General features: G+C 70.7%; 65 protein-coding genes and 1 pseudogene (1 of these 66 running past the window's edge). 58 read left to right on the forward strand and 8 right to left on the reverse strand.

Annotated features, from left to right (window positions below; genetic code table 11):
- Positions 1 to 111: 111 nt before the first annotated feature.
- The 35 genes from ABD207_RS17990 to truA all read left to right on the forward strand — a co-directional run bounded on the left by ABD207_RS17990 (position 112) and on the right by truA (position 21729).
- A complete protein-coding gene (locus tag ABD207_RS17990; RefSeq protein ID WP_344014099.1) occupies positions 112 to 1017 on the forward strand; it encodes an RpnC/YadD family protein in 906 nt (301 codons plus the stop codon).
- A 99-nt stretch (positions 1018 to 1116) separates the two neighbouring features.
- Entirely contained in the window at positions 1117 to 1380 is a 264-nt protein-coding gene (locus tag ABD207_RS17995; protein WP_344014100.1) for a hypothetical protein, read from the forward strand.
- Positions 1381 to 1705: 325 nt separating this feature from the next.
- Complete coding sequence (gene gdhA, locus ABD207_RS18000) at positions 1706 to 3070, forward strand: NADP-specific glutamate dehydrogenase (protein ID WP_344014101.1); 1365 nt, start codon at positions 1706 to 1708, stop codon at positions 3068 to 3070.
- 409 nt (positions 3071 to 3479) lie between these two features.
- Positions 3480 to 3809: a cupin domain-containing protein gene (locus tag ABD207_RS18005; protein WP_344014102.1), complete on the forward strand. Its 330-nt coding sequence runs from the start codon at positions 3480 to 3482 to the stop codon at positions 3807 to 3809.
- Positions 3810 to 4273: 464 nt separating this feature from the next.
- The gene (gene rpsJ / locus ABD207_RS18010; protein ID WP_003948644.1) at positions 4274 to 4582 is read left to right on the forward strand and encodes a 30S ribosomal protein S10; all 309 of its coding nucleotides are present in this window, start codon (positions 4274 to 4276) and stop codon (positions 4580 to 4582) included.
- Positions 4583 to 4600: 18 nt separating this feature from the next.
- Positions 4601 to 5245, forward strand: coding sequence for a 50S ribosomal protein L3 (gene rplC / locus ABD207_RS18015; RefSeq protein WP_167991120.1), 645 nt, complete (start codon positions 4601 to 4603; stop codon positions 5243 to 5245).
- A gap of 8 nt (positions 5246 to 5253) precedes the next feature.
- The gene (rplD, locus tag ABD207_RS18020) at positions 5254 to 5913 is read left to right on the forward strand and encodes a 50S ribosomal protein L4 (RefSeq protein ID WP_343997524.1); all 660 of its coding nucleotides are present in this window, start codon (positions 5254 to 5256) and stop codon (positions 5911 to 5913) included.
- On the forward strand, positions 5913 to 6332 hold the full coding sequence (gene rplW / locus ABD207_RS18025; protein ID WP_344014103.1) for a 50S ribosomal protein L23: 420 nt from the start codon (positions 5913 to 5915) through the stop codon (positions 6330 to 6332). The genes rplD and rplW overlap by 1 nt, the downstream gene beginning before the upstream one ends.
- Before the next feature lie 38 nt (positions 6333 to 6370).
- Positions 6371 to 7207, forward strand: coding sequence for a 50S ribosomal protein L2 (rplB, locus tag ABD207_RS18030; RefSeq protein ID WP_167991126.1), 837 nt, complete (start codon positions 6371 to 6373; stop codon positions 7205 to 7207).
- 12 nt (positions 7208 to 7219) lie between these two features.
- A complete protein-coding gene (gene rpsS / locus ABD207_RS18035) occupies positions 7220 to 7501 on the forward strand; it encodes a 30S ribosomal protein S19 (RefSeq protein WP_125496514.1) in 282 nt (93 codons plus the stop codon).
- Positions 7502 to 7543: 42 nt separating this feature from the next.
- Positions 7544 to 7891 carry a 50S ribosomal protein L22 gene (gene rplV / locus ABD207_RS18040; protein WP_159668538.1) on the forward strand — a complete coding sequence of 116 codons (348 nt, stop codon included), beginning with the start codon at positions 7544 to 7546 and terminating at the stop codon, positions 7889 to 7891.
- A complete protein-coding gene (gene rpsC / locus ABD207_RS18045; RefSeq protein ID WP_343997528.1) occupies positions 7891 to 8712 on the forward strand; it encodes a 30S ribosomal protein S3 in 822 nt (273 codons plus the stop codon). Before rplV ends, rpsC begins: the two co-directional genes overlap by 1 nt.
- A gap of 5 nt (positions 8713 to 8717) precedes the next feature.
- On the forward strand, positions 8718 to 9137 hold the full coding sequence (gene rplP / locus ABD207_RS18050; RefSeq protein ID WP_125496511.1) for a 50S ribosomal protein L16: 420 nt from the start codon (positions 8718 to 8720) through the stop codon (positions 9135 to 9137).
- A complete protein-coding gene (rpmC, locus tag ABD207_RS18055; protein WP_007494763.1) occupies positions 9137 to 9361 on the forward strand; it encodes a 50S ribosomal protein L29 in 225 nt (74 codons plus the stop codon). Before rplP ends, rpmC begins: the two co-directional genes overlap by 1 nt.
- Complete coding sequence (gene rpsQ, locus ABD207_RS18060; RefSeq protein ID WP_344014104.1) at positions 9361 to 9648, forward strand: 30S ribosomal protein S17; 288 nt, start codon at positions 9361 to 9363, stop codon at positions 9646 to 9648. The genes rpmC and rpsQ overlap by 1 nt, the downstream gene beginning before the upstream one ends.
- 96 nt (positions 9649 to 9744) lie before the next feature.
- Positions 9745 to 10113 carry a 50S ribosomal protein L14 gene (gene rplN / locus ABD207_RS18065; protein WP_003998823.1) on the forward strand — a complete coding sequence of 123 codons (369 nt, stop codon included), beginning with the start codon at positions 9745 to 9747 and terminating at the stop codon, positions 10111 to 10113.
- Between the two features lie 2 nt (positions 10114 to 10115).
- Complete coding sequence (gene rplX / locus ABD207_RS18070) at positions 10116 to 10439, forward strand: 50S ribosomal protein L24 (protein ID WP_167991129.1); 324 nt, start codon at positions 10116 to 10118, stop codon at positions 10437 to 10439.
- Positions 10439 to 10996, forward strand: a complete 558-nt coding sequence (rplE, locus tag ABD207_RS18075) for a 50S ribosomal protein L5 (RefSeq protein WP_167991131.1) — start codon at positions 10439 to 10441, stop codon at positions 10994 to 10996. Before rplX ends, rplE begins: the two co-directional genes overlap by 1 nt.
- Before the next feature lie 5 nt (positions 10997 to 11001).
- Entirely contained in the window at positions 11002 to 11187 is a 186-nt protein-coding gene (locus ABD207_RS18080) for a type Z 30S ribosomal protein S14 (RefSeq protein WP_003956452.1), read from the forward strand.
- Between the two features lie 211 nt (positions 11188 to 11398).
- Entirely contained in the window at positions 11399 to 11797 is a 399-nt protein-coding gene (gene rpsH, locus ABD207_RS18085) for a 30S ribosomal protein S8 (RefSeq protein WP_167991133.1), read from the forward strand.
- Between the two features lie 24 nt (positions 11798 to 11821).
- Positions 11822 to 12361 carry a 50S ribosomal protein L6 gene (rplF, locus tag ABD207_RS18090; protein WP_344014105.1) on the forward strand — a complete coding sequence of 180 codons (540 nt, stop codon included), beginning with the start codon at positions 11822 to 11824 and terminating at the stop codon, positions 12359 to 12361.
- A 3-nt stretch (positions 12362 to 12364) separates the two neighbouring features.
- Entirely contained in the window at positions 12365 to 12748 is a 384-nt protein-coding gene (gene rplR, locus ABD207_RS18095; protein WP_344014106.1) for a 50S ribosomal protein L18, read from the forward strand.
- A 36-nt stretch (positions 12749 to 12784) separates the two neighbouring features.
- Entirely contained in the window at positions 12785 to 13390 is a 606-nt protein-coding gene (rpsE, locus tag ABD207_RS18100; protein WP_344014107.1) for a 30S ribosomal protein S5, read from the forward strand.
- Positions 13391 to 13392: 2 nt separating this feature from the next.
- Positions 13393 to 13575 carry a 50S ribosomal protein L30 gene (rpmD, locus tag ABD207_RS18105; protein ID WP_004984515.1) on the forward strand — a complete coding sequence of 61 codons (183 nt, stop codon included), beginning with the start codon at positions 13393 to 13395 and terminating at the stop codon, positions 13573 to 13575.
- Between the two features lie 2 nt (positions 13576 to 13577).
- Positions 13578 to 14033 carry a 50S ribosomal protein L15 gene (gene rplO / locus ABD207_RS18110; RefSeq protein ID WP_167991139.1) on the forward strand — a complete coding sequence of 152 codons (456 nt, stop codon included), beginning with the start codon at positions 13578 to 13580 and terminating at the stop codon, positions 14031 to 14033.
- 243 nt (positions 14034 to 14276) lie between these two features.
- A complete protein-coding gene (gene secY, locus ABD207_RS18115) occupies positions 14277 to 15590 on the forward strand; it encodes a preprotein translocase subunit SecY (protein WP_343997532.1) in 1314 nt (437 codons plus the stop codon).
- Positions 15590 to 16255, forward strand: coding sequence for an adenylate kinase (locus tag ABD207_RS18120; RefSeq protein WP_344014108.1), 666 nt, complete (start codon positions 15590 to 15592; stop codon positions 16253 to 16255). The genes secY and ABD207_RS18120 overlap by 1 nt, the downstream gene beginning before the upstream one ends.
- Positions 16256 to 16432: 177 nt before the next feature.
- Positions 16433 to 17269 (forward strand): type I methionyl aminopeptidase, encoded by an 837-nt coding sequence (gene map / locus ABD207_RS18125; RefSeq protein ID WP_344014109.1) that lies wholly within the window; start codon positions 16433 to 16435, stop codon positions 17267 to 17269.
- 151 nt (positions 17270 to 17420) lie between these two features.
- The gene (gene infA, locus ABD207_RS18130; RefSeq protein ID WP_003948620.1) at positions 17421 to 17642 is read left to right on the forward strand and encodes a translation initiation factor IF-1; all 222 of its coding nucleotides are present in this window, start codon (positions 17421 to 17423) and stop codon (positions 17640 to 17642) included.
- Between the two features lie 62 nt (positions 17643 to 17704).
- Positions 17705 to 17818, forward strand: a complete 114-nt coding sequence (gene rpmJ / locus ABD207_RS18135) for a 50S ribosomal protein L36 (RefSeq protein WP_003974245.1) — start codon at positions 17705 to 17707, stop codon at positions 17816 to 17818.
- Between the two features lie 187 nt (positions 17819 to 18005).
- Complete coding sequence (gene rpsM, locus ABD207_RS18140; protein ID WP_167991146.1) at positions 18006 to 18386, forward strand: 30S ribosomal protein S13; 381 nt, start codon at positions 18006 to 18008, stop codon at positions 18384 to 18386.
- 66 nt (positions 18387 to 18452) lie between these two features.
- Entirely contained in the window at positions 18453 to 18857 is a 405-nt protein-coding gene (rpsK, locus tag ABD207_RS18145; RefSeq protein ID WP_125496499.1) for a 30S ribosomal protein S11, read from the forward strand.
- Positions 18858 to 19062: 205 nt separating this feature from the next.
- Positions 19063 to 20085: a DNA-directed RNA polymerase subunit alpha gene (locus tag ABD207_RS18150; RefSeq protein ID WP_344014110.1), complete on the forward strand. Its 1023-nt coding sequence runs from the start codon at positions 19063 to 19065 to the stop codon at positions 20083 to 20085.
- Positions 20086 to 20289: 204 nt separating this feature from the next.
- Entirely contained in the window at positions 20290 to 20796 is a 507-nt protein-coding gene (gene rplQ, locus ABD207_RS18155; RefSeq protein ID WP_344014111.1) for a 50S ribosomal protein L17, read from the forward strand.
- Between the two features lie 78 nt (positions 20797 to 20874).
- Positions 20875 to 21729 (forward strand): tRNA pseudouridine(38-40) synthase TruA, encoded by an 855-nt coding sequence (gene truA, locus ABD207_RS18160; protein WP_344014112.1) that lies wholly within the window; start codon positions 20875 to 20877, stop codon positions 21727 to 21729.
- A gap of 118 nt (positions 21730 to 21847) precedes the next feature.
- Here the strand turns inward: truA and ABD207_RS18165 are convergent, their stop codons facing one another.
- Entirely contained in the window at positions 21848 to 22729 is an 882-nt protein-coding gene (locus ABD207_RS18165; protein ID WP_344014113.1) for a hypothetical protein, read from the reverse strand.
- 217 nt (positions 22730 to 22946) lie between these two features.
- Here ABD207_RS18165 and ABD207_RS18170 point away from each other — a divergent pair, with 217 nt between their 5' ends.
- The 4 genes from ABD207_RS18170 to glmM all read left to right on the forward strand — a co-directional run bounded on the left by ABD207_RS18170 (position 22947) and on the right by glmM (position 26788).
- Complete coding sequence (locus tag ABD207_RS18170; protein WP_344014114.1) at positions 22947 to 23918, forward strand: hypothetical protein; 972 nt, start codon at positions 22947 to 22949, stop codon at positions 23916 to 23918.
- Positions 23919 to 24125: 207 nt separating this feature from the next.
- On the forward strand, positions 24126 to 24569 hold the full coding sequence (rplM, locus tag ABD207_RS18175) for a 50S ribosomal protein L13 (RefSeq protein WP_344014116.1): 444 nt from the start codon (positions 24126 to 24128) through the stop codon (positions 24567 to 24569).
- Positions 24570 to 24611: 42 nt separating this feature from the next.
- Complete coding sequence (gene rpsI, locus ABD207_RS18180; RefSeq protein ID WP_167991157.1) at positions 24612 to 25124, forward strand: 30S ribosomal protein S9; 513 nt, start codon at positions 24612 to 24614, stop codon at positions 25122 to 25124.
- 305 nt (positions 25125 to 25429) lie between these two features.
- Positions 25430 to 26788, forward strand: a complete 1359-nt coding sequence (gene glmM, locus ABD207_RS18185) for a phosphoglucosamine mutase (RefSeq protein WP_344014117.1) — start codon at positions 25430 to 25432, stop codon at positions 26786 to 26788.
- 70 nt (positions 26789 to 26858) lie between these two features.
- Here glmM and coaA read toward each other — a convergent pair whose 3' ends face one another.
- Both coaA and ABD207_RS18195 read right to left on the reverse strand, forming a co-directional pair.
- Positions 26859 to 27848, reverse strand: a complete 990-nt coding sequence (coaA, locus tag ABD207_RS18190) for a type I pantothenate kinase (protein WP_343997540.1) — start codon at positions 27846 to 27848, stop codon at positions 26859 to 26861.
- A gap of 411 nt (positions 27849 to 28259) precedes the next feature.
- Positions 28260 to 30286 (reverse strand): annotated as a pseudogene (locus ABD207_RS18195) (virulence factor); the annotation flags it as partial.
- Positions 30287 to 31203: 917 nt separating this feature from the next.
- Here ABD207_RS18195 and ABD207_RS18200 point away from each other — a divergent pair.
- Positions 31204 to 31983 carry a hypothetical protein gene (locus tag ABD207_RS18200; RefSeq protein WP_344014119.1) on the forward strand — a complete coding sequence of 260 codons (780 nt, stop codon included), beginning with the start codon at positions 31204 to 31206 and terminating at the stop codon, positions 31981 to 31983.
- A gap of 85 nt (positions 31984 to 32068) precedes the next feature.
- On the opposite strand, the gene ABD207_RS18205 is transcribed toward ABD207_RS18200, so the two are convergent.
- Positions 32069 to 32554, reverse strand: a complete 486-nt coding sequence (locus tag ABD207_RS18205) for an ankyrin repeat domain-containing protein (protein WP_344014121.1) — start codon at positions 32552 to 32554, stop codon at positions 32069 to 32071.
- 134 nt (positions 32555 to 32688) lie between these two features.
- Between ABD207_RS18205 and glmS the strand changes: the two genes are divergently transcribed.
- The 11 genes from glmS to ABD207_RS18260 all read left to right on the forward strand — a co-directional run bounded on the left by glmS (position 32689) and on the right by ABD207_RS18260 (position 42463).
- On the forward strand, positions 32689 to 34536 hold the full coding sequence (gene glmS, locus ABD207_RS18210) for a glutamine--fructose-6-phosphate transaminase (isomerizing) (protein ID WP_344014123.1): 1848 nt from the start codon (positions 32689 to 32691) through the stop codon (positions 34534 to 34536).
- A gap of 54 nt (positions 34537 to 34590) precedes the next feature.
- Complete coding sequence (locus ABD207_RS18215) at positions 34591 to 34875, forward strand: hypothetical protein (RefSeq protein ID WP_344014124.1); 285 nt, start codon at positions 34591 to 34593, stop codon at positions 34873 to 34875.
- Positions 34857 to 35270 carry a PIN domain-containing protein gene (locus ABD207_RS18220; RefSeq protein ID WP_344014125.1) on the forward strand — a complete coding sequence of 138 codons (414 nt, stop codon included), beginning with the start codon at positions 34857 to 34859 and terminating at the stop codon, positions 35268 to 35270. The genes ABD207_RS18215 and ABD207_RS18220 overlap by 19 nt, the downstream gene beginning before the upstream one ends.
- A gap of 105 nt (positions 35271 to 35375) precedes the next feature.
- Positions 35376 to 35747, forward strand: coding sequence for a holo-ACP synthase (locus ABD207_RS18225; RefSeq protein WP_167991166.1), 372 nt, complete (start codon positions 35376 to 35378; stop codon positions 35745 to 35747).
- A 30-nt stretch (positions 35748 to 35777) separates the two neighbouring features.
- Positions 35778 to 35906, forward strand: coding sequence for a hypothetical protein (locus tag ABD207_RS18230; RefSeq protein ID WP_344014127.1), 129 nt, complete (start codon positions 35778 to 35780; stop codon positions 35904 to 35906).
- 52 nt (positions 35907 to 35958) lie between these two features.
- Positions 35959 to 37428 carry an NAD(P)H-hydrate dehydratase gene (locus ABD207_RS18235; RefSeq protein ID WP_344014129.1) on the forward strand — a complete coding sequence of 490 codons (1470 nt, stop codon included), beginning with the start codon at positions 35959 to 35961 and terminating at the stop codon, positions 37426 to 37428.
- Positions 37429 to 37793: 365 nt separating this feature from the next.
- Positions 37794 to 38966, forward strand: coding sequence for an alanine racemase (gene alr, locus ABD207_RS18240; RefSeq protein WP_344014131.1), 1173 nt, complete (start codon positions 37794 to 37796; stop codon positions 38964 to 38966).
- 253 nt (positions 38967 to 39219) lie between these two features.
- Positions 39220 to 40473: an alpha/beta fold hydrolase gene (locus ABD207_RS18245; protein ID WP_344014133.1), complete on the forward strand. Its 1254-nt coding sequence runs from the start codon at positions 39220 to 39222 to the stop codon at positions 40471 to 40473.
- Positions 40474 to 40639: 166 nt separating this feature from the next.
- The gene (gene tsaE / locus ABD207_RS18250; RefSeq protein ID WP_425580742.1) at positions 40640 to 41086 is read left to right on the forward strand and encodes a tRNA (adenosine(37)-N6)-threonylcarbamoyltransferase complex ATPase subunit type 1 TsaE; all 447 of its coding nucleotides are present in this window, start codon (positions 40640 to 40642) and stop codon (positions 41084 to 41086) included.
- A gap of 223 nt (positions 41087 to 41309) precedes the next feature.
- A complete protein-coding gene (locus ABD207_RS18255; protein ID WP_344014135.1) occupies positions 41310 to 41489 on the forward strand; it encodes a hypothetical protein in 180 nt (59 codons plus the stop codon).
- Positions 41486 to 42463: a D-2-hydroxyacid dehydrogenase family protein gene (locus ABD207_RS18260; RefSeq protein ID WP_344014137.1), complete on the forward strand. Its 978-nt coding sequence runs from the start codon at positions 41486 to 41488 to the stop codon at positions 42461 to 42463. Before ABD207_RS18255 ends, ABD207_RS18260 begins: the two co-directional genes overlap by 4 nt.
- 611 nt (positions 42464 to 43074) lie before the next feature.
- Here ABD207_RS18260 and ABD207_RS18265 read toward each other — a convergent pair.
- On the reverse strand, positions 43075 to 43626 hold the full coding sequence (locus ABD207_RS18265; protein ID WP_344014139.1) for a hypothetical protein: 552 nt from the start codon (positions 43624 to 43626) through the stop codon (positions 43075 to 43077).
- 128 nt (positions 43627 to 43754) lie between these two features.
- On the opposite strand from ABD207_RS18265, the gene tsaB reads away from it, so the two are divergent.
- The 4 genes from tsaB to ABD207_RS18285 are packed head-to-tail and all read left to right on the forward strand — an operon-like array spanning position 43755 to position 46336.
- Positions 43755 to 44408 carry a tRNA (adenosine(37)-N6)-threonylcarbamoyltransferase complex dimerization subunit type 1 TsaB gene (gene tsaB, locus ABD207_RS18270; RefSeq protein WP_344014141.1) on the forward strand — a complete coding sequence of 218 codons (654 nt, stop codon included), beginning with the start codon at positions 43755 to 43757 and terminating at the stop codon, positions 44406 to 44408.
- Positions 44405 to 44905, forward strand: a complete 501-nt coding sequence (gene rimI / locus ABD207_RS18275) for a ribosomal protein S18-alanine N-acetyltransferase (protein ID WP_344014142.1) — start codon at positions 44405 to 44407, stop codon at positions 44903 to 44905. Before tsaB ends, rimI begins: the two co-directional genes overlap by 4 nt.
- A gap of 24 nt (positions 44906 to 44929) precedes the next feature.
- Positions 44930 to 46030: a tRNA (adenosine(37)-N6)-threonylcarbamoyltransferase complex transferase subunit TsaD gene (gene tsaD, locus ABD207_RS18280; RefSeq protein ID WP_344014145.1), complete on the forward strand. Its 1101-nt coding sequence runs from the start codon at positions 44930 to 44932 to the stop codon at positions 46028 to 46030.
- Positions 46031 to 46078: 48 nt separating this feature from the next.
- Complete coding sequence (locus ABD207_RS18285; protein ID WP_344014147.1) at positions 46079 to 46336, forward strand: hypothetical protein; 258 nt, start codon at positions 46079 to 46081, stop codon at positions 46334 to 46336.
- Between the two features lie 60 nt (positions 46337 to 46396).
- Here ABD207_RS18285 and ABD207_RS18290 read toward each other — a convergent pair whose 3' ends face one another.
- Genes ABD207_RS18290 through ABD207_RS18300 form a run of 3 tightly spaced genes read right to left on the reverse strand, consistent with a single transcriptional unit; the run spans position 46397 to position 51674 of the window.
- Positions 46397 to 49093: an erythromycin esterase family protein gene (locus ABD207_RS18290; protein ID WP_344014149.1), complete on the reverse strand. Its 2697-nt coding sequence runs from the start codon at positions 49091 to 49093 to the stop codon at positions 46397 to 46399.
- Positions 49078 to 49299, reverse strand: a complete 222-nt coding sequence (locus ABD207_RS18295) for a hypothetical protein (protein ID WP_344014151.1) — start codon at positions 49297 to 49299, stop codon at positions 49078 to 49080. Before ABD207_RS18295 ends, ABD207_RS18290 begins: the two co-directional genes overlap by 16 nt.
- A 47-nt stretch (positions 49300 to 49346) precedes the next feature.
- A complete protein-coding gene (locus tag ABD207_RS18300; protein WP_344014153.1) occupies positions 49347 to 51674 on the reverse strand; it encodes a beta-xylosidase/alpha-l-arabinosidase in 2328 nt (775 codons plus the stop codon).
- Positions 51675 to 51835: 161 nt separating this feature from the next.
- Here ABD207_RS18300 and ABD207_RS18305 point away from each other — a divergent pair, with 161 nt between their 5' ends.
- From ABD207_RS18305 to ABD207_RS18315, 3 genes are all read left to right on the forward strand, one after another.
- Entirely contained in the window at positions 51836 to 52888 is a 1053-nt protein-coding gene (locus ABD207_RS18305) for a LacI family DNA-binding transcriptional regulator (RefSeq protein WP_343997556.1), read from the forward strand.
- Between the two features lie 311 nt (positions 52889 to 53199).
- Positions 53200 to 53556, forward strand: a complete 357-nt coding sequence (locus ABD207_RS18310) for a YciI family protein (protein WP_344014155.1) — start codon at positions 53200 to 53202, stop codon at positions 53554 to 53556.
- A gap of 149 nt (positions 53557 to 53705) precedes the next feature.
- On the forward strand, positions 53706 to 54705 hold part of the coding region annotated (locus ABD207_RS18315) for an RNA polymerase sigma factor (protein WP_344014206.1) (this coding region is incomplete at its 3' end). The annotated region continues 201 nt past the right edge of the window; 1000 of 1201 annotated nt are visible.

Consider the following 54705-nt stretch of genomic DNA (forward strand, 5'->3'; position numbering starts at 1 on the left):
TCGCGTGCACGTACGACCGTGGCGTCAGCCTTCCTTCCCGCGGTTCCCTCGGTCGTATGAAGGATGGGCATGTGCCCCCGGCGTATGCCGGTCCGCCCATAGCTTGGCCCCGTGGTCAGTTCATCGCACGAGGCCCTGCACCGGATCTTCCAGGAGGACCCGGGCCTCTTCGCCCGCGTCGCCAGAAACCTCGGCGCCGCCTTTCCCCCGCCCATCTCCACGGTCGAGCTCTCCACCGACCTGACGGAGACCCGGCCGCTGGAGCGCCGGGTGGACACCCTGCTGCAGATGGACACCGAGGACGGCAGCTTTCTCCTCGCGGTCGAGTCACAGGGCGAGCCGGACCCGCGCAAGCCCGCGAGCTGGGCGTACTACCTCTCGTACGCGTACGCCAAGTACCGCATACCTCCGGTTCTCCTGGTCGTCTGCGCAGACCGGGGGACGGCCGCGTGGGCTGCCCGGCAGATCGACATCGGTCCCCGGCAGTGGCCCACGCTCACCTTGCGCCCCCTCGTGCTGGGTCCGGACGACGTCCCGGTGATCGACAGTCCCGACGAAGCCGCCCGCGACATTCCGCTCACGGTTCTGTCAGCCGCGCTGCACAGCCGTGATCAGGGGGCCGATGCCATACTGAATGCGCTGGCAAAGGCACTCAAAGGCTTATCGACCGAGGACGAGAACAGCGCAGTCTTCTTCATCGAGCTCACGGAACAAGGCCTCGGCAGGACGCCGGCCGCTGATCTCTGGAGGCATCTCATGGCCGTGGACCTCTCGTTCTTCCAGTCGCAGACCGCTCAGCAGCTCAGGGCCGAGGGTCAGGCCGAGGGGCGGGCGAAGGACATCCTGGTGCTGCTGGCTCATCGGGGTGTCGAGGTGCCGGAGGAGGCGCGGGAGCGGATTCTCGGGTGTTCGGATCTCGGCATGCTGAGTGTCTGGTTCACGCGGGCGATCACGGCGGCGTCGGTGGCGGAGGTCTTCGAGGGCGCCGCTGATGGAGCGGCGCCTGGACCTTGCTGAAGGTGTCGGCCGCTACGTCTGTGTCACTACGCCCTGTGGATCGCCGCGGGGCGCGGGGGCCTCGGCAGGACGCCGGCCGCTGATCTCTGGAGGCATCTCATGGCCGTGGACCTCTCGTTCTTCCAGTCGCAGACCGCTCAGCAGCTCAGGGCAGAAGGCCGGGCCGAGGGTCAGGCCGAGGGGCGGGCGAAGGACATCCTGGTGCTGCTGGCTCATCGGGGTGTCGAGGTGCCGGAGGAGGCGCGGGAGCGGATTCTCGGGTGTTCGGATCTCGGCATGCTGAGTGTCTGGTTCACGCGGGCGATCACGGCGGCGTCGGTGGCGGAGGTCTTCGAGGGCGCCGCTGATGGAGCGGCGCCCTGACCTTGCTTGAAGGTGTCGGCCGCGCGTATCCCTGGGTATGTCACTGCTCCCTGTGGATCGCCGCGGGGCGCAGTGACATGCGTGGCTCACATGATCGCCGCGAGGTGTCGAGCGTCGAAGAGAGTGGGTCTGTGAGCCGGTCCCGCCACCCCCTTTGGCCTCAGGATCTGTGCAAGTGCAAAAATGAGAGTAGGTCGCTTCTGCGGGTACCTTCCGGAAGCGGCCATGTGTCTGCGCGCGGCAACGAAGCCGAGCGTCCACCGGTGCGCATGCGTATCTCTGGGCATGCCTCACCGGGAACAGCCGTGCCAGAAGGGAATCTGCAGTGACACGAACCGCCTCACACAGCGTTTCCACCTCGCTCGACCGGCTGCGCGCCGAGATCGAGCGCCGCAACCCGGCGGAGCCCGAGTTCCACCAGGCGGCACGCGAGGTGCTGCAGACGCTCGCCCCCGTGCTCGAGGCCCGTCCCGAGTACGCGGAGCCAGGGCTCGTGGAGCGGCTCGTCGAGCCCGAGCGGCAGATCATCTTCCGGGTGCCCTGGCAGGACGACAAGGGCAGGGTCCACGTCAACCGGGGCTTCCGGGTCGAGTTCAACAGCGCCCTCGGCCCGTACAAGGGCGGACTGCGCTTCCACCGCTCGGTGAACCTCGGGATCATCAAGTTCCTCGGCTTCGAGCAGATCTTCAAGAACGCGCTGACCGGGCTCGGCATCGGTGGCGGCAAGGGCGGCAGCGACTTCGACCCGCAGGGGCGCAGCGACGCCGAGGTGATGCGGTTCTGCCAGTCCTTCATGACCGAGCTGTACCGGCACATCGGCGAGTACACCGACATCCCGGCCGGTGACATTGGCGTCGGCGCCCGCGAGATCGGCTACCTCTTCGGCCAGTACCGGCGGATCACCAACCGCTGGGAGGGCGGCGTGCTCACCGGCAAGGCCGCCGGCTGGGGCGGCTCGCTGATCCGGCCCGAGGCCACCGGGTACGGCAATGTGCTGTTCGCCGAGGCCATGCTGCGGGCCCGCGGTGAGGACCTGGAGGGGCAGACCGCAGTGGTCTCCGGCTCCGGCAATGTCGCGATCCACACCATCGAGAAGCTGGCCGCGCTCGGTGCCAATCCCGTCACCTGCTCCGACTCCAGCGGCTATGTCGTCGACGAGAAGGGCATAGACGTCCAGCTGCTGCGGCAGGTCAAGGAGGTGGAGCGCGAGCGGGTGAGCGCCTACGCGGAGCGCCGGGGCGGCTCGGCGCGGTTCGTGCCGGGCGGGCGTGTCTGGGAGGTGCCGGCGGACGTGGCGCTGCCCTCGGCCACGCAGAACGAGCTGAACGCGGCCGATGCCGCGGCGCTGATCCGCAACGGGGTGAAGGCGGTTTCCGAGGGGGCCAACATGCCGGCCACGCCCGAGGCCGTCGATCTGTTCCAGGAAGCCGGTGTCGCGTTCGGGCCCGGTAAGGCGGCCAATGCGGGTGGGGTCGCGGTCAGTGCGCTGGAGATGACGCAGAACGCGTCGCGGACGTCGTGGAAGGCGGAGCGGGTCGAGGCGGAGCTGGCGCGCATCATGACGGACATCTACACGACCTGCGCGGAGACCGCTGATCGTTACGGCGCCCCTGGTGACTACGTCACCGGGGCCAACATCGCCGGGTTCGAGCGGGTCGCGGACGCGATGCTCGCGCAGGGCCTCATCTGAGGGCCGCCTGCGCCCGGTGCGGGTGCGCCGGCCGGGGGTGGGTCGCGCTAGCCCCCTGCAGGGGGTGCCTCCCCCACTCTCGGCTGCGCTCGAGCGGGGGGACCCCCATCGCCCACCCTCCCCCACTCCCGACTGCGCTCGAGTGGGGGACCCCCATCGCCCCGGGGGTACGAATGCCCGCGGTTACGACAGCCACGCTGCCCGAAGTCCCCGAGGCACGCCGGGTCGGCCGCCCAGTGAAGGAACGTCAGATCCAGCCAGGACCGGGTGAGCAGCGGGCGCGTCGGTATCGCGTCGGTGTCGCGAGGGGCGGGGCCGGGCACCGCCCGTCGGAGTGAATCGTGGCGGAGGACAGGATGTGCCCCGGATGGCCCTGGTGGGCACCCGGTGCGCGACGGAGGCTTGAGGCATGCGGAAGTTCTCACTCGACGCCCTGGCCCGTGAACATCTGGAGCGCGCCGCCGCGGCGGACAACGGCCGCAGCGCCACCACCGTCTACGGCGGCCATGAGCACGCCCTGCGCCAGACCCTGCTCGCGCTGACCGCCGGCACCGGGCTCTCCGAGCACGACAGCCCCGGCGAGGCCACCCTGCTGGTGCTGCGCGGCCGGGTCCGTCTGACCAGCGGTGACACCGCCTGGGAGGGCCGTACCGGCGACCTCATCGCGATCCCCCCGGCCCGCCACGCGCTGGAGGCACTGGAGGACGCGGTGGTCGTCCTCACGGTCGTGAAAACGTGAGCCGGGGTGCCGCGGCGGTTGCGAAACGGCGCTGACCGACGCCACCCTGTTTGATCCGAGGCCCCTGCGGGGTACTCTCTTCCGCTCGATTGGCCAGGCCCCTGCCCCGTATGGCAGACTGTCCGAGTTGCTCGGTCGAGTGTTGATGCTGCGCGCCTCCCGCCGGGAGGACCGGAAGCGAGTCCCACAGTACTCGTCGTCCCTGATCAGGGGCGGACGTACGGGAATCTTCCGGGAAGCGTGTGCGCGGCGCCGGCCAGGCACCCGGCGGGTCCGCGTCAGCACATGACGCTGTCGCCCCCGGTCCGCGGTTCCGGTAGGGCCGTGTGCATTCCCGCAGGAATGTTCGATCAAGGGACATCCATGTCAGCGGGAGCGCGACACGCCCGACCGCGTGGGTCGGAGGAGAAGGGCTGGAACGCCGGGTTCCAGAGCGTGAAGAGAGACAGGACTACGAAGTAGCCATGGCGGGACAGAAGATCCGCATCCGGCTCAAGGCCTACGACCACGAGGTCATCGACTCCTCGGCGAAGAAGATCGTCGAGACGGTGACCCGCACTGGTGCGTCGGTCGCGGGCCCGGTGCCGCTGCCCACTGAGAAGAACGTGTACTGCGTCATCAAGTCGCCGCACAAGTACAAGGACTCGCGCGAGCACTTCGAGATGCGCACGCACAAGCGCCTGATCGACATCCTCGACCCGACCCCCAAGACCGTTGACTCTCTGATGCGACTCGACCTCCCGGCCGGTGTCGACATCGAGATCAAGCTCTGAGGCCTGGTGATCTGAGAGATGGCTAAGCAGATCAAGGGCATCCTGGGCGAGAAGCTCGGCATGACGCAGGTGTGGGACGAGAACAACCGCGTTGTTCCCGTCACCGTCGTCAAGGCCGGGCCCAACGTCGTCACCCAGATCCGTACGAACGACGTCGACGGCTACGAGTCCGTCCAGATCGCCTTCGGCGAGATCGACCCGCGCAAGGTGAACAAGCCCCTCAAGGGCCACTTCGCCAAGGCCGACGTCACCCCCCGTCGTCACCTCGTCGAGATCCGCACGTCGGACGCCTCCGAGTACACGCTGGGCCAGGAGATCACCGCCGAGGTGTTCGAGGCCGGCACCAAGGTCGACGTGACCGGCAAGAGCAAGGGCAAGGGCTTCGCCGGTGTCATGAAGCGTCACAACTTCGGTGGCCTCGGCGCCGGGCACGGCACCCAGCGCAAGCACCGCTCGCCCGGTTCCATCGGTGGCTGCGCCACCCCGGGCCGTGTGTTCAAGGGCCTCCGCATGGCGGGTCGCATGGGCAACGAGCGGGTCACCACCCAGAACCTGACCGTCCACGCCGTTGACGCGGAGAAGGGTCTGCTGCTCATCAAGGGCGCGGTTCCCGGTCCGAACGGCGGCCTCGTCCTGGTCCGCACCGCGGCCAAGGGGGCCTGAGGTAACCGATGAGCACTGTTGACATCCTTTCGCCGGCGGGCGACAAGGCCGGTACCGTCGAGCTCCCCGCGGAGATCTTCGGCGTTGAGAAGGTCAGCGTTCCGCTGATCCACCAGGTCGTCGTCGCGCAGCTGGCCGCTGCCCGCCAGGGCACCCACAAGACGAAGACGCGCGGCGAGGTCCGCGGCGGTGGCAAGAAGCCGTACCGCCAGAAGGGCACCGGCCGCGCCCGCCAGGGTTCGACGCGTGCGCCGCAGTTCGCCGGCGGTGGCGTGGTCCACGGCCCCGTGCCGCGCGACTACTCGCAGCGCACCCCGAAGAAGATGAAGGCTGCCGCTCTGCGTCACGCCCTCACCGACCGGGCGCGTCACAACCGCATCCACGTCGTCACCGGCGTGATCGAGGGCGACAAGCCGTCCACGAAGGCCGCGAAGAGCCTGTTCGGCAAGATCAGCGAGCGCAAGAACCTGCTCCTGGTCGCCGACCGCTCCGACGAGCTCGCGTGGCTGTCCGCCCGCAACCTGCCCCAGGTGCACATCCTGGAGCCGGGCCAGCTGAACACGTACGACGTTCTCGTCTCGGACGACGTGGTCTTCACCAAGGCCGCTTTCGAGTCCTTCGTCGCCGGCCCGAACAAGGCCAACGACAACGAAGGGAGCGAGGTCTGATGGCTGCCCGTCACCCCTCGATCGCCTCGAAGGCCGCCAAGGCGGCCAAGGCTGCGCGCGTCGCCAAGGCCCGCCGCCACGCCACCGAGGGCAAGAACACCGTCGTCACCCCGGCCAGCAAGGCGTACACGGACCCCCGTGACGTGCTGCTGAAGCCGGTGGTGTCCGAGAAGAGCTACGCGCTCATCGACGAGAACAAGTACACGTTCCTCGTCGACCCGCGTGCCAACAAGACCCAGATCAAGGAGGCCGTGCAGTCGGTCTTCTCGGTCAAGGTCACCGGGGTCAACACGATCAACCGCGTCGGCAAGCGCAAGCGGACCCGCACGGGCTTCGGCCAGCGTGCCGCCACCAAGCGCGCGATCGTGACCCTCGCCGAGGGCGACCGTATCGACATCTTCGGCGGTCCGACCGCGTAAGCGGTCAGGATCGTTCGATATCGGACGAGGACTGAGAAATGGGTATCCGCAAGTACAAGCCGACGACTCCGGGCCGTCGTGGCTCCAGCGTCGCCGACTTCGTCGAGGTCACGCGGTCCACGCCGGAGAAGTCGCTGGTCCGTCCCCTGCACAGCAAGGGCGGCCGTAACAATTCCGGTCGTGTGACCGTCCGCCACCAGGGCGGTGGCCACAAGCGCGCCTACCGCGTGATCGACTTCCGTCGTCACGACAAGGACGGCGTGCCGGCGAAGGTCGCGCACATCGAGTACGACCCCAACCGCACCGCGCGCATCGCGCTCCTGCACTACGCGGACGGCGAGAAGCGCTACATCCTCGCGCCGCGTGGCCTGAACCAGGGCGACCGCGTGGAGAACGGCCCCGGGGCCGACATCAAGCCGGGCAACAACCTCGCCCTGCGCAACATCCCGGTCGGTACCACGCTGCACGCCATCGAGCTGCGTCCCGGCGGCGGCGCCAAGTTCGCCCGCTCCGCCGGCGCCTCGGTGCAGCTGCTCGCGAAGGAGGGCTCCATGGCCCACCTGCGCATGCCGTCCGGCGAGATCCGCCTGGTCGACGTCCGCTGCCGCGCCACTGTCGGCGAGGTCGGCAACGCCGAGCAGAGCAACATCAACTGGGGCAAGGCCGGCCGCAAGCGGTGGCTGGGCGTCCGCCCGACCGTCCGCGGTGTCGTCATGAACCCGGTCGACCACCCGCACGGTGGTGGTGAGGGCCGCACCTCCGGTGGCCGCCACCCCGTGTCCCCGTGGGGCAAGAAGGAAGGCCGTACTCGTTCGCCCAAGAAGGCGTCGAACAAGTACATCGTCCGCCGCCGCAAGACGAACAAGAAGCGCTAAGGACGGGTTGAGATGCCTCGTAGCTTGAAGAAGGGACCCTTCGTCGACGACCACCTGATGAAGAAGGTGGACGCCCAGAACGAAGCCGGTACCAAGAACGTCATCAAGACCTGGTCCCGCCGCTCCATGATCGTCCCGGCGATGCTCGGCCACACGATCGCGGTGCACAACGGCAAGACCCACATCCCGGTGTTCATCACCGAGTCGATGGTCGGCCACAAGCTCGGCGAGTTCTCGCCGACCCGCACCTTCCGGGGCCACGTCAAGGAAGACCGGAAGTCGAAGCGCCGCTAGGCGCGGATCGCAGCAGACACGTAAGTAACTGGAAGGACAACCATGGAAGCCAGGGCCCAGGCGCGGTACATCCGCGTCACGCCCATGAAGGCCCGCCGTGTGGTGGACCTCATCCGTGGCATGGACGCCACGGAGGCCCAGGCCGTCCTGCGATTCGCTCCGCAGGCAGCCTCGGTTCCGGTGGGCAAGGTGCTCGACAGCGCCATTGCCAACGCCGCGCACAACTACGACCACACGGACGTCGACAGCCTCTACGTCTCCGAGGCCTACGTCGACGAGGGCCCGACCCTGAAGCGGTTCCGTCCGCGCGCCCAGGGCCGCGCCTACCGGATCCGCAAGCGGACCAGCCACATCACCGTGGTCGTCAGCAGCAAGGAAGGAACCCGGTAATGGGCCAGAAGGTAAACCCGCACGGGTTCCGGCTCGGTGTCACGACCGACTTCAAGTCGCGTTGGTACGCCGACAAGCTGTACAAGGACTACGTCAAGGAAGACGTCGCCATCCGCCGGATGATGACGTCCGGCATGGAGCGCGCCGGCATCTCCAAGGTCGAGATCGAGCGCACCCGTGACCGTGTGCGTGTGGACATCCACACCGCTCGTCCGGGCATCGTCATCGGCCGCCGTGGTGCCGAGGCCGACCGTATCCGCGGCGACCTCGAGAAGCTCACCGGCAAGCAGGTCCAGCTGAACATCCTCGAGGTCAAGAACCCCGAGACCGACGCTCAGCTCGTGGCCCAGGCCGTCGCCGAGCAGCTCTCCTCCCGCGTCTCCTTCCGCCGGGCCATGCGCAAGAGCATGCAGTCCGCGATGAAGGCCGGCGCCAAGGGCATCAAGATCCAGTGCGGTGGCCGCCTCGGCGGCGCCGAGATGTCCCGCTCGGAGTTCTACCGCGAGGGCCGCGTGCCCCTGCACACGCTCCGCGCGAACGTGGACTACGGCTTCTTCGAGGCCAAGACGACCTTCGGCCGCATCGGTGTGAAGGTCTGGATCTACAAGGGCGACGTCAAGAACATCGCCGAGGTCCGCGCCGAGAACGCTGCCGCCCGTGCGGGCAACCGCCCGGCCCGCGGCGGCTCCGACCGCCCGGCCCGTGGCCGCGGTGGCGAGCGGCGCGGTCGCAAGCCGCAGCAGCAGGCTCCGGCCGCCGAGGCCCCCAAGGCCGAGGCGCCCGCCGCCGCTCCGGCTGAGAGCACCGGAACGGAGGCCTGACCGACATGCTGATCCCCCGTAGGGTCAAGCACCGCAAGCAGCACCACCCCAAGCGCACCGGCCTGTCCAAGGGTGGCACGCAGGTTGCGTTCGGCGAGTACGGCATCCAGGCGCTGACCCCGGCCTATGTCACGAACCGCCAGATCGAGGCGGCTCGTATCGCCATGACCCGTCACATCAAGCGTGGCGGCAAGGTCTGGATCAACATCTACCCGGACCGCCCGCTCACCAAGAAGCCGGCCGAGACCCGCATGGGTTCCGGTAAGGGTTCTCCGGAGTGGTGGGTGGCCAACGTCAAGCCCGGACGCGTCATGTTCGAGCTGTCGTACCCCAACGAGAAGATCGCCCGTGAGGCGCTGACTCGTGCGGCCCACAAGCTGCCGATGAAGTGCCGGATCGTCAAGCGCGAGGCAGGTGAAGCGTGATGTCGGCCGGTACCAAGGCGTCCGAGCTGCGCGAGCTGGGCAACGAGGAGCTTCTCGCGAAGCTCCGCGAGGCCAAGGAAGAGCTGTTCAACCTCCGCTTCCAGGCGGCCACGGGTCAGCTCGAGAACCACGGCCGTCTCAAGGCGGTCCGCAAGGACATCGCCCGGATCTACACCCTCATGCGTGAGCGTGAGCTCGGCATTGAGACGGTGGAGAACGCCTGATGAGCGAGAGCAACGTGACTGAGCAGAAGAAGGAAACGCGCGGTTTCCGCAAGACCCGTGAGGGTCTGGTCGTCAGCGACAAGATGGACAAGACCGTCGTCGTCGCCGTCGAGGACCGCGTGAAGCACGCGCTGTACGGCAAGGTCATCCGCCGTACCAACAAGCTCAAGGCGCACGACGAGCAGAACGCCGCGGGTGTCGGCGACCGCGTCCTCCTGATGGAGACCCGGCCGCTGTCCGCGACCAAGCGCTGGCGCGTCGTCGAGATCCTCGAGAAGGCCAAGTAATTCCTGCGGGCAAACCCGCAGGACAGTTCCGCCAGGCTCCGGGGGCCGCTCGCGTGAGCGGCTCCCGGGGAACCGGCAGACATTCAGGAGATAGACGTGATCCAGCAGGAGTCGCGACTGCGTGTCGCCGACAACACGGGTGCGAAGGAGATCCTCTGCATCCGTGTGCTCGGTGGCTCCGGTCGCCGCTACGCGGGTATCGGTGACGTCATTGTCGCCACCGTCAAGGACGCGATCCCCGGTGGCAACGTGAAGAAGGGTGACGTCGTCAAGGCGGTCATCGTTCGCACCGTCAAGGAGCGCCGCCGTCCGGACGGCTCGTACATCCGCTTCGACGAGAACGCCGCCGTCATCCTCAAGAACGACGGCGACCCTCGTGGCACCCGTATCTTCGGCCCCGTCGGCCGTGAGCTGCGCGAGAAGAAGTTCATGAAGATCATCTCCCTCGCGCCGGAGGTGCTGTGAGCATGAAGATCAAGAAGGGCGACCTGGTCCAGGTCATCACCGGCAAGGACAAGGGCAAGCAGGGCAAGGTCATTGCCGCCTACCCGCGCGAGCAGCGTGTCCTGGTCGAGGGTGTCAACCGGGTCAAGAAGCACACCAAGGCCGGTCCGACGGCTCGCGGTTCGCAGGCCGGTGGCATCGTGACCACCGAGGCGCCGATCCACGTGTCCAACGTCCAGCTTGTCGTCGAGAAGGACGGCAAGAAGGTCGTGACCCGCGTCGGCTACCGCTTCGACGAAGAGGGCAACAAGATCCGCGTTGCCAAGCGGACGGGTGAGGACATCTGATGACGACCACCACCACTCCGCGCCTGAAGACGAAGTACCGCGAGGAGATCGTCGGCAAGCTGCGTGACGAGTTCAAGTACGAGAACGTCATGCAGGTGCCGGGCCTCGTCAAGATCGTGGTCAACATGGGTGTGGGCGACGCCGCCCGCGACTCCAAGCTGATCGAGGGCGCCATCCGCGACCTCGCCACGATCACCGGTCAGAAGCCGGCCGTCACCAAGGCCCGCAAGTCCATCGCGCAGTTCAAGCTGCGTGAGGGGCAGCCGATCGGTGCCCACGTCACGCTCCGTGGCGACCGCATGTGGGAGTTCCTGGACCGCACCCTGTCGCTCGCGCTGCCGCGCATCCGCGACTTCCGCGGCCTGTCCCCCAAGCAGTTCGACGGCCGTGGCAACTACACCTTCGGTCTCACGGAGCAGGTCATGTTCCACGAGATCGACCAGGACAAGATCGACCGCGTCCGGGGTATGGACATCACCGTGGTGACCACGGCGACCAACGACGAAGAGGGCCGTGCCCTTCTCCGTCACCTCGGCTTCCCGTTCAAGGAGGCGTGAGCGAGATGGCGAAGAAGGCTCTGATCGCAAAGGCTGCTCGCAAGCCCAAGTTCGGTGTGCGTGCGTACACCCGCTGCCAGCGCTGCGGCCGCCCGCACTCCGTGTACCGCAAGTTCGGCCTCTGCCGCGTGTGCCTTCGTGAGATGGCTCACCGCGGCGAGCTGCCGGGCGTGACCAAGAGCTCCTGGTAATCCCGGTAATCAGGGATTTCAGGGCTCTCGGTAAGCAGAGGGTTCGGTCAGGGGCCCACCCCTCCATGGCTTAGGCTAGGAGGGTTGGGTGCCCTGACGCCCGTACGACTTACTACGCCGTAGGTCCACCGCGCCGCACCCGTCCCGTCTCGGATCGGGGAGAGGGATGGCGCACCAGGAAACCCCGGCGAGAGAGGCCGAAGGCCAATTCATGACCATGACTGATCCGATCGCAGACATGCTGACGCGTCTGCGGAACGCGAACGCGGCGTACCACGACTCGGTGTCGATGCCGCACTCCAAGATCAAGTCGCACATCGCGGAGATCCTCCAGCAGGAGGGCTTCATCACGGGCTGGCGCGTCGAGGACGCCGAGGTCGGCAAGAACCTCGTCATCGACCTGAAGTTCGGCCCGAACCGTGAGCGCTCCATCGCGGGCATCAAGCGGATCTCCAAGCCCGGTCTCCGGGTGTACGCGAAGTCCACCAACCTGCCGAAGGTGCTGGGCGGCCTCGGCGTGGCGATCATCTCCACGTCGCACGGGCTCCTCACCGACAAGCAGGCCGGCAAGAAGGGCGTGGGTGGGGAAGTCCTCGCCTACGTCTGGTAGCAGAAGGGAACGGAGGAAACAGCTGTGTCGCGTATCGGCAAGCTCCCCATCGCGGTTCCCGCCGGCGTGGACGTCACCATCGACGGCCAGACGGTCACGGTCAAGGGCCCCAAGGGCACGCTGACCCACACCGTCGCGGCGCCGATCGAGATCGCCAAGGGTGAGGACGGCGTGATTCACGTCACCCGCCCCAACGACGAGCGTCAGAGCAAGGCCCTGCACGGCCTGTCCCGCACGCTGGTGGCGAACATGATCACCGGCGTGACCCAGGGTTACGTGAAGAAGCTCGAGATCAGCGGTGTCGGTTACCGCGTTGTCGCCAAGGGTTCGAACCTGGAGTTCTCCCTCGGCTACAGCCACCCGATCACGGTCGAGGCCCCCGAGGGCATCACCTTCAAGGTGGAGTCCCCGACCCGGTTCTCGGTCGAGGGCATCGACAAGCAGAAGGTCGGCGAGGTTGCGGCCAACATCCGCAAGCTGCGCAAGCCCGACCCGTACAAGGCCAAGGGCGTCAAGTACGAGGGCGAAGTCATCCGCCGCAAGGTCGGAAAGGCGGGTAAGTAAGCCATGGCATACGGGCAGAAGATCCTCAAGGGCGACGCCTACAAGCGTGCTGCTATCAAGCGTCGTCACATCCGGATCCGCAAGAAGGTCGCCGGCACCCCCGAGCGTCCTCGCCTGGTCGTGACTCGTTCCAACCGTCACATCGTGGCGCAGGTGATCGACGACCTGAAGGGGCACACCCTGGCGTCGGCGTCCTCCATGGACGCGTCGATCCGCGGTGCCGAGGGCGACAAGTCCGCGCAGGCCAAGCAGGTCGGCGCCCTGGTCGCCGAGCGTGCCAAGGCCGCCGGTGTCGAGGCCGTCGTGTTCGACCGTGGTGGCAACCAGTACGCCGGGCGCATCGCCGCCCTGGCCGACGCCGCCCGCGAAGCCGGGCTCAAGTTCTGAGCCGCTTGTAGCTAGCGGAAAGAGAGAGGTAATCCAATGGCTGGACCCCAGCGCCGCGGAAGCGGTGCCGGTGGCGGCGAGCGGCGGGACCGGAAGGGCCGTGACGGCGGCGCTGCTGCCGCCGAGAAGACCGCGTACGTCGAGCGCGTCGTCGCGATCAACCGCGTCGCCAAGGTTGTGAAGGGTGGTCGTCGCTTCAGCTTCACCGCGCTGGTCGTGGTGGGCGACGGTGACGGCACCGTGGGTGTCGGATACGGCAAGGCCAAGGAGGTGCCGGCCGCCATCGCCAAGGGCGTTGAGGAGGCCAAGAAGCACTTCTTCAAGGTCCCCCGGATCCAGGGCACCATTCCGCACCCGATCCAGGGTGAGAAGGCTGCCGGCGTCGTGCTGCTCAAGCCCGCCTCGCCCGGTACCGGTGTGATCGCCGGTGGCCCGGTGCGTGCCGTGCTCGAGTGCGCCGGTATCCACGACGTGCTGTCGAAGTCGCTCGGCTCCGACAACGCCATCAACATCGTGCACGCGACCGTGGCGGCCCTGAAGGGCCTGCAGCGTCCCGAGGAGATCGCGGCCCGCCGTGGTCTGCCGCTCGAGGACGTCGCCCCCGCGGCTCTGCTGCGTGCGCGTGCCGGGGTGGGTGCGTAATCATGGCGCAGCTGAAGATCACGCAGGTCAAGTCCTACATCGGCAGCAAGCAGAACCACCGTGACACCCTGCGTTCGCTTGGCCTGAAGAAGGTCAACGACGTGGTCGTCAAGGAGGACCGCCCCGAGTTCCGCGGCATGGTGCACACCGTCCGCCACCTCGTGACGGTCGAGGAGGTCGACTGATCATGGCGGAGCAGAACCCGCTGAAGATCCACAACCTCCGTCCCGCCCCGGGCGCCAAGACCGCCAAGACCCGTGTCGGTCGTGGTGAGGCGTCGAAGGGTAAGACGGCCGGTCGTGGTACGAAGGGTACGAAGGCCCGCTATCAGGTTCCGGAGCGCTTCGAGGGCGGCCAGATGCCGCTGCACATGCGCCTCCCGAAGCTGAAGGGCTTCAAGAACCCGTTCAAGACCGAGTACCAGGTCGTGAACCTCGACAAGCTGGCCGCCCTCTACCCCGAGGGTGGCGAGGTCACCGTCGAGGACCTGGTGGCCAAGGGTGCCGTTCGCAAGAACGCGCTCGTCAAGGTGCTCGGCCAGGGCGAGATCTCCGTGGCGCTGCAGGTGACGGTCGACGCCGTCTCCGGCTCCGCCAAGGAGAAGATCACCGCCGCCGGCGGTACCGTCACCGAGCTCGTCTGAACCCATCAGGCGTCTTGATGACTTGAGCGATCCCGACCGGGGATGCCCCACAAATGGGGCATCCCCGGTCGGTCGTTCCTAGGGCGGCAGTCTCGCCGGTAAGGTGACCTGCACTGCCCTCTTTTCCCGGGCGCCTCTTGCGGGGCACTCGGGGCGGCAGTTGACCGTTACGTATTCGTCCTTAGTCGGAATCTCAAGACCGTCACCCTTGACGCAGTTGCGCGGGGGGTCGCAGGAGGCACCGTGCTCACCGCGTTCGCCCGGGCGTTCAAGACGCCCGACCTGCGCAAGAAGCTGCTCTTCACGCTCGGCATCATCGTGGTGTACCGGGTCGGTACGCACATCCCGATCCCAGGTGTCGACTACCGCAACGTCCAGACCTGTATCGACGCGGCCGAGGCCAACCAGGGCCTGTTCGGTCTGGTCAACATGTTCAGCGGTGGCGCGCTGCTCCAGATCACGATCTTCGCGCTGGGCATCATGCCGTACATCACGGCGAGCATCATCCTGCAGCTGCTGACCGTGGTGATCCCGCGCCTGGAAGCCCTGAAGAAGGAGGGCCAGGCCGGTACGGCGAAGATCACGCAGTACACGCGCTACCTGACGGTGGCGCTCGCGATTCTCCAGGGAACGGGTCTGGTGGCCACCGCCCGCAGCGGCGCGCTCTTCTCGGGCTGCCCGGTCGCGAGCCAGATCGTCCCGGACCAGTCGATCTTCGTCACCATCACCATGGTCATCACCATGACCGCCGGTACCGCCCTGGTGATGTGGCTCGGTGAGCTCATCACCGACCGGGGCATCGGCAACGGCATGTCGATCCTGATGTTCATCTCGATCGCCGCGACCTTCCCCTCCTCCCTGTGGGCCATCAAGGAGCAGGGCAGCCTGGCCGACGGCTGGATCGAGTTCGGCACGGTCATGCTGGTCGGCTTCGTCATGGTCGGCCTGGTGGTCTTCGTGGAGCAGGCCCAGCGCCGCATCCCGGTCCAGTACGCCAAGCGCATGATCGGCCGCCGTTCCTACGGTGGTACGTCCACCTACATCCCGCTGAAGGTGAACCAGGCCGGTGTGATTCCGGTCATCTTCGCGTCGTCCCTGCTCTACATCCCGGCGCTGATCGCTCAGTTCTCCAGCGGGAACGCGGGCTGGAAGACCTGGATCGAGAAGAACCTGGTCGCGACGGATGCGCCCATCCACGTGACGCTGTACTTCCTTCTGATCGTCTTCTTCGCCTTCTTCTACGTGGCCATCTCCTTCAACCCCGAAGAAGTCGCCGACAACATGAAGAAGTATGGTGGCTTCATCCCGGGCATCCGGGCTGGCCGACCGACCGCTGAGTACCTCAGCTATGTACTCAACCGGATCACCTGGCCGGGTTCGCTGTACCTGGGCCTGATCGCTCTCGTGCCGACAATGGCGTTGGCTGGTTTTGGGGCAAACCAGAACTTCGTGTTCGGAGGGACCAGCATCCTGATCATCGTGGGTGTGGGTCTCGAGACCGTGAAGCAGATCGAGAGCCAGCTCCAGCAGCGCAATTACGAAGGGTTCCTCCGCTGATGCGAATCGTCCTCGTCGGGCCGCCGGGTGCTGGAAAGGGTACGCAGGCCACCCGCCTTGCCGAGAAGCTGCGCATCCCGCACATTTCCACCGGTGACCTGTTCCGGGCCAACATCAGCCGGCAGACCGAGCTGGGCAAGCTCGCGAAGTCCTACATGGACGCCGGCAACCTCGTTCCGGACGAGGTCACCATCGCCATGGCCAAGGACCGCATGGAACAGCCCGACGCAGAGTGCGGCTTCCTGCTGGACGGCTTCCCCCGCAATGTGTCCCAGGCCGAAGCACTGGACGAACTGCTGAAGACCGAGAGCATCCAGCTGGACGCGGTCCTCGACCTGGAAGCCCCCGAGGACGAGGTCGTCAAGCGGATCGCCGGACGGCGGATCTGCCGCAAGGACTCCAGCCATGTGTTCCACGTGTCGTACAGCCCGCCCAAGAAGGAGGGCGTGTGCGACATCTGCGGCGGTGAGCTGTACCAGCGCGACGACGACACCGAGGAGACGGTGCGCACGCGCCTGGAGGTCTACCACACGCAGACCGAGCCGATCATCGACTACTACAAGGCGCAGGGCCTCGTGGTGACGATCTCGGCGCTCGGCCCGGTGGACGAGGTCACCGAGCGCGCGCTGGAGGCGCTGGAGGCGCTCAAGCGCGACAAGAAGTAGAAACGCTCCGCGCTCGTTGCAGCCGCGGTCCGCTCACGGCGGGCCGCGGCTGCGGCGTGGCGGGGGCAGGGCGCCCCGGGGCGCCCCAGGGGCCGTGGACGCGGTCTTCGCCCGTGCCGGTGCCCGTATCGTTGGTGACGACAGACTCTCCTCCGGTCCAGAAAGGCCGTAGCCCCCATGGTGCAGATCAAGAGCCCTGAGCAGATCGCCAAGATGCGCGAGGCGGGGCTGGTCGTCGCTGCTATCCACGCGGCCACCCGGGAGGCGGCCGTCCCCGGGGCGACCACCAAGGATCTGGACCAGGTCGCCCGGAAGGTGCTCGCGGAGCACAACGCCAAGCCGAACTTCCTCGGCTACGGCGGGTTCCCGGCGACCATCTGCACCTCGGTGAACGAGGTCGTGGTGCACGGCATCCCCTCCGACGACGTCGTCCTCAAGGACGGGGACATCATCTCCATCGACTGCGGCGCCATCGTCGACGGCTGGCACGGCGACGCCGCGTACACCGCGTTCGTCGGCTCCGGTCACGCTCCGGAGCTGATCGAGCTGTCCCGCGTCACCGAGGAGTCGATGTGGGCCGGCATCGCGGCGATGAAGCAGGGCAACCGCCTGGTCGACATCTCCCGCGCCATCGAGACCTACATCCGCCGCCAGCCCAAGCCCGGCGGCGGCCGCTACGGGATCATCGAGGACTACGGCGGCCACGGCATCGGCACCGAGATGCACATGGACCCGCACCTGCTGAACTACGTCGACCGGCGCCGGGGCAAGGGCCCCAAGCTGGTCCCCGGCTTCTGCCTGGCCATCGAGCCGATGGTGTCCTTGGGCACATCGAAGACGGTCGTCCTGGAGGACGAGTGGACCGTGGTGACCACGGACGGCACCTGGTCCTCGCACTGGGAGCACTCCGTCGCCCTCACCGAGCAGGGCCCGCTGGTCCTGACCGCCCCCGACGGCGGCAAGGCCAAGCTCGCCGAGTACGGCATCACGGCCGCCCCCGATCCGCTCGGTTAAGGATCAGCCGGGTGGGGCAGACTTCCCCGATTCGTCTTTCCGGGTGCGCTGACGTAGACTGACTCGTCGGCTCTGGTGCACCCGCATGTCCGCATGCACGCAAGCGGTGCTCACAGGAGTCGATCAAGGTAGTCGATTCGAAGGGCGAAGCGTGGCCAAGAAGCAAGGTGCCATCGAGATCGAGGGCACTGTCGTCGAGTCTCTGCCGAACGCCATGTTCAAGGTCGAGCTCCAGAACGGCCACCAGGTCCTGGCACACATCAGCGGCAAGATGCGTATGCACTACATCCGCATCCTCCCTGACGACCGGGTCGTGGTGGAGTTGTCTCCGTACGACCTGACGCGTGGCCGGATCGTCTACCGCTACAAGTAGATCTTGCCCACGTCCCGCGTCAGCGGGGCCGCCGGCAACTGACCCGGAGAACCTCACATCCCATGAAGGTCAAGCCGAGCGTCAAGAAGATCTGCGACAAGTGCAGGGTGATCCGCCGTCACGGCCGGGTCATGGTCATCTGCGACAACCCGCGCCACAAGCAGCGCCAGGGCTGACGCACGACCTGCCCTCTGCCTTCCGCAGAGATTCGCGCGACGCGAGCTGAATATGTACATACGCAGGGCCCGAGCCGCACGCGGCTCGACACCCCCGGTTCGGAGGCCGGGGACCCAGTTCGTACCTGGTACGGCGGCTGGGAGCCGGTCCTGTGGAAGACCTCCGACAACCAACTGGAGCCATTGAATGGCACGCGTTTCCGGTGTTGACATCCCGCGCGACAAGCGCGTGGAGATCGCCCTCACCTACGTGTTCGGCATCGGCCGGACCCTTTCCAAGCAGACGCTGGCGGCGACCGGCGTCGACCCCAACACCCGCGTCCGCGACCTGACCGAAGAGCAGCTGGTCGCCATCCGCGAGTACGTCGACAACAACATCAAGACCGAGGGTGACCTCCGTCGCGAGATCCAGGCCGACATCCGCCGCAAGGTCGAGATCGGCACCTACCAGGGTCTGCGTCACCGTCGCGGTCTGCCCGTCCGCGGTCAGCGCACCAGCACCAACGCGCGTACCCGCAAGGGCCCGCGTCGCGCCATCGCCGGCAAGAAGAAGCCGGGCAAGAAGTAGTCCTCAGCGGACTTCGCCGTCCAGCGGTCTTCGCTGTAGGACCGACCACCTCCCGTAGGAGTACAGATGCCCCCCAAGGGACGTCAGGGCGCGACCAAGAAGGTGCGCCGCAAGGAAAAGAAGAACGTCGCTCACGGCCACGCCCACATCAAGAGCACGTTCAACAACACCATCGTTTCGATCACCGACCCGAGCGGCAACGTGATCTCCTGGGCCTCCGCCGGCCACGTCGGCTTCAAGGGCTCCAGGAAGTCCACGCCGTTCGCCGCGCAGATGGCCGCCGAGTCGGCCGCCCGCCGCGCCCAGGAGCACGGCATGCGCAAGGTCGACGTGTTCGTCAAGGGCCCGGGCTCCGGTCGTGAGACCGCCATCCGGTCCCTGCAGGCCACGGGTCTCGAGGTCGGCTCCATCCAGGACGTCACCCCGACCCCGCACAACGGCTGCCGGCCGCCGAAGCGCCGCCGCGTCTGACCTGACGCGAGGATCCTCCCCGCTGGGGTGATCGTCGCCGTCGCGCAGGACGTGTGCGTCGTCACGGTCCGTGGTTCCGGGCGGTACGGCCGAGTCATATCGGCCGTATCGCCCGTTACCCTTGCAGTACCCGCATCTGTGACCGGTGCGGTTTCCGTCGGGCGTCATATAGCGGTCGCCCACGAATGAAGGATCTGATCCACACATGCTGATCGCTCAGCGTCCCTCGTTGACCGAAGAGGTTGTCGACGAGTTCCGCTCCCGGTTCGTGATCGAGCCGCTGGAGCCGGGCTTCGGTTACACCCTCGGCAACTCCCTGCGCCGTACCCTCCTGTCGTCGATCCCCGGTGCGGCTGTCACCAGCATCCGGATCGACGGTGTCCTGCACGAGTTCACCACCGTGCCGGGCGTCAAGGAGGACGTCACCGACCTGATCCTCAACATCAAGCAGCTGGTCGTCTCCTCCGAGCACGACGAGCCCGTGGTGATGTACCTGCGCAAGCAGGGCCCGGGTCTGGTCACCGCTGCCGACATCGCGCCGCCCGCCGGTGTCGAGGTGCACAACCCCGACCTGGTTCTGGCGACCCTCAACGGCAAGGGCAAGCTGGAGATGGAGCTGACGGTCGAGCGTGGCCGCGGTTATGTCTCCGCCGTCCAGAACAAGCAGGTCGGCCAGGAGATCGGCCGGATCCCGGTCGACTCGATCTACTCGCCGGTGCTCAAGGTCACCTACAAGGTCGAGGCCACCCGAGTCGAGCAGCGCACCGACTTCGACAAGCTGATCGTCGACGTCGAGACCAAGCCGGCGATGCGTCCGCGCGACGCCATGGCCTCCGCCGGTAAGACGCTGGTCGAGCTGTTCGGCCTCGCCCGCGAGCTGAACATCGACGCCGAGGGCATCGACATGGGTCCGTCCCCGACGGACGCCGCCCTCGCCGCCGACCTGGCGCTGCCGATCGAGGAGCTCGAGCTCACCGTCCGGTCGTACAACTGCCTCAAGCGCGAGGGCATCCACTCCGTGGGCGAGCTCGTCGCGCGCAGCGAGGCCGACCTCCTCGACATCCGCAACTTCGGTGCGAAGTCGATCGACGAGGTCAAGGCGAAGCTGGCCGGCATGGGCCTGGCCCTGAAGGACAGCCCGCCCGGATTCGACCCGACCGCCGCCGCGGACGCCTTCGGGACGGACGACGACGCGGACTCCGGGTTCGTGGAGACCGAGCAGTACTGAGCAGTACTGAGCAGTACTGAGAGCTCGGGACTTCCGGTCCGTACTCGGGTGCGGGTGCGCTGTGCTTCATCGCGCAGTTCCCCGCGCCTCTTCCGGGCACGGCCCCTTCCGGGGCCTGTGCCCGGATCTCCGACAGGCGACCGCCTGCTCGGATACTGACCCCGGTACCTGATACGGCCGGGGCAGACACCTAGGAGAAACACGATGCCGAAGCCCACCAAGGGTGCCCGTCTGGGCGGCAGTGCCGCGCACGAGAAGCTGATGCTCGCGAACCTCGCGAAATCGCTGTTCGAGCACGGCCGCATCACCACCACCGAGGCGAAGGCCCGCCGTCTGCGGCCGTACGCCGAGCGCCTGATCACCAAGGCGAAGAAGGGCGACCTGCACAACCGCCGCCAGGTGCTCCAGGTCATCACGGACAAGAGCGTCGTGCACACGCTCTTCACCGAGATCGGCCCGCGGTACGAGAACCGTCCGGGTGGCTACACCCGCATCACCAAGATCGGCAACCGCCGTGGCGACAACGCGCCCATGGCCGTGATCGAGCTGGTCGAGGCGCTGACGGTGCAGCAGAAGGCGGTCGGCGAGGCCGAGGCCGCCACCAAGCGTGCGGTCAAGGAGGACGCCCTCAAGAAGGAGGAGGCCACCGAGGCCAAGTCCGACGAGGCGCCCGCCGCCGAGGAGTCGGCCGAGGAGTCGAAGGACGCGTAAGCATTCTTCGCTTCCCGTAGCGGGCTCGCTCCGATTCCAGGGGCGGGCCCGCTTCGCTGCTCCTGAGAGAATTCGTACGTGAGTGATGAAGTAGCGCCCGGACACGTCCGTATCCGTCTCGACCTGTCCTACGACGGGACCGACTTCTCCGGCTGGGCCAGGCAGGCCGGGGGGCGGCGGACCGTGCAGGGGGAGATCGAGGACGCGCTGCGGACCGTCACCCGGTCCCGGGAGACCTACGAGCTGACCGTCGCCGGACGCACCGACGCCGGGGTGCACGCCCGGGGACAGGTGGCCCATGTCGACCTGCCCGAGAGCGTGTGGCGCGAGCACCACGAGAAGCTGCTCAAGCGCCTCGCCGGGCGGCTGCCGAGGGACGTGCGGGTGTGGGCCCTGCGCGAGGCCCCCAGCGGCTTCAACGCGCGGTTCTCTGCCATCTGGCGCCGCTACGCCTACCGGGTCACCGACAACCCCGGAGGCGTCGACCCGCTGCTGCGCAACCACGTCCTCTGGCACGACTGGCCGCTCGACGTCGACGCCATGAACGAGGCCGCCCGCGGGCTGCTCGGCGAGCACGACTTCGCCGCCTACTGCAAGCGCCGCGAGGGCGCCACCACCATCCGCACCCTGCAGGAACTGAGCCTGGTGCGCGGTGACGACGGCATCATCACCGCCACCGTGCGGGCGGACGCCTTCTGCCACAACATGGTGCGCTCGCTGATCGGGGCGCTGCTGTTCGTGGGGGACGGGCACCGGCCCGCGGACTGGCCCCGCAAGGTCCTGGACGCGGGCGTACGGGACTCGGCCGTGCATGTGGTGCGGCCGCACGGGCTGACCCTCGAGGAGGTCGGCTACCCGGCGGACGAGTTGCTGGCCGCGCGCAGCAAGGCGGCCCGCAACAAGCGGACGCTGCCGCCGCGGGGCTGCTGCTGAGATCTCCGGGGGCTTCTGAACAAGCCGCTTGAAGAAGCCTCTGGTGAGCGCTTCGGAGAGGCGTGAGGGCCGGATCCGTCCGGGCGGGCCGGCCCTCGGTGCGCCTGCTCGTGCGCGGCTACTCGTTCGCCGCTGCCGACGCCTGGGCCTCGCCCCGGCGGCGGATCTGACGGAACGTGAACTCGGCGAGGTCGTCGCCGGCCGAGAAGACGACCTTGTCCTTGGTCGTCACGTCCTTGCCGTTGGTGAAGCCGGCCAGGGTGAAGTAGGCGTAACGGCCGTAGGAGTTGACGGTGGAACGGCACACCGCGCCGTCGCAGAACTCCTTGACCCCGCCGCCCGCGAGGGACTTGATGATGCTCTTCTTGTCGGCCTGCTTCTTGGCCTCGAGCGCCTGCGCCTCGGTGTCGAAGACCGCCACGCCGACCGTCACCGCCACGTTGTCCTTGGTGTAGCTGACGCGTATCAGGCGGGTGCAGTCGTTGTCCGTGAGCACCTTGGGCAGCGTCGCCTTCGCGGCCGACGCGCAGTTGCGGGTGTCCGCCGTGGGCCCCTTCTTGTACACCGTCTCACCCATGGTGAGCTGGGTGCCGGGGAAGAGGATGTCGGGCCCGAGCGGGGCCCGGTCCTTCTTGACGTCGGAGATGAAGTCCTTCGGATCCAGCGGTGGCGGCGCACTGGTGGGTGCGAACGACGGCACGGTGCTGGTCGCGCTCGGTATGTCGGCGGCGCCGGGCAGCTGGGAGGACGGGCCGCCCGCCGTCTCGTTGCCGCCGCCGGCGGAGACCACGGCCAGCGCCACCGCCGTGCCTATCGCGATGGTCGCGAGCGCGCCGCCGCCTATGAACAGCAGCCGTCGCCGCCTGGCGCGGGCCTCGGAGGCCTCGGCGAGCGCGGCCCAGTCGGGGGACTGGCCGGAGCTGCCGCTGTTCCAGGGCTGCTGAGAATGCGGTTTCCAGGGATCCCACTGTTGCTGAGAGCCCCCCTGCCCATAACTCATGGGGCGCATCTTAGACGGGCTCCAGGGCGTGCTGGTCCGTCCCAACGGGCCGCGGAGCCCGTAGCGTTACGCCCGTGGTGAGGCGCAAATACGACATCTCCGGGTGGTTGGTGCGACCGGCCGGCAGGGCCCCGTGGACGGGGTCCGGTGCGGTGCTGAACGCGCCGGCGGCACGCGCGGTGCGTGTGACCTCGGACGGGGCCCGGACGGCCGGTCCGTGCAGCGGTGTGCGACGGACCGGCGGCCGGTCGCGGTGCCGGGTCTGATCGCGGCGGCGGCCGCGGAACCGTTCTCGTTCGCGCATCTCACGCCCTGGGACGGCCGGCCGGTCCTCGCCTGTCTGGCGCTTCCGCTGTGCCTGCTGCCGGCGAGCCGGGGCCGGTGGGTGACGGCGGGTGCGCTGACCGGAGTGATCGTCGTACTGGAGCCGCTGCTCGCGCCGGTGGCGCTGCTGTTCGTCTTCGCGCGCCGGTGGCGGGCGCTGGCCGTGCTGCTTCTGGTGTCCGGGGCCGTGTCGGGGGCGGTGCCGCTCGGGGTGTCCGGGGCCGTGTCGGGGGCGGTGCCGCTCGGGGTGTCCGGGGCCGTGTCGGGGGCGGTGCCGCTCGGGGTGTCCGGGGCTGGGCCGGTCCCGCCGGGGTTGCCGCGGGCGCCCGCCGAATGGATCTGCCTGCTCGCGGCGGCGTCCGGGGTCCTGTGCGCGTACCGGCGCTGGAGTGCGGGGGACGCCGGACCGCTGCGGCTGCTCGAGACGGCCACCGGGCTGATGCTCTCGGCGCTGCTGGTCGCCCGGCCGTCGTACGAGTGCTCCCTGCTGATCGTCGTGCCCCTGCTGCTGGCCGGGGCGCGGTACGCCGGGTCGGCGGCGCGGCGGCCCCGGATCTGGCTGGCGCTGGTGCCGCAGCTGCCAGGGCTGCCTTTTCCGGGGCTCCCGCGGGGAAGGCGGCCGGCGCTGCGCGGCGCCTTCACGCTCTGTGCACTGACGGTGTCCGCACTGACGCTGGCCGGCGCCGCCGTACGTCGGCCGCGGCGGACCCGGAGGCGGCGGTCGGCCCTCGAGCGACCGGACCCTGCGTGCGACGACGCTCCGCAGGCCCCCGGCCCCGTGACTCGTGGCTGTGCGGCAGCCGACCCACCAGGGGCTTTAGAATCCAAGGAGTGCGTGCAGTCCGCGCAGGCCGACTCGTTTTGACCCGTCCGGCCGAGCGTGGGTATTCTGCATGTTCGTTATGTGTATTGGCTTGCTCATTCTCACGTGAGGGGCCCTTACACCGGTCCACCGGGCCGATGACCAGCGACCAGCACGCGGCTTGCGTCACCGCAGTGCGGTCAGGGCTGTCGTGATCGCCTTCGGTGACCTTGTCAGGACCATTCACTGAAGAAGCAAAGGCTACGAACCGTGCGTACGTACAGCCCCAAGCCCGGCGATGTGACGCGCCAGTGGCACGTCATCGATGCCCAGGACGTCGTCCTGGGCCGTCTGGCCTCCACTGCTGCCTCCCTCCTGCGTGGCAAGCACAAGCCGATCTACGCACCGCACGTCGACACCGGTGACTTCGTCATCATCATCAACGCCGACAAGGTGCACCTCTCCGGCAACAAGCGGACCCAGAAGATGGCGTACCGCCACTCCGGCTACCCGGGTGGTCTGCGCTCCGTCCGTTACGACGAGCTGCTCGCGAAGAACCCCGAGAAGGCCATCGAGAAGGCCGTCAAGGGCATGCTGCCCAAGAACTCCCTGGGCCGTCAGATGCTCTCGAAGCTGAAGGTCTACTCGGGCGACCAGCACCCGCACGCTGCTCAGCAGCCGGTGCCGTTCGAGATCAGCCAGGTCGCGCAGTAAGTCCGGCCACCCCCTAAGACTGAAGAGAATCTGAGGAGAATCGTGGCCGAGACCACTGCTGAGCAGCCGCTCGAAGAGCTTGACATCGACAGCTACACCACCGAGTCCGAGGCCCCCGTCGAGGGGGAGTACACCTCGGAGTCCATGGCGTCCCGCTTCGGCGAGCCCCAGCCGGCCGCCGGCCTGGGCCGCCGCAAGAACGCCATCGCCCGCGTCCGGATCGTCCCGGGCACCGGCAAGTGGAAGATCAACGGTCGCACCCTCGAGGACTACTTCCCGAACAAGGTGCACCAGCAGTCCGTGAACGAGCCCTTCAAGGTGCTCGAGCTCGAGGGCCGCTACGACGTCATCGCCCGCATCTCCGGCGGCGGTGTCTCCGGTCAGGCCGGTGCGCTCCGTCTGGGTGTCGCCCGTGCGCTGAACGAGGCGGACGTCGACAACAACCGTGGCCCGCTGAAGAAGGCCGGCTTCCTGCGCCGCGACGCCCGTGCGGTCGAGCGGAAGAAGGCCGGTCTGAAGAAGGCCCGCAAGGCTCCGCAGTACAGCAAGCGCTGATCACGCGCCTGCCTGTACTCCGAACGCCCCGGCGGCACGCCACTGTGCTGCCGGGGCGTTCGTGTTTCACTGACGTGGGCGTATGACGCCACCATGCGCTCAGCGGCTAATGTGATCGGATGGTCGTGCGGCCCGTCCCGGCGGCGCCGCCGAGGGCCGGGCCGCTCCGGATGCCGCCGGCTGCCGGGCGATGCGGAGCCGCACTCGCATCGCGCCTCGTGACCTCGCGACCGTCCAGCGCCTCGGCGCCCCTACCGACGTCGCCACGGCGCGGTTTCGATACTGATGCTTCCTCAGGAGGACAAGTGGGACGACTCTTCGGCACGGACGGCGTGCGCGGTGTCGCCAACGCGGACCTGACCGCGGAGATGGCCCTCGGCCTCTCCGTGGCCGCCGCGCACGTGCTGGCCGAGGCGGGCACGTTCGAAGGGCACCGGCCCACGGCGGTGGTCGGGCGCGATCCGCGCGCCTCCGGGGAGTTCCTGGAGGCCGCCGTCGTCGCCGGTCTGGCCAGCGCCGGCGTGGACGTGCTGCGGGTCGGCGTGCTGCCCACGCCCGCCGTCGCCCACCTGACCGCCGCGCTCGGCGCCGACCTCGGCGTGATGCTCTCCGCGAGCCACAACGCCATGCCGGACAACGGCATCAAGTTCTTCGCCCGCGGCGGCCACAAACTCGCCGACGAGCTCGAGGACCGTATCGAGGCCCTCTACGAGGAGCACCGCACCGGTGCGCCCTGGGACCGGCCGACCGGCGCCGGCGTGGGCCGCGTGCGGGACTACCACGAGGGCCTCGACACCTACGTCGCCCACCTCGTCGGCGTCCTGCCGAACCGGCTCGACGGGCTGAAGATCGTCCTCGACGAGGCGCACGGCGCGGCCTCCCGGGTGTCGCCGGAGGCGTTCAGCCGGGCCGGCGCCGAGGTCGTCACCATCGGTGCCGACCCCGACGGGCTCAACATCAACGACGGCTGCGGCTCCACCCACCTGGACAAGCTCAAGGCGGCCGTCGTCGAGCACGGCGCCGACCTCGGCATCGCGCACGACGGGGACGCCGACCGCTGCCTGGCCGTGGACCACACCGGCGAGGAGGTCGACGGGGACCAGATCCTCGCCGTGCTCGCGCTGGCGCTGCGGGAGCGGGGCGCGCTGCGCTCGGAGACCGTCGTGGCGACGGTGATGTCGAACCTCGGCTTCAAGCTGGCGATGGAGCGCGAGGGCATCCAGCTGGTGCAGACCGCCGTCGGCGACCGGTACGTCCTGGAGGAGATGAAGGAGCGCGGATACGCGCTCGGCGGCGAGCAGTCCGGGCATGTCATCGTGCTCGACCACGCCACCACCGGCGACGGCACGCTCACCGGTCTGCTGCTGGCCGCGCGGGTCGCCCAGACGGGCCGCACGCTGCGCGAGCTGGCCTCGGTGATGGAGCGGCTGCCGCAGGTGCTGATCAACGTCCCGGACGTGGACAAGTCCCGGGTGAAGACCTCGCCGGAGCTGGCGGCGGCCGTGGCCGAGGCGGAGCGGGAGCTCGGCGAGACCGGCCGGGTGCTGCTGCGCCCCTCCGGGACCGAGCCGCTGGTGCGGGTGATGGTCGAGGCGGCCGACAGCGACCAGGCCCGCACGGTCGCCGGCCGGCTGGCCGATGCCGTGAAGTCCGCGCTCGGCTAGCCCGCGGCCTGGATTGATGACGCGGCACCGCTTCCCTGGAGGGAAGCGGTGCCGCGGCTTTCTATGACCCCTACAGCTTGCGCAGGCTGAGGCGCTGCACCTTGTGGTCCGGGCCCTTGCGCAGCACCAGGGTGGCCCGGCCCCGGGTGGGGGCGATGTTCTCGACCAGGTTGGGCTTGTTGATGGTCCGCCACATCGTGCGGGCGTAGTCCAGGGCCTCCTCCTCGGAGACCTGCGTGTACTTGCGGAAGTACGAGGACGGGTTCTGGAACGCGGTTTCCCGCAGCCGCTTGAAGCGGTCGAGGTACCAGCGCTCGATGTCCTCGGGGCGGGCGTCCACGTACACGCTGAAGTCGAAGTAGTCGGCGAGACCGACCCGGGTGCGCCCGTCCTTGCCCGGCAGGGCCGGCTGCAGGACGTTCAGCCCCTCGACGATCAGAATGTCCGGCCGGCGCACGACGAGCTTCTCGTCGGGCACGATGTCGTACTTCAGATGCGAGTACACCGGCGCGGTGACCTCGTCCTTGCCGGCCTTGATGTCGGCGACGAACCGGGTGAGCGCGCGGCGGTCGTACGACTCCGGGAACCCCTTGCGCGACATCAGGCCGCGGGCCTGGAGCTCCTTGGTCGGCAGCAGGAAGCCGTCCGTGGTCACCCGCTCGACCCGGGGGTGCTCGGGCCAGCGCGACAGCAGGGCGCGCAGCAGCCGGGCCACGGTCGACTTGCCGACGGCGACGGAACCGGCGACCCCTATGACGAACGGTGTGCCCGACTGGGAGCCCTGCTCGCCCAGGAAGGTGTTCAGCGCTCCGCGCAGGCCGTCGGTGGCCTTGACGTAGAGATTGAGCAACCGGGACAGCGGCAGGTAGATGTCCCGCACCTCGTCGAGGTCGATGACGTCACCGAGACCGCGCAGCTGTTCGACCTCCTCGGCGGTGAGCGGCAGCGGCGTCTTGTCGCGCAGCGCACTCCATTCGGCGCGGGTGAGATCGACGTAGGGAGTCGTCTCCGGCCGCTGCCGGTGGGCGCTCCGGGGTGTCGAGGAGACCTGTGAGATCACAGTCCATTGTTATCGCTGTTTGAACGCGATGGCGGGTGGGGTGTGTCACGTCAGTGCCCGCACCCACGGCGCCCGCCGGGCCGGGCCTCCTCTCGCGGGGTCCACGCCGGAAGGTTCGGAGGCCCTGGCCGGGATCGTGGACCGGCCGGGGACGGCGCCGCGCGGGACGGGCACGCACAGAAGGCCGTCCCGCGCAGCGCCGTACCGGCGCCTGGAGCTGTCGGTCCCCCTGCCAGGTGACCGACGTCAGCGCGGCGAGGCCCCCGTTCGCGATGCCTCGGTAGGTCACCGTGCGGGCGGGGCCGAGCTCATGGGCCAGACGCTCCGACAGCTCCTTTCCTCGCCGGAACAGCTCCCTCCAGCGCTCATCGTCGCCGTCTTCCACGAGCGTCGTCTCGATCGCCTGCTGCGTTGCTCCTTCAGCCCCTTCTTCGTCTGCGTGGTGAGGAAGAAGGTGTCGTCCCGCGGGCAGCCTGCTTCAGTGGCGGGCACATCGGGATTGGCGCAGTAGTAGTAACTGACGGTGGCATCGAAGTGGAACTCGAATGTCACACTGCAGCCGTCGAGGGTGAGGTTGCAGCCATTGAGCTGCTTGGGTGGCTCGACGAGCTCGATCTTGTCCAGGACGAAGAAGGTGCTTGCCACGCCGGTTCCGGCGCCTTCGGAGACCTGCTTGTTGGCCTGTTTGCGTTCGGCTGACTCGGCTGCTGCCTGGGCCTCCTCGGCGTATGTGTGGGCGTCCTTGGCTGCCTTTTCCGCCTCGGTGGCGGCGGTGTCGGCGCGTTCGGCGGCTGCGCGGGCCTCCTTGGCGGAGGCCTCGGCGTCGGAGGCGGCCTTGCGGGCGGCTTCCGCGTCGAGTGCGGCCTCGTCGGCGGAGTCGCGGGCGGCCTTGGCGTGGCCCTCGGCGCGGCCGGCGGCCTTGTCGGCGGCCTCCGCGTCCTCCGTCGCCTGCCGGTCGTACTCGATCGTGCGGGCCAGGGAAGCCGCGGCCTTGGACGCGGCGGTGGCGGCGTCGGCGGCGTGGCCGAGGGCCTCCTTGGCGTAGGTGCGGGCGTCCGAGGCGTGGCCGGCGGCGTTCGCCGCGTGCACGTAGGCGGCCTTGGCGTCGCCGCGTGCCGTGTCGGCGAGGGACTTGGCGGAGGCGGCCTCCGCCTGGGCGTTCCTGGCATGGCCTCCGCGACGCCCTGCTGCTGTTCGGCGATCGACTTCGACGCCTGGCCGGTCAGCACCACCAGGGCCGCGGCCGAGTCCTTGGTGACATACGGGGAGCCCAGCTGGATCGCGTCGTTGGCCGGTGCGGCGACCTGCCGGGCCGCGTGGCCGGCGTCGACCGCGGCCTGGGCGGTGACGTAGGCGAAGCCGGCCGCCCTGGCGGATGCGGCGACGGCCTTGCCGGCCTCCTTGCGGGCCTCGTTCGCGTGCGACTTGGCGGCCTTGGCCTTCTTCTCCGCCTCGTCGGCCAGCTCGACCGCCGTCTTGGCCTCGGCGGCCGCGTGCTTGGCGGCCTGAATGGCGTCCGCGGCGGCGGCGGTCGCCGTCTTCACCGCGGCGTCCGCCTTCAGCTTCGCCGCCTTCGCCGCGTCCGCGTGGGCGCGGGCCCGTTCGGCCGCGGCCTCCGCGCGCGTCGCCGCGGCGTCGGCCTCGGCTGCCGCCTTCGTCGCCGCATCGGCCTCCGACCGCGCCTTCTTGGCGGCGGTCTCGGCGTCATCGGCGTGCTCGGCCGCCTGGTCGGCCGCCTGGTCGGCCGCCGCCCTGGCCTGCTGTGCGTTGTCGCTGGATTCGTGCGCCTGGGCGTAGGCCTCCTTCGCGTCGGCCTTGACGCGGGCGGCATCCGCCTTCTGCTCCGCGTCCCATGCGTCGTCGCGCAGCTTGCGCGCCTTGTCACGCGCCTTGACCGCGGCGTTCCGCTCGGCCACGGCCGTGCTCTCCGCCTCCTCGGCCTTCTCCTTGGCGCTCTGCGCCCGCGTGGCCTGGGCCTCGGCGTTCTTCCGGTGCTCGGCCGCGTCGGCCTGCTTGGCGGCGGCCTTCTCCTTCTCCGCCTTGGCCGTTTTCTCCTCGGCCTCGGCGGACAGCCGCTTGGCGTGCGCGGTGGCGGCGGCGGCCTTGGCCTCGCCCTCGGCCTTCACGGCCTCGGCGAGTTTGCCCTCCGCCGTCTCCTTGTCCTTCTTGGCGTTGTTCCGGTGCACCTTGGCCGCGTCCGCGGCGGCCTTGGCCTGCAACTCGGCGGCGTGCGCGGCCTTCTTGGGGAACTCCGCCTTGGCCTGGGCCGCCTGGGCCAGGGCGCGCTGCATGATGGTCTCGCCGTCACCGGCGGACGCACGCGTGGCGGCCTCGGCCGTCTCACCGGCCTTGACCATGGCCTCCAGCGCGGCCGCGGCACCCTGGGTGACCTGGGCCTTCTGCTGCCCGACGAGCAGGCCCCGCCCGCGCGGCGCACCCTGCTGGGCACTGGTCCTGCCGCAGCTGTTCGGCGGCCGTGACCTCGTACCAGTCGTACGAGTCAGCCGCCGGGTCGGCGTCGGCGCGCGGCCCGGGATCACGGGGATCCGCTGGAGAGGTCAGACCGGCGACGGCGGCGGCGGCCAGGGCGATCGGCAGGAAGCGGGACAGTGGTCTGTGGCGACGGCGCGGGCGGTGCGGGAACCGCGGGCGGCCCGCCGCTCCGCGCCGACTTGGCGTGCCTCTGCCAAGTCTGGTTGCTGCGAGGCGCAAAGGGACTTCCCCCTTGGTCGGGGGTGGAGGCGACCCCGGAAACCGCCCACGCGTATGTGCACGCACTCGCGCACGCGTGAAGCGGTGTCGGTGTGGGGGGTGCCGCTGTGCCGCCGTGGTCAGGGGCGGAGGGGCTGACCCGGTGCGCGGCATGCCGGTGCCTTCTCGGCCGGCATGCCCGCGCACCCTTCCCCGTAGCGACGCTGTTCCCCCGGTCGCTGATCGATGAGCACATGAACGGAGTGGTCAGATCCGTTCAGGCGCGGCGAAACTGTAGGCATCGACTCGAGGGGGAGGGAAGGGGAAATGCCGGCCGAGCGCAGGGCGGGCGGCGCGATCCTTTCCCCTGAGCGACAGTTGCCTCGGTTCACCATCCCTTCGCAGACCAACGGGCACCTGTGAAGATTTCGTGACCGAGCCGTGGATGCAGTGGTCGTCGGCCGGTGAAAGTCGGCCGAGAGTCGACGGTCCGCAGGCGGTGGGAGGGCGGTGCACAGGCGGTGCGCGGACCGGTTTCAAGATCACGCCGGTGTTACGTTCACATACCGGGTGGTCTCTCTCCTGATCAGCTGTGAGGAATCTGTGCGTAGGGTGCGCGCACAGTCGTGCGGAGTCCTCCGCAGTGTTGAAGAGAGAGTCCACAGTGAAGCCCACTTCCGTCCGCCGTACCGCCCTGGCCGCCTCCGCCGCCGCCCTCGCTCTGCTGGTCACCGCCTGCGGTGGCGACGGGGGCAAGGCCGACGAGGGCAAGGGCGCCTCCGAGTCGGCCGCGGCGGCCGCGCCCGCGGCGAAGGCGCTGACCGCCGCCGAGCTGGAGAAGGTCGCGCTGGCGCAGTCGGACGTCAAGGAGGGCAAGGTCGCCACCAAGGTCCCGGCGCGGGACGACATCGCCGCGGACCAGGTGAAGACCGACGACGAGGCCTGCCTGCCGCTGGCCCGTGCGCAGGCGGGTGTCGCACAGGGCGAGCCGGCGGCGACGACGAAGCGGTCCTGGACCGGCGAGCCGAAGAAGCCTGCCGCGGGCACCGACCCCGAGGAGGCGGTGAAGGCGGCCTTCGACGTCTCGAAGATGCTGATCACCCTCGCCTCGTACGAGGACGGCGGCGCGGAGAAGGCCATGAAGGACCTGAGCACCGCGGCCGAGAAGTGCGCCGGTGGCTACAAGGCCACCACGACCGGCGAGAAGATGGAGATCGCCGAGGTCGCCACGACCGCCGCGCCGAAGGGCGGCGACGAGAGTGCGGCCATCACTCTCACCTTGGTGGCCGACGGGGGCCTCAAGGCCCCGAACAAGGTCGTCGCCGTCCGCAAGGGCTCGACCCTGGTGACCTTCAGCGTCGTGAACCTGGCCGCGATGGCCGAGGGCAAGGACTTCGAGGTGCCGGCGGACGTGGTGAACGCGCAGGTGGCCAAGCTCGGCTGACGCTCCCACGGGGCGGACAAGCTGACGCCCCCTCATGGGGCGGACAAGCTGACGCCCCCTCATGGGGCGGGGGAGCACGCGGTCGTCACGGGGACTTGCCGGGTGTGCGGCCCGCGCTGCTGCCGGGTGCCGCCTCGGCCCCCGCCGCCTCGGTCCCCGCTCCGATGGCCGTGACAAGAAGCTCCACCGTCTCGGTGTGCCCGCCCTCCCGGGCCCACTCCAGGGCGGTGCGGCCGGTGCCCTGGTCCTCGCGGAGGTCCGGGTCGGCGCCGTGCGCGAGCAGTTCGCGTACGGCGCCGATGTGTCCCCAGCACGCGGCCGCGCACAACGGCGTGCCCTCGGAGCCGGTCCCGCCGCTCTCGGTGTCGGGCCGGGCACCTGCGTTCAGCAGCAGTCGGGCGATCTCCGCGTGACCGCTCACGGAGGCCAGGTAGAGCGGGGTCGCGCCCTCGCTGTCGGGGTGCTCCGGGTCGGCGCCGGCCCGCAGCGCCGCGCGCACCCCGGCCGTGTCGCCCACGACGATGGCGTCGAGGAGACGCCGGGTGAGCTTCTTGCGCCGACGGTGGTTCATGGCGGCCGAGGCTAGCCCCCCGGCCGAGACACAGTGAGGGCCGGCCGGTCGGTCGTTCGTACGGTAGTGGGAATTTCCGATTTCGGGCAGGCGGCGGCCGATTTCGGCGGCTGACGGACCATAGGGTGCCCTGCATGTGCGGAATCGTGGGTTACGTGGGTTCGCAGTCGGCGCTCGACGTGGTGACCGCCGGGCTGAAGCGGCTGGAGTACCGGGGGTACGACTCGGCGGGCGTGGCCGTCCTCGCGGATGGCGGGCTGGCCACCGCCAAGCGGGCCGGGAAACTGGTCAACCTGGAGAAGGAGCTGAGCGAACGGCCACTGCCCACGGGCACGACCGGGATCGGGCACACCAGGTGGGCCACCCACGGCGGGCCGACCGACACCAACGCCCACCCGCACCTCGACAACGCCGGCCGGGTCGCCGTGGTCCACAACGGCATCATCGAGAACTTCGCCGCGCTGCGCGCCGAACTCACCGAACGCGGCCACGAATTGACCTCCGAGACGGACACCGAGGCCGTCGCCCACCTGCTCGCCGAGGAGTTCTCCTCCTGCGCCGACCTCGGCGAGGCGATGCGGCTGGTGTGCCGGCGGCTGGAGGGGGCGTTCACCCTGGTCGCCGTGCACGCCGACGAGCCGGACGTCGTGGTGGGCGCGCGGCGCAACTCGCCGCTGGTCGTGGGCATCGGCGAGGGCGAGTCGTTCCTCGCCTCGGACGTCGCCGCGTTCATCGCGCACACCCGGTCCGCGATCGAACTGGGCCAGGACCAGGTGGTGGAGCTGCGCCGGGACTCGGTGACGGTCACCTGCTTCGACGGCAGCCCCGCCGAGGTGAACGCGTACCACGTCGACTGGGACGCCTCCGCCGCCGAGAAGGGCGGCTACGACTACTTCATGCTCAAGGAGATCGCCGAGCAGCCGAAGGCTGTCGCCGACACGCTGCTGGGGCGGATCGACGGCTCCGGCACGCTGTCGCTGGACGAGGTGCGGATCCCCGACGGTGTGCTGCGCGAGGTCGACAAGGTCGTCATCGTGGCGTGCGGTACGGCCTTCCACGCCGGGCTGATCGCCAAGTACGCCATCGAGCACTGGACGCGGATCCCCTGCGAGGTGGAGCTGGCGAGCGAGTTCCGCTACCGGGACCCGATCCTCGACCAGCAGACCCTGGTCGTCGCCATCTCCCAGTCCGGCGAGACCATGGACACGCTGATGGCGCTGCGGCACGCCCGCGAGCAGGGCGCCCATGTGCTGGCCATCTGCAACACCAACGGCTCGACCATCCCGCGGGAGTCGGACGCGGTGCTGTACACCCACGCCGGTCCGGAGATCGCGGTCGCCTCCACGAAGGCGTTCCTGACACAGCTGATCGCCTGCTACCTCGTCGCCCTGTATCTGGCGCAGGTGCGGGGCACCAAGTGGGCGGACGAGATCCGGGCCGTGGTGCGCGACCTGGCCTCCATCTCCGGGGCCGTGGAGCGGGTGCTGGAGACGATGGGACCGGTGCGGGAGCTGGCCCGGTCCCTGGCCGGGAAGAACACCGTCCTCTTCCTCGGCCGGCACGTCGGATATCCCGTGGCCCTGGAGGGCGCCCTGAAGCTGAAGGAACTCGCCTACATGCACGCGGAGGGCTTCGCGGCGGGCGAGCTGAAGCACGGGCCCATCGCACTGATCGAGCAGGACCTGCCGGTCGTGGTCGTCGTGCCGTCGCCCCGCGGTCGTTCCGTCCTGCACGACAAGATCGTCTCCAATATCCAGGAGATCCGGGCCCGCGGCGCGCGGACCATCGTCATCGCGGAGGAGGGCGACGAGGCGGTCGTCCCCTACGCCGACCACCTGGTCCGCATCCCGGCCACCCCCGTACTGCTGCAGCCCCTGGTGGCAACGGTGCCTCTGCAGGTCTTCGCCTGCGAGCTGGCGACGGCCCGGGGGAACGAGGTGGACCAGCCGCGGAATCTGGCTAAGTCGGTGACGGTGGAGTGAGGCGTCGGCCGTCTGCCGTGGCGTGTTTCCTACTCGTTTGACAAAATGGTACCCATGGACGGGACGACGTACGGCATCGGTGAAGGGCCCGCGACGCGGGTGAGCCTGTCACTGCCGGAGGGGACCGCGGAGGCGATCCGGGAACGGGTCGGCAAGCGGGAGTTCTCCTCCTTCATCGCGGCAGCGGTCGAGCGCGAGCTGCGCGGCCAGGTGCTGGACGAGTACCTCGCGGACTACGAGAGCCGTAAGGGCCCCGTCTCGGAGCAGGCACGCCGGCGGGCGCGGGAGGTCTTCGACGAGGTGTTCGCCGAGGAGACCGAGTGGCCCGCCGCAGGCTGAGCCATGTCGGGACGCTGATCCTCGACTGCGAAGGACTGTCGAAGCTGCTCGCCGATGACGAGCAGGTGGTCGCGCTGGTCGCCGAGGCGCGCACACGCGGCATGGAGGTCGTGATCAGTGCGCTCACCCTTGTCGAGGCCATCCACACCCGCACGAACACATCGCGCCTGACCTGGTTGCTCTCCGGCCTGCGCGTCGTCCCGGTGGGGGAAGAGGAAGCCAAGGCTGCCTCCAAGCTGCTGCGGGAGGCCGGACTGCACGGGCACAAGTACGCCATCGACGCGGTCGTCGCCGAGGCGGCGCTGCGGCAGCACCGCCCCGTCATCATGGTCACCTCCGATGCCGACGACATGAGCAAGCTGTGCGGCGACCGCGTGCGGCTCGTGGCGGTGTGACGGCTCGCAGGCTTCTTCGTTCACTGGTTTCTCCGCGCCACGCCCGCGTACGGCTCGGGCTCCGGTCGCACGGGGCATGCGGGCCCCGGACCGTAAGGTGCCCCCATGAGCATCATCGGCGTCGGGATCGACGTAGCTGAGATCGATCGGTTTGCGGCGTCTCTGGAGCGGACGCCCGGGCTGGCTCAGCGGCTGTTTCTCGAGAGTGAGTTGCTGCTGCCGAGTGGGGAGCGGCGGGGGGTTGCCTCGCTGGCTGCGCGGTTCGCTGCGAAGGAGGCGCTGGCGAAGGCGCTGGGGGCGCCGTCGGGGATGTACTGGACCGATGCCGAGGTGTACGTCGAGGACAGCGGGCAACCCCGGCTGCGGGTGAAGGGGACCGTGGCGGCGAGGGCCGCCGAACTGGGCGTGCGGTCATGGCATGTGTCGCTCAGTCATGACGCCGGTGTCGCGTCGGCGGTCGTGATCGCGGAGGGGTGAGAGGGAGGAGGGGGAGAGGGAGTGAGGGGCATGGTGACGCTGGGGTTTCCCGGGGCCGGGGTGGATCTGCCGGTGTGGGGGCAGGCCATGTTGGCCGTCGCCGCCACGCTCGCGGTCGTGTTCGCGTTCGTGCGGCTGATGCGGAATCGGCGTCGCTGACTTTGGCTGCGTGGGCGGGCGCCCGGGTTGTGCCTGCGGGAGACTCGGACGCATGCGTACTGCGTACAGCGTGGAGAAGGTCAGGGCGGCGGAGCGGGAACTGATGGCGCGGCTGCCGGAGGGCGCGCTGATGCAGCGTGCCGCGGCCGGGCTGGCCGCCGCCTGTGCGGATGTGCTGGGGCGGGTCTACGGCAGCCGGGTCGTGCTGCTGGTCGGCAGCGGGGACAACGGCGGGGACGCCCTGTACGCCGGTGCCCGGCTGGCGAGGCGGGGCGCCGGGGTGAGCGCGGTGCTGCTGTCACCGGAGCGGGTGCACGCCGGTGGGCTCGCGGCGTTGCGCCGGGCGGGTGGCCGGGCCGTGGGGACGGACGGGGCCGAGGAGCTGATCGAGCGGGCCGATCTCGTGGTGGACGGGATCGTCGGGATCGGCGGGAAGGGCGGACTGCGCCCGCATGCGGTGCCCTTGGCCGCCGCGGCCGAGCGGTCGCGGGCCGTGGTGGTGGCGGTGGATGTGCCGAGCGGTGTGGACGTCGACACCGGGGAGGTGCGCGGGGTCGCCCTGCGGGCGGATCTCACGGTGACGTTCGGGACGCACAAGCCGGGGCTGCTGATCGACCCCGCGCGGGAGTACGCGGGGCTGGTGCGGCTGGTCGACATCGGGCTCGAACTCGCGGAGGAGCAGGCCGAGCTGGAGGCCCTGCAGCATGCGGACGTGGCGCGGCTGCTGCCGGTTCCTCGGGCCGAGAGCGACAAGTACCGGCGGGGGGTCGTGGGGATCGCCGCCGGGTCCGCGCGGTACCCGGGTGCCGCCGTGCTCGCGGTGGCGGGTGCGCTGCGGGGCGGGGCCGGGGCCGTGCGGTACGTCGGGCCTGCGGGGAGCGCCGTGATCGCCCGGTTCCCCGAGACGCTGGTGTCGGACCGGGGGCCCAAGCACGCGGGGCGGGTGCAGGCGTGGGTGACCGGGCCGGGCGCCGGGGACGACGCGGCGACGGTGGGGGAGGTGCTGGCGGCGGACGTGCCGGTGCTGATCGACGCGGACGGGCTGCGGCTGACGGATGCGGCGGCGGTGCGGGCACGGAGGGCGCCGACGCTGATGACCCCGCACGCGGGGGAGGCCGCCGCGCTGCTCGGGGTCGAGCGGGAGGAGGTCGAGAGCGCACGGCTGGCGGCGGCAAGGGAACTGGCGGAGCGGTACGGGGCGACGGTGCTGCTGAAGGGTTCTACGACGCTGGTGGCGGAGCCGGGGGGTGGGCCCGTGCGGGTGAATCCGACGGGGACCTCGTGGCTGGCGACGGCCGGGAGCGGGGACGTGCTGTCCGGGCTTGCGGGATCCCTGCTGGCGGCCGGGTTGTCGGCGCGGGATGCGGGGAGCGTGGGGGCGTATCTGCATGGCCTGGCGGGGCGCTTCGCGGCGGGGGCGGAGACGGGGCCGGGTGGAGGTGCGGCGCCGGTCGGGGCGCATGACGTGGCGTCGGCGATTCCGAGGGCGTGGCGGGACGTCGTGCGGGAGGTGGGTGTCTAGGGCTTTTCGTTCACATCAGCCCGCGGGAATGGCCGACGCGTGTCGGCGCCGGTGAGCGGGGTCCGGGGCCCGGTGAATGCAGCTGCAAGCCCGGTCCGGTGCGTGCAGCTGCAAGGCGGACGAGGGCGCCTATGCGATGGGGTCCCTCCCGCGCGAGCGCAGTCGAGCATGGGGGAATCGGCAACCGACGGCAACGCTGCAGATGCGCGTGCTGGCGCCCGCGTCCGCCGGCTGGTCCAGGACGACAGGCCCAGGGCGCCGGAAACCATCCGGTTTGCCTCATGCGTCCCCTACGGAGAGGGCGGGACACCACCGAGAAAGCCGTCACAGCCCTCGCCCGCCCCCTCTGAGACACTGACCCAACCATGAGTGAGACAGAAGCCCAGCGGGCCGGCACCCTGCGCGCCCGTGCCGAGATCGATCTGGACGCCTTGCGGGGCAATGTGCGCCGGCTGCGCGAGCTGGCGCCCGGTGCTGCCCTGATGGCCGTGGTCAAGGCGGATGCGTACGGGCACGGGGCGCTCGCCTGCGCCAGGGCGGCTGTCGAGGCCGGGGCGACCTGGCTGGGTACCGCCACGCCCCAGGAGGCGCTGGCCCTGCGCGCGCCGGAGGCCGGGCTGCCGGCCGATGTGCGCATCATGTGCTGGCTGTGGACGCCCGGAGGGCCCTGGCGGGAGGCGGTCGAGGCCGGCCTCGACGTGTCGGTGAGCGGGCTGTGGGCGCTGACGGAGGTCACCCGGGCCGCCCGTGCCGCCGGGAGGCCGGCGCTGGTGCACCTCAAGGCGGACACGGGACTCGGGCGCAGCGGCTGTCAGCCCGAGGACTGGGCCGAGCTGGTCGGCGCCGCGCTGCGGGCCGAGCGTGAGGGGCTGGTGCGGATCGCCGGGCTGTGGTCCCACTTCGCCTGCGCCGACGAGCCCGGGCATCCCTCCATCGCCGCCCAGCTCTCCCGCTTCCGGGAGATGGTGGCGTACGCCGAGGCGCAGGGCGCCCGGCCCGAGGTGCGGCACATCGCCAACTCGCCGGCCACCCTCACTCTCCCCGAGAGCCACTTCGACCTGGTCCGGCCGGGCATCGCGCTGTACGGCGTCTCGCCGAGCCCCGAGCTGGGCAGCTCCGCGGACTTCGGACTGCGTCCTGTGATGACGGTGTCCGCCTCGCTGGCGCTGGTCAAGCGGGTCCCGGGCGGACATGGCGTCAGCTACGGGCACCACTACGTCACGCCGGGCCCGACGACGCTGGGCCTCGTTCCCCTCGGCTACGCGGACGGCATCCCCCGGCACGCCTCCTCCACCGGCCCGGTGCTGGTCGAGGGCAAGTGGCGCACGGTCGCGGGGCGGGTCGCCATGGATCAGTTCGTGGTCGACCTGGGCGGGGACGCGCCGCCGGAGGGGACGGAGGCGGTGCTGTTCGGGCCCGGCGACCGGGGCGAGCCCACCGCCGAGGACTGGGCGCAGGCCGCCGGCACCATCGCGTACGAGATCGTCACCCGGATCGGACCACGCGTCCCGCGCGTCTATCTGAATGGGTCTGCGTGAGCGCGTCGTGAATGGACGTGAATGGGTCTGCGTGAGCGCGTCGGACACGTGAGTGGGTCGGATATCTGAGTGGCGGGCGTGTATCTGAGTGGGTCGGGCGTGCGGCATTCAACGCGTCCTGTGAACGTCCCCGCTGTGAAACGCGTCGCTGTGAATAAGGAGCGGGGCGGGTAAGCGATGCACAGACGAGTGATGCGGAGACGGGCCCGGCGGGCCCACCCCGTGAGCAGCAGCCGGTGAAGAGGAGCGGTACGTGACCGAGAGCAGTGCGGGGGCCGCCGCGAGCGCCGCCACCGCGGCCGTCGCCTCCGCCGCCGGGGCGTCCGGGGGCTGGCGCCGGGCGACCGGCGTCGCGGGCGTCGCGATAGGCGTGCTCGCCACCGGCGCCGCCGCCGGCGTCGCCATCGAGCGGATGACCGTCGGCCGGGGCATGCGCCGCAAGGCCCGGCTGGTGCTCGACTCGGCGGGCCCGTACGGCACGCTGCGCGGCACGCCCGGCCGGGCGTACGCCGAGGACGGCACCGAGCTGTACTACGAGGTCGACGACGTCGACCCCGCGCAGGAGGCGGGCCCCGCCCGCCGGCGCCGGCTGTTCGGCCGCAAGCCGCCGGCGCCCGTCACCGTCGTCTTCAGCCACGGCTACTGCCTCAACCAGGACTCCTGGCACTTCCAGCGGGCCGCGCTGCGGGGTGTCGTACGGACCGTGCATTGGGACCAGCGCAGCCACGGGCGTTCCGCGCGGGGCGCCGCCCAGCTGGAGCGGGGCGAGCCGGTCACCATCGAGCAGCTGGGGCGTGATCTGAAGACCGTGATCGACGCCGCCGCGCCCGAGGGGCCGCTGGTGCTGGTGGGGCACTCGATGGGCGGCATGACGGTGATGGCGCTGGCCGACCAGTACCCGGAGCTGATCCGTGAGCGGGTCGTCGGAGTGGCCCTGGTCGGCACGTCGTCGGGGCGGCTCGGCGAGGTGAACTTCGGGCTTCCGGTGGCCGGGGTCAACGCGGTGCGGCGGGTGCTGCCGGGGGTGCTGAAGGCGCTGGGTCAGCGGGCCGAGCTGGTGGAGAAGGGGCGCCGCGCGACGGCGGATCTGTTCGCCGGGATCATCAAGCGGTACTCGTTCGCCTCCCGGGACGTGGACCCGGCGATCGCCCGGTTCGCCGAGCGGATGATCGAGTCGACGCCGATCGACGTGGTCGCCGAGTACTACCCGGCGTTCAACGACCACGACAAGACCGAGGCGCTCGCCCACTTCGCGAATCTGCCGGTGCTGGTGCTGGCCGGGGTGGAGGACCTGGTCACCCCCAGCGAGCACAGCGAGGCGATCGCCGGTGCGCTGCCGGACGCCGAGCTGGTGCTGGTCCCGGACGCCGGGCACCTGGTGATGCTGGAGCACCCGGAGGTCGTCACCGACCGTCTCGCCGACCTGCTCACGCGCGCGGGAGCGGTGCCCGCAGGGGCTACCGTGGGTGGCTATGGAAGCACCAGCAGCACGGCACAACCCGGCTGAGCACGAGCCCTCCAGCCGGCCCTCCGGCCGGCCCACCGATCAGCCCGCACCGGACCAGCCGTCCGGGACGTCCGAGCCGTCCGAATCGTCCGGGCAGTCCGGGCAGTCCGGCCGGTCCGCGCAGGCCGGGCAGACCGTCGAGCTGACGGTCACCTCGGCCGACCGGATGCGGGAGCTGGGCCGCACCCTCGCCAAGCTGCTGCGCGCCGGTGACCTGGTGATGCTCAGCGGTGAGCTCGGCGCAGGCAAGACCACCCTGACCCGGGGGCTCGGCGAGGGGCTCGGGGTGCGGGGCGCGGTCACCTCGCCGACATTCGTGATCGCCCGGGTCCACCCGTCCCTGGGCGACGGCCCGCCGCTGGTCCATGTGGACGCCTACCGGCTCTCCGGGGGCCTGGACGAGATGGAGGACCTCGACCTCGACGTCTCGCTGCCCGAGTCGGTGGTCGTCGTGGAGTGGGGCGAGGGCAAGGTCGAGGAGCTGACCGACGACCGGCTGCAGGTCGTGATCCACCGCGCCGTCGGCGACACCACCGACGAGGTGCGGCACGTGACCCTCACCGGCCTGGGCGAGCGCTGGGCGGAGACGGACCTGAGCGTGCTGTCGGCGTAGGGCGGAAGACGCGGAAGACCTGCCAACCCGCAGCTCCTCCTGGAGCGCCTGCGCGTAGGACGGAAGATTCCGACAAGGCGTCGGGAAAATGTTGCGCTCGGGCCGTCGGGCGTGGTCACATGGTATCCAGCACGTAGTTAGGTGTACCTAAGTACGTGCTCAGTTGTCCCCTGAGTACCGAGTTCCTGACTGCTTTCCGCCCCCCGGCCCCCAGGAGTCGTCCATGTCGGCCACCGAGAGCGAACGCCGGACCACGGCGCAGCCGAAGCCGGTTTCCGGGGTGTCCATGCGTGATCTGCTCGCCGCCTGCGCGGCCGCGGCCACGATCTCCACCGCGCCGCCGGCGCCCGCGCCGAAGCCGCACCTCGCCGGACCGCTCAGGGACCGCCGCGAGGCCGCATGAACGTTTCCCCGCACCCTCGTCTGCGCTGTGCCGTGCTCGACGACTTCCAGGACGCCGCCCTGCGCTCGGCCGACTGGAGCGTCATCGAGGACCGCGTCGACGTCGTCACCTTCCGCGAGCACATCGCCGACGAGGACGAGCTCGCCGAGCGGCTGGCCGGCTTCGACATCGTGGTGACCCTGCGTGAACGGGTGCCGTTCCCGGGCACGCTGCTGGGCCGTCTGCCCCGCCTGAAACTGCTCGTCGCCTCCGGCATGCGCAACTCGGCCATCGACTTCGCGGCCGCCGAGCGCAACGGGGTGACGGTGTGCGGCACCGCCAGCTCCTCCACCCCGCCCGTCGAGCTGACCTGGGCGCTCCTGCTGGGCCTCGCCCGCAACCTCGTCACCGAGAACCACGCGCTGCGCGCGGGCGGCCCCTGGCAGTCCACCGTCGGCGCCGATCTGCACGGCCGCCGGCTCGGGGTGCTGGGCCTGGGCCGGATCGGCGGCCGGGTGGCCCAGGTCGGCCTGGCCTTCGGGATGCGGGTGAGCGCCTGGAGCCAGAACCTCACGAAGGAGCGCGCCGACGAGGTGGGCGTGGAACTGGCGCCCTCCCTCAAGGACTTGCTGAGCGGCAGCGACTTCCTGACCATCCATCTCAAGCTCAGCGACCGCACCCGGGGCCTGCTCGGCCCGGCCGAACTGGCCCTGCTGAAGCCCACCGCCTACCTGGTCAACACCTCCCGCGCCGCCATCGTCGACCAGGGGGCGCTGCTGGCCGCGCTGCACGAGGGCCGGATCGCGGGCGCCGGCCTCGATGTGTTCGATGTCGAACCGCTGCCGGCGGACCATCCGATGCGGACCGCGCCGCGGCTGCTCGCCACGCCGCACATCGGCTATGTCACCCAGGCCAACTACACGACGTACTACCGCCACGCCGTGGAGGACATCCAGGCGTTCCTCGCAGGCGACCCGGTGCGCCGCCTGGGCTGACCGCGCGGGCGATCCCGTGCGCCGTCTCGGCTGACTGCACGGGCCATCCAGTGCGCCGTCTCGGCTGACCGGACCGGCGACCCCGTGCGCCGTCTCGGCTGACCGGACCGGCGACCCCCGTGCGCCGTCTCGGCTGACCGGACCGACGACCCCCTCCGCCGTCTCGGCTGACTGCACGGGCGACCCCGTGCGCCGCCTCGGCTGACCGGACGGACGACGGCACCCCGGGCCGAGGACGAGCGACAGCACCCGGGCCGAGGACGGGGCGACAGCACCCGGGCCGAGGACGGGGCGACAGCACCCGGGCCGAGGACGAGCGACGGCACCCGGGCCGAGGACGAGCGACGGCACCCGGGCCGAGGACGGGGCGACAGCACCCGGGCCGAGGACGGGGCGACAACACCACGGGCCGAGGACGGGGCGACAGCACCCGGGCCGAGGACGAGCGACGGCACCCGGGCCGAGGACGGGGCGACAGCACCCGGGCCGAGGACGAGCGACGGCACCCGGGCCGAGGACGGGGCGACGGCACCCGGGCCGAGGACGGGGCGACAACACCACGGGCCGAGGTCGAGCGACAGCACCCCGGGCCGAGGACGGGCGGGCGGTCCCTACGGCGCCACCACGACCTTCCGGCCGATCGTCGCGAACCTCCACATCGCCGCCCCGTCCGCCCGCGTCTCCCGCACTCCGCCGGTGCGGATCTCCGGGTCGAGCTGCGGCACGGAGCCGTCGAGTGCCGCGCTGAAGCCGATCACCGTGCCGTCGACAGTGGCGAAGCACACCACGTGCTCGACGGGAACGCCGTCCGAACCGGTGACCCGCTTGGAGCGGGAGGTGACCCGGTAGGTGCCCGGCGACGGGTCCACTGTGGAGGGGTGGACGGAGAAGCTGCGCCGGATCCGGCCGCCCCCCTCGACCAGCCACACCCGGTCCGCGTCCAGGGAGTACACCACCCGCGTGCCCTGACCGGAGCGGGCGGGAAGGGCCTGGGCGTTCCCCTTCTGGCCGGGCGTCCTGGGCGCGGACTGCGCGGTGCCCGGCTGCGCTGCGGCGCGCAGGCCGGCGGGGATGTTCTCCGCCGCCTGGTGACCGAGGTAGCCGACCGTCGCGAGCGCCGCCGCGGTCAGCCCCGCCACGATCGCCGAGCTGGTGCCTGCCACCGTCGTCACCTCTGTCCTGTCCGTACCGCTTTGACCCGTCCTGTACGCACGTGTTCCGGACGGTAGCAGCCTGTGACCGGCCGGACCGTGCGGCCGTGGCGAAGGCGCGGGAGCCGTAGGCTGTTTGCGTGCTCTTGCTCGCTCTGGATACCGCCACCCCTGCCATCACGGTCGCCCTGCACGACGGCGACGACATCATCGCCTCGTCGAGCCAGGTGGACGCCCGCCGGCACGGTGAACTGCTGCTCCCGGCCGTCGACCGGGTCCTCGCCGACGCCGGCCGCAAGCTGGACGCCGTCACCGGCATCGTCGTCGGCATCGGGCCGGGGCCCTACACGGGCCTGCGCGTCGGCCTGATGACCGCGGACACCTTCGGGTTCGCGCTCGGCGTCCCCGTGCACGGTGTGTGCACGCTGGACGGGCTGGCCTACGCGGCCGACCTGCCGGGGCCCTTCGTCGTGGCGACCGACGCCCGCCGCAAGGAGGTCTACTGGGCCCGCTACGCGGACTCCCGCACCCGGGTCACCGGCCCGGCCGTCGACCGGCCCGCCGACATCGCCGAGCAGGTCAGGGACCTGCCCGCGGTCGGCGCGGGGGCGCTGCTGTATCCGGAGACCTTCCCCAGGGCGCGCGAGCCCGAGCACGTGTCCGCGGCCGCCCTGGCCCGGCTCGCCGCCGAGCGGCTGGCCGCCGGTGAGGAGCTGCCCGCACCGAGGCCGCTGTATCTGCGGCGGCCCGACGCCCAGGTCCCCAAGAACTACAAGGTGGTCACCCCCAAGTGACCGGAACCGACACCGTCGTGCTGCGCGAGATGCGCTGGTGGGACATCGAACCCGTGCTGGAGCTGGAACGGGAGCTGTTCCCCGAGGACGCCTGGTCCCGGGGGATGTTCTGGTCCGAGCTGGCCCACTCCCGCGGCCCCGGGGCGACCCGCCGCTATGTCGTGGCCCAGGAGGGCGACCGGATCGTCGGCTACGCGGGGCTGGCCGCCTCCGGCGGGCAGGGCGACATCCAGACCATCGCGGTCACCCGCGACCACTGGGGCACCGGCCTCGGCTCGCGGCTGCTGACCGAGCTGCTGCGGGCGGCGACCGCCTTCGAGTGCTCGGAGGTGATGCTGGAGTGCCGGATCGACAACGTCCGCGCCCAGAAGCTCTACGAGCGCTTCGGCTTCGAGGTCATCGCCGTCCGGCGCGGCTACTACCAGCCGGGCAATGTGGACGCGCTGGTGATGCGCCTGTCCGACCCTTCCACCTCTGTCCCACCGGACCTCCGGTGAACGGCGTACAAGGAACCGAGATCAATGGCTGACGAACCCCTGGTCCTGGGGATCGAGACCTCCTGCGACGAGACCGGCGTCGGCATCGTCCGCGGCACCACGCTGCTGGCGGACGCGGTCGCCTCCAGCGTCGACGAGCACGCCCGCTTCGGCGGTGTCGTCCCCGAGGTGGCGTCGCGGGCGCACCTGGAGGCGATGGTGCCGACGATCGAACGCGCGCTGAAGGAGGCCGGGGTGAGCGCGCGCGACCTGGACGGCATCGCCGTCACCGCCGGCCCGGGGCTCGCCGGTGCGCTGCTGGTCGGCGTCTCGGCGGCGAAGGCGTTCGCCTACGCCCTAGGCAAGCCCCTGTACGGCGTCAACCACCTCGCCTCGCACATCTGCGTCGATCAGCTCGAGCACGGTCCGCTGCCCGAGCCGACCATGGCGCTGCTGGTCTCGGGCGGGCACTCCTCGCTGCTGCTGTCCGGCGACATCACCACCGACGTCCGGCCGATGGGCGCCACCATCGACGACGCGGCCGGCGAGGCCTTCGACAAGATCGCCCGGGTGCTCAACCTCGGCTTCCCCGGCGGCCCCGTCATCGACCGGTACGCGCAGGAGGGCGACCCGGACGCGATCGCCTTCCCGCGCGGCCTGACCGGGCCGCGCGACCCGGCGTACGACTTCTCCTTCTCCGGGCTGAAGACGGCCGTGGCCCGCTGGATCGAGGCCAAGCGGGCGGCCGGCGAGGAGGTGCCGGTGCGCGATGTGGCGGCCTCCTTCCAGGAGGCCGTGGTGGACGTGCTCACCCGCAAGGCGGTGCGCGCCTGCAAGGACGAGGGCGTGGACCATCTGATGATCGGCGGCGGGGTGGCCGCCAACTCGCGGCTGCGGGCGCTGGCCCAGGAGCGCTGCGAGGCGGCCGGCATCCGGCTGCGCGTGCCGCGCCCCAAGCTGTGCACGGACAACGGGGCGATGGTGGCCGCGCTGGGCGCCGAGATGGTGGCCCGCAACCGGCCCGCCTCCGACTGGGAACTGTCGGCCGACTCCTCGCTGCCGGTGACCGACCCGCATGTGCCGGGGGACGCCGCCGACTCCCACGACCATGTGCACGAGCTCAGCACGGAGAATCTGTACCCGTGACGGGCAGGGAGAACCTGTACTCGTGACGGGCAAGGAGAACACGTACTCGTGACGGTCGCGTTGATGTGGGAGGCGCGGGCGGTGCCCGGCCGGGGCGGCGAGCTGCTTCAGTGGGCGCGGGCGCAGCGGCTGGACCCCGGCCCGCTGCGCCGGGAGACCTTCCGGGCGCCGCAGGACCGGGTCCTCGTCATCACCTGGTGGGACGCCCCGTACGACGCGGAGCTGCCCGAACTGCCCGAGCCGGACAGCGCGTTGATCACCCGCGCGGTGCACCGGTGGCGGTTCGAGTCGGTGGGCACCGGCTGAACCGCACCGCCCGCCGGGTCCTCAGAACCGCTGCCGGGCGGAAACGGGAACGGAAACGGGTCAGACGCGCGGGAGCAGGCCGATCGGGTGGGTCTCGTCCACGTACACCAGCACGTCCGCCGAGCGGAGCACATTGACCTGGTCCGGGGGACGGGGCCAGTGCGTGCCGATCTCCCGCTTGGGCCGGGTGACGCCCAGCCAGGCGCGGGCGGCGGCCGGTGCGGTGCGCAGGTCGATGAACCAGTCGGGGTGGCTGACCCGGTCCAGCGTCTCCTCCACCGAGCCGGGGGCGATCGGACCCGAGGAGAACGTCTTCACGTCCGCGTCACTCGGGTCGGCGATGCTCGGGTCGGCGGCGAGGAAGGAGCCCCGGCCGAAGGCCGCGCCCACCGCCCGGTAGTCGTCCCCGAGGGCGCGGCGCAGCAGGCCGCCCTGGATCACCGGGTAGCCGGACGCGTAGGGCTCGAGGTACACATGGCCGTTGCTGGCGGCCAGCACCGTCCGGTCGCCGGACTGCTCCAGCCACCACAGGGTGTTGTCCGTCATCATCGTGTCGCGGTAGGCCATGGCCTCGCGCGCTTCGTCCGGGTCGTCGTAGTCGAAGGCGTACTGGCGGGCGACCTGGTCGACGGCGGTGGCGTGCTGCACCGCCCACACGTGGTCGCGCCCGGTGCGCTCGTCCGGGGTGCGGGCGCGCAGCAGTTCCAGGACCTCGGCGGTGCGCTTCGCCTTCTCCCGGCGTACGTCCAGGGGCTCGTTGATGTAGGCGAGCATGTAGTCGAGGGCGGGCAGTGCGGGCCGCAGGCCGCGGTACAGCTCCTTCACCCGCGGGAGCAGTTCGGGGTGGGCCCGCCGGACGTGCTCCTCCACCCGGTCGTACAGCTGGGGGCCCGCGTAGCTGCTGTCGTTGCCGGCGAAACGGAGCGGGTCGCCGGGGTGGGCGATGTTGTACTGCCGCATCCAGCGGACCAGGTCCAGGATCTCGCGGGTGTGCATGAAGAGATAGCCGCTGTGCAGTTCCTCGGACATGATCCGGAGCGGGTCGCCTCGCCCGGTGCGCAGATAGTCGTCCAGGCGCAGCCCGGTGCTCCAGGGGGCCTCCAGGACCAGGGAGCGGAAGCCCTTCTCCGCGACCAGGTACCGGAACGCCCGGTGCTGGAAGGCCTGGAACTCGTGGCCGCCGTGGGAGGCCTGTCCGATGCCCACCAGCCGGGCGTCGCCCAGCGCCTCGCCCAGCGGGCGCAGGTCGGCGAAGGGGCCTTCGGGTTCCACGGTGCGCAGGGGGCGGGCCGCCGCCTCCAGGGCGGGCAGCGGGTCGGCGTCGGCGGGGCCGCCGGGTGCCGGCGTGCGCTGCTGAGCCGTCACCCGGTCGAGCCTGCGGCTGGGCCGGATCTCGTGCAGGTGCACCACCAGGTCGGCCATCCGCAGCAGGGCGACCTGGTCGCCGGGGGGCGGGTAGTCGGTGCCGATCTCCCGCTTGGGCAGGGTGGTGTTCAGCCAGGCGCGGGCCGAGGGCGGTGCGGTGCGCAGGTCCGCGTACCAGTCGGCGTGGCTCACCCGGTCCAGCATGTGCTCGACCGTGCCGGGGGCGGCGGGCTCCACCTCGAAGCGGCGGACGTCCTCGTCGGCCGGGTTCTGCAGATTCCTCTCGGTGGCGTGCACGGCGCCCCGGTCGAAGGAGAGGGCCACCATCAGATAGCCGTCGCCCAGCCGCTCCCGGAGCACCTGGCCCTGGGGGAGGGGGAGATCCGGGGTGGAACTCTCCAGGTACAGGTGGCTGTTGTGTCCGCCGGCCACCACCTTCTGGCCGGTCTGCCGGTGCCACCACACGGTGTTCTCCGCCATCACCGTGTCGCGGTAGGCCATGGCCTGCGGAGCGACCTGAGGGTCCGCGAAGTCGAAGGCGTACAGGCGCGCCACCTGGTCGACGGCGGTGGCGTGCTGCACCGCCCACACGTGGTCGTCCTCCGCCCCCGCGGAGCCGCGGGGGCGGAGCAGTTCGAGGACCTTGCCGGTGCGTTCGGCCCGCGCCCGCCGCTCGGCCAGGGGCGCGGCCATGGCGGTGCGCACCCACTCGTGCACGGACACGGTGGGCCGCAGCCCCCGGTACAGCTCGGTGACCTGCGGAAGCAGCTCGGGGTGGGCCCGCCGGACGTGCTCCTCGACCCGGTCGTACAGCTCCGGCCCGGCGTAGCCGCTGTCGGTGCCGACGAAGCGGACGGGGTCGCCGGGGTGCGCGACGTTGTACCGGCGCATCCAGCGGATCATGTCCAGGTAGTCCTGGCTGTGCAGCAGCACATGGGCGTTCTGGAACTCCTCGGACATGATCCGCACCGGATCGCCGCGCCCGGTGCGCAGATACTCGTCCAGGCGGAGCCCGGCACTCCAGTTGGCCTCCAGGGCGAAGGCCCGGAAGCCCTTCTCCTCGACCAGGTACCGCAGGGCCCGGTCCCGGAAGGTGACGAAGTCGCGGCCGCCGTGGGCGGCCTCGCCGATGCCGACGACCACGGCGTCGCCGATCGCACGGCCGAAGGGGCGGAGGTCGCCGACGGGACCCGTGGGGTCGACGCCCCGCAGCGGGCGGGCGATCCGCTCAAGGCCTGGCAGCGGATCCTCGGCGGCGGGCCCGTCCTGGGCACCGGAGTCACCTCCTGCCGGGGCCACCGCGGCCGTGCCGGGGACGACGACGAGCCAGACGAGCAGGGCGGTCAGAAGCCGCTTGGCCAGGGTGAACCGCCTGGTCAGGGAAGGTGCCATGACGTCAGCTTCGCCGCACGGGGCTCCGGGCGCCCCTCGCATGTCACCCGGCCGGAGCAACGTCCCGGCGAGGCGATGTCCAGGGTGCCGATGCCGATGCCGATGCCGATGCCGATGCCGATGCCGGTGCCGGCCGCCTGGAGATCGAAGAGGCGAGCGCAGGTGCCGCCGCGGCCGCTGTCCGGCGCCGGCGGAGCGGAGGCCACCCCCAGGGCTCACCCCGCTCCGCCGGCCCCCTCCACTCCCGAGCCCTTCAGGACGCCCGAGCTGCCGGGAGCACCGACACCTCGGTCTCGCACCGCAGCCGCCGGTCCGGCCCCAGCTGTCGCTTCTCGCCGGTGAGGGTGAGCCGGGCGGTGTGGCGCACGTCCGCGCTGGAGGCCGCCAGGCGCAGTTCCAGGTCGCCCGGTTCGACGATGCGCACGCCCGTGCGGTCGGTGAACGCCGCCAGGTCCGCGTGGAAGCGGAAGGTGACCCGGGCCGCCGCCCCCGGGTCCAGCTCGACCCGCTGGTAGCCGATCAGGCGCATGTCGGGGCGGGTCACCGACGCCACCGGGTCGTGGAGGTACAGCTGCACCACCTCGGCGCCCGCGCGGTCGCCGGTGTTGCGGACGGTCAGCGAGACGTCGTACGCCCCGTCCGTCGCGATCGGGGCCGGGGTGCCGCCGCCGGTGAAGTCCTCCCAGGCGAACGTGGTGTACGAGCGGCCGTGGCCGAAGGCGTACAGCGGGGTCGGGTCGAGGCTGCTGACCTCGCCGGCCAGGCCCAGCGGAGGCTGGAGGTAGGTCCAGGGCTGCCCGCCGGGGACGCGCGGCACGCTGACCGGCAGGCGGCCGGAGGGGTTGACCCGGCCGGACAGCACGCCCGCCACCGCCGGGCCGCCCTCCTCGCCCGGGAAGAAGGCCTGGACGACCGCGCCGAGGCGCCCGTCCCAGCGGCCCAGCGCGTACGGGCGCCCGGTGAGCAGCACCAGCACCACCGGCACGCCCGTGGCGACCAGCGCGTCCAGCAGCTCGGCCTGCACCCCGGGCAGGCTCAGGTCGCTCACGTCGCAGCCCTCGCCCGAGGTGCCGCGGCCGAACAGGCCCGCCCGGTCGCCGAGCACCGCCACGCACACGTCCGCCTCGGCGGCCCGCGCCACGGCCTCCTCGAAGCCCGAGGTGTCCGGGCCGGAGGTGTCGCAGCCCTCGGCGAACGTCACCTTGGCGCCGGGCAGTTCGGTGCGCAGGGCGTCCAGCACCGTCGGGATGTCGATGCCCAGGGGGACACCGGGGTGGTGGGTGAGGACATGGGAGGGGAAGGAGTAGCAGCCCAGCATCGCCAGCGCGTCGGCGGCGCGCGGGCCGACGACCGCGATCCGGGTCTCGGGGGCGAGCGGGAGCAGCCCGTCGGGGTTGTCCAGCAGCACCACCGACTCCTCCGCGAGGCGGCGGGCCAGGGCGCGGTTCCCGGTGGAGTCCAGGTCGAGGGGAGCGGTCGGCTCGGGCGTCCAGTCCTCGTCGAGCAGGCCCAGTTCGCACTTCTGCAGCAGCACCCGGCGGGCCGCCCGGTCCACCAGTTCCTCGGGGATCTCGCCCGCGCGGACCGCGGCCACCAGGGGAGCGCCGTAGCACTTGAGGGTGGGCAGCTCGACGTCGATGCCGGCCAGCAGGGCCGCGTGCGCCGCCTCGGCGTCGCCGGCCGCGACCCGGTGCAGGGTCTGGAGGAAGCCGATGCCGAAGTAGTCGGCGACGACGGTGCCGGTGAAGCCCCACTCCTCGCGCAGCAGCCGGGTGAGCAGCCCCGGGTCGGCGGAGGCGGGCACCCCGTCGGTCTCGGTGTAGGCGGCCATCACCGAGCGGGCCCCGCCCTCGCGCAGCGCCATCTCGAACGGCGGGAGCGTGACGTCGGCGAACTCGCGCACGCCCGCCCGCACCGGCGCCAGGTTCCGCGCCCCGGCCGAGGAGGCGTACCCGGCGAAGTGCTTCAGCGTGGCGATCACCCCGGCCGACTCCAGGCCGCGCACATAGGCGGTGCCGATGGTGCCGACCAGGTACGGGTCCTCGCCGATGGTCTCCTCCACCCGGCCCCAGCGCGGGTCGCGGACCACGTCCAGGACGGGCGCGAGGCCCTGGTGGACGCCGGCCGCGCGCAGGTCGTGGCCGATGCGGCGGGCCATCTCCTCCACCAGGGCGGGGTCGAAGCTCGCGCCCCAGGCGAGCGGCACGGGGTAGGCGGTGGCCTGCCAGGCGGTGAACCCGGCCAGGCACTCCTCGTGCGCGACCGCCGGGATGCCGAACCGCCCGGCCGCCGCGATCTGCCGCTGGGCGCGGGCCAGCGCCTGCGCGCCCAGGTCCGGGTCGACGGGGGCGGTGCCGAAGGAGCGGGTGATCTGGCCGAGGCCCCGGGTGATCAGTTCGTCCCAGTCGTAGTCGGAGCTCATGTCGTGCTGGTGCGGTGCGACGCCCTCGCCGTCCGTGTCGGCACCCACCCACACGCCGTACAGCTGGGCGGTCTTCTCCTCCAGGGTCATCCGGGAGAGCAGGTCGTCGACGCGGGCGGCGGCGGGCAGGCTCGGGTCACGCCAGGGCGCGGTGGTCATGAAGCTCCTGTCGGGTGGACGGACGGCCCTCTCACGAACGTTCCTCGCGAACGTTCACCTTGACTGGGTTCGAATGTTTCGAAGCATTCATCGAATGTTCCGGGAACCTATGGCGCCTCGAAGACTTCGTCAAGGGGTCCTGCGGGGATACGATCGCGGCCATGAGTTCCTCGCAGCCCGCAGAAACCCGGACGCAAGGGCGCGGCGGCCAGACCGCGACGCTCGCCGAGATCGCCCGGGAGGCCGGTGTCTCGGCGCCGACTGTTTCGAAGGTCCTCAACGGTCGCGCCGATGTCGCCCCGGCCACCCGCAGCCGGGTCGAGCAGCTGCTGCGGGATCACGGCTACCGCCGCCGGCGCGCCGAGGCCACCCGCTCACCTCTGATCGACCTGGTCTTCCACGAGCTGGAGAGCGCCTGGGCGATGGAGGTCATCCGGGGCGTGGAGAACGTGGCGCGGGACGCCGGGCTGAGCGTGGTGCTCTCCGAGAGCGCGGGCCGGCTCACCCCCGGCCGCACCTGGGCCGACCAGGTCGCCGCCCGCCGCCCGTACGGCGTGATCCTGGTGCTCTCCGGCCTGGACGAGGCCGGGCGGGCGCTGCTGACCAGCCGTTCCATCCCGTTCGTGGTGATGGACCCGGCGGGGGACCCGGGCACCGACGTGCCCTCCATCGGCGCCACCAACTGGCAGGGCGGACTGGCCGCCACCCGGCATCTGATCGAGCTGGGGCACACCAGGATCGGGGCGATCAGCGGGCCCACGCACATGATGTGCAGCCGCGCCCGCATCGACGGCTACCGCGCCGCGCTGGAGACCGCCGGCCTGCCCGTCGACCCGGCGCTGATCCTCACCGGGGACTTCCACCACGAGGCCGGCTACAGGCAGGGTCTCGCCCTGCTGCAACGGGAGGACCGGCCCACCGCGGTGTTCGCCGGCAACGACCTGCAGGCGCTCGGATTCTACGAGGCCGCCCGCGAGCTGGGGCTGCGCATCCCGGAGGACGTGAGCGTGGTCGGGTTCGACGATCTGCCGGTGGCCCGCTGGGTGGGGCCGCCGCTGACCACGGTGCGGCAGCCGCTGACCGAGATGGCGGAGGCGGCGGCCAAGCTGGTGCTGGACCTGGCCAAGGGCGCCGGCCAGCAGACGGCGACCCGCGTGGAGCTGGCCACCAGCCTGGTGGTGCGCAGCAGTACGGCGGCGCCGGCGGGGGCGTGAGACGCGGGCCGCTGAGGCCGGCCGACGGGGTCTGCGAAAGTTTCGGTCGCGGGTGCGCAAGGTCGCCTGCGACGGCGCCCGGGGGACGAGTGGAAGGCGGCGCTGAGCCTACGCTCGCCGAACGCGCGGCCCCAGCGCAAAAGCTGCACTCACCGAACGCGCGGAAAGCAGTGCTCACCGAACGCGCGGAAAGCAGTGCTCACCGAACGCGCGGAAAATTTTCCGGCGAGCGTGTCGATCCAGGCGTCTGCCGTTCGACGCAGGGGTGAGAGGCCGGGAGGGACCCGGCCCGCACGACACGAGGAGTCACCATGCCGCGTTTCCTGTCCCTCGTCCGCATTGACGAGAACAACGCTCCCGCCGAGGGCCCCAGCCCCGAGCTGATGGAACGCATGGGCGAGCTGATCGAGGAGATGACCAAGGCGGGCGTCCTGCTGGACACCGCCGGGCTGACCCCGACCGCCCAGGGCACCCGCGTGCACTACGAGGGCGGCCGGATCTCCGTCACCGACGGCCCCTTCACCGAGACCAAGGAGGTCATCGGCGGATACGCGATGCTGCAGGCCAAGGACATGGCCGAGGCGATCGAGTGGACCAAGCGGTTCCTGAAGGTGCACGAGCCGCACTGGACGGTGACCTGCGAGGTGCGCGAGGTCATGGAGGGCTGAACCGCCCCGGGATTCCGCTGCCGGCCCATTCCGCTGCCGCCGCCCGGCCGGTGCTGCCTGGCCTGTTCCGCCGCACGGGTGTCTGATGGTGGGTTGTGACAGCGCAGCCCACCGCAGACACCCGGCGGACCGTCGAGACCGTCTTCCGGATGGAGTCCCCGCGGGTGATCGCGGGCGTGGCCCGCATCGTCCGCGACGTCGGCATCGCCGAGGAACTCGCCCAGGACGCCCTGGTCGCCGCGCTGGAGCAGTGGCCCGGGGACGGCGTGCCCGACAACCCCGGCGCCTGGCTCATGGCCACCGCCCGGCGGCGTGCCGTCGACCTGATCCGGCGCCGGGAGACCTACGCCCGCAAACTCGCGGAGATCGGCCGGGACCTGACGGACTCCGCCGCACCGGAGGAGACGGCCGACCCGGACGACATCGACGACGACCTGCTGCGCCTGGTCTTCACCGCCTGCCACCCGGTGCTGTCGCCCGACGCCCGGATCGCGCTCACCCTGCGTTTGCTCGGCGGTCTGACCACGGCCGAGATCGCCCGCGCCTTCCTGGTCCCCGAGCCGACGGTCGCCCAGCGGATCGTGCGCGCCAAACGCACCCTCGCGCGCCGGAACGTCCCCTTCGAGGTCCCCTACGGCCCCGACCGCGAGGCCCGTCTCGGCTCCGTCCTCGACGTCATCTACCTGATCTTCAACGAGGGCTACGCCGCCACGGCCGGCGACGACTGGCTGCGCCCCGCCCTGTGCGAGGACGCGCTGCGGCTGGCCCGCGTCCTGTCCACGCTGATGCCGAAGGAACCCGAGGTCCACGGCCTGACCGCGCTGCTGGAGTTCCAGGCGTCGCGCGCCACCGCCCGCACCGGCCCGGACGGCGAGCCGGTGCTGCTGAAGGACCAGCAGCGCACCCGCTGGAACCGCATGCTCCTCGCCCGCGGCGTCGACGCCCTCGCCCGCGCCGAGGCCACCTCCGGCGGCGACCCCGGCCCCTACACGCTCCAGGCCGCCATCGCCGCCTGCCACGCCCACGCCCGGCGCTACGAGGAGACCGACTGGCCGCGCATCGCCACCCTCTACGGCCTGCTCGCCGCCCGCGCCCCCTCCCCGGTCGTCGAGCTCAACCGCGCGGTCGCCGTCTCCATGGCCGAGGGGC

The organism is Streptomyces thermospinosisporus (assembly GCF_039526425.1).
GTDB lineage: Bacteria > Actinomycetota > Actinomycetes > Streptomycetales > Streptomycetaceae > Streptomyces > Streptomyces thermocarboxydovorans.

Bases quoted from the DNA above. Each gene is read 5' to 3' on its own strand.
- ABD207_RS17995 (WP_344014100.1), top strand. From the start codon at position 1,117: ATGGCCGTGGACCTCTCGTTCTTCCAGTCGCAGACCGCTCAGCAGCTC.
- ABD207_RS18005 (WP_344014102.1), top strand. From the start codon at position 3,480: ATGCGGAAGTTCTCACTCGACGCCCTGGCCCGTGAACATCTGGAGCGC.
- rpsJ (WP_003948644.1), top strand. From the start codon at position 4,274: ATGGCGGGACAGAAGATCCGCATCCGGCTCAAGGCCTACGACCACGAG.
- rplC (WP_167991120.1), top strand. From the start codon at position 4,601: ATGGCTAAGCAGATCAAGGGCATCCTGGGCGAGAAGCTCGGCATGACG.
- rplD (WP_343997524.1), top strand. From the start codon at position 5,254: ATGAGCACTGTTGACATCCTTTCGCCGGCGGGCGACAAGGCCGGTACC.
- rplW (WP_344014103.1), top strand. From the start codon at position 5,913: ATGGCTGCCCGTCACCCCTCGATCGCCTCGAAGGCCGCCAAGGCGGCC.
- rplB (WP_167991126.1), top strand. From the start codon at position 6,371: ATGGGTATCCGCAAGTACAAGCCGACGACTCCGGGCCGTCGTGGCTCC.
- rpsS (WP_125496514.1), top strand. From the start codon at position 7,220: ATGCCTCGTAGCTTGAAGAAGGGACCCTTCGTCGACGACCACCTGATG.
- rplV (WP_159668538.1), top strand. From the start codon at position 7,544: ATGGAAGCCAGGGCCCAGGCGCGGTACATCCGCGTCACGCCCATGAAG.
- rpsC (WP_343997528.1), top strand. From the start codon at position 7,891: ATGGGCCAGAAGGTAAACCCGCACGGGTTCCGGCTCGGTGTCACGACC.
- rplP (WP_125496511.1), top strand. From the start codon at position 8,718: ATGCTGATCCCCCGTAGGGTCAAGCACCGCAAGCAGCACCACCCCAAG.
- rpmC (WP_007494763.1), top strand. From the start codon at position 9,137: ATGTCGGCCGGTACCAAGGCGTCCGAGCTGCGCGAGCTGGGCAACGAG.
- rpsQ (WP_344014104.1), top strand. From the start codon at position 9,361: ATGAGCGAGAGCAACGTGACTGAGCAGAAGAAGGAAACGCGCGGTTTC.
- rplX (WP_167991129.1), top strand. From the start codon at position 10,116: ATGAAGATCAAGAAGGGCGACCTGGTCCAGGTCATCACCGGCAAGGAC.
- rplE (WP_167991131.1), top strand. From the start codon at position 10,439: ATGACGACCACCACCACTCCGCGCCTGAAGACGAAGTACCGCGAGGAG.
- ABD207_RS18080 (WP_003956452.1), top strand. From the start codon at position 11,002: ATGGCGAAGAAGGCTCTGATCGCAAAGGCTGCTCGCAAGCCCAAGTTC.
- rpsH (WP_167991133.1), top strand. From the start codon at position 11,399: ATGACCATGACTGATCCGATCGCAGACATGCTGACGCGTCTGCGGAAC.
- rplR (WP_344014106.1), top strand. From the start codon at position 12,365: ATGGCATACGGGCAGAAGATCCTCAAGGGCGACGCCTACAAGCGTGCT.
- rpsE (WP_344014107.1), top strand. From the start codon at position 12,785: ATGGCTGGACCCCAGCGCCGCGGAAGCGGTGCCGGTGGCGGCGAGCGG.
- rpmD (WP_004984515.1), top strand. From the start codon at position 13,393: ATGGCGCAGCTGAAGATCACGCAGGTCAAGTCCTACATCGGCAGCAAG.
- rplO (WP_167991139.1), top strand. From the start codon at position 13,578: ATGGCGGAGCAGAACCCGCTGAAGATCCACAACCTCCGTCCCGCCCCG.
- ABD207_RS18120 (WP_344014108.1), top strand. From the start codon at position 15,590: ATGCGAATCGTCCTCGTCGGGCCGCCGGGTGCTGGAAAGGGTACGCAG.
- map (WP_344014109.1), top strand. From the start codon at position 16,433: ATGGTGCAGATCAAGAGCCCTGAGCAGATCGCCAAGATGCGCGAGGCG.
- rpmJ (WP_003974245.1), top strand. From the start codon at position 17,705: ATGAAGGTCAAGCCGAGCGTCAAGAAGATCTGCGACAAGTGCAGGGTG.
- rpsM (WP_167991146.1), top strand. From the start codon at position 18,006: ATGGCACGCGTTTCCGGTGTTGACATCCCGCGCGACAAGCGCGTGGAG.
- rpsK (WP_125496499.1), top strand. From the start codon at position 18,453: ATGCCCCCCAAGGGACGTCAGGGCGCGACCAAGAAGGTGCGCCGCAAG.
- ABD207_RS18150 (WP_344014110.1), top strand. From the start codon at position 19,063: ATGCTGATCGCTCAGCGTCCCTCGTTGACCGAAGAGGTTGTCGACGAG.
- rplQ (WP_344014111.1), top strand. From the start codon at position 20,290: ATGCCGAAGCCCACCAAGGGTGCCCGTCTGGGCGGCAGTGCCGCGCAC.
- ABD207_RS18165 (WP_344014113.1), bottom strand. From the start codon at position 22,729: ATGAGTTATGGGCAGGGGGGCTCTCAGCAACAGTGGGATCCCTGGAAA.
- ABD207_RS18205 (WP_344014121.1), bottom strand. From the start codon at position 32,554: ATGAACCACCGTCGGCGCAAGAAGCTCACCCGGCGTCTCCTCGACGCC.
- glmS (WP_344014123.1), top strand. From the start codon at position 32,689: ATGTGCGGAATCGTGGGTTACGTGGGTTCGCAGTCGGCGCTCGACGTG.
- ABD207_RS18215 (WP_344014124.1), top strand. From the start codon at position 34,591: ATGGACGGGACGACGTACGGCATCGGTGAAGGGCCCGCGACGCGGGTG.
- ABD207_RS18225 (WP_167991166.1), top strand. From the start codon at position 35,376: ATGAGCATCATCGGCGTCGGGATCGACGTAGCTGAGATCGATCGGTTT.
- ABD207_RS18230 (WP_344014127.1), top strand. From the start codon at position 35,778: ATGGTGACGCTGGGGTTTCCCGGGGCCGGGGTGGATCTGCCGGTGTGG.
- ABD207_RS18235 (WP_344014129.1), top strand. From the start codon at position 35,959: ATGCGTACTGCGTACAGCGTGGAGAAGGTCAGGGCGGCGGAGCGGGAA.
- alr (WP_344014131.1), top strand. From the start codon at position 37,794: ATGAGTGAGACAGAAGCCCAGCGGGCCGGCACCCTGCGCGCCCGTGCC.
- tsaE (WP_425580742.1), top strand. From the start codon at position 40,640: ATGCGGGAGCTGGGCCGCACCCTCGCCAAGCTGCTGCGCGCCGGTGAC.
- ABD207_RS18255 (WP_344014135.1), top strand. From the start codon at position 41,310: ATGTCGGCCACCGAGAGCGAACGCCGGACCACGGCGCAGCCGAAGCCG.
- ABD207_RS18260 (WP_344014137.1), top strand. From the start codon at position 41,486: ATGAACGTTTCCCCGCACCCTCGTCTGCGCTGTGCCGTGCTCGACGAC.
- tsaD (WP_344014145.1), top strand. From the start codon at position 44,930: ATGGCTGACGAACCCCTGGTCCTGGGGATCGAGACCTCCTGCGACGAG.
- ABD207_RS18290 (WP_344014149.1), bottom strand. From the start codon at position 49,093: ATGGCACCTTCCCTGACCAGGCGGTTCACCCTGGCCAAGCGGCTTCTG.
- ABD207_RS18300 (WP_344014153.1), bottom strand. From the start codon at position 51,674: ATGACCACCGCGCCCTGGCGTGACCCGAGCCTGCCCGCCGCCGCCCGC.
- ABD207_RS18305 (WP_343997556.1), top strand. From the start codon at position 51,836: ATGAGTTCCTCGCAGCCCGCAGAAACCCGGACGCAAGGGCGCGGCGGC.
- ABD207_RS18310 (WP_344014155.1), top strand. From the start codon at position 53,200: ATGCCGCGTTTCCTGTCCCTCGTCCGCATTGACGAGAACAACGCTCCC.